This window comes from Altibacter sp. HG106, assembly GCF_028561755.1.
In the GTDB taxonomy this organism is placed as follows: Bacteria; Bacteroidota; Bacteroidia; order Flavobacteriales; family Flavobacteriaceae; genus DFVG01.
Genome location: NZ_JAQQTD010000003.1, coordinates 288,357 through 346,027 on the forward strand (window position 1 = coordinate 288,357; position 57,671 = coordinate 346,027).

Consider the following 57,671-nt stretch of genomic DNA (forward strand, 5'->3'; position numbering starts at 1 on the left):
TTCCTGCCTGATGAATTAATTTACTGCATTGCTGGCAGGGTGACATGGTAATATACAAGGTGGCACCGTGACAGGATTGGGTGGAAGCAGCCACTTTCAAAATGGCGTTAGCTTCCGCATGAAGCACATACCATTTAGTTTCCCCGTTTTCATCTTCACACACATTTTCAAAACCGGTAGGAGTACCGTTGTAACCATCGCTAATGATCATTTTATCTTTGACGATCAACGCACCTACTTGCCGGCGTCTACAATATGATAATTTCGCCCATTCTTTCGCCATACGCAAATAGGCAATATCATATGTTAACTGCTTGTCTGAATTCATGAAAACTACCAGATAAGTAGCGAATTTAACAGGAAGTTACAGGCTTTCAAAAAATAGTGGTGTTAAATGTTTCCGAAAGCTTTAGAAGATCCAATTTTCAGCAAGCATGGGAATCACTAAGCCAATCACTATCGAGGACGCCACCAGAATCCAATCGCGTCGTGAGATTCGGAAGAAAAAATGGAGCAAGCTTGCTAACAGAACCACCACAAAAACGACCACTAATTGAGAAATTTCAATGCCCAGCGCAAACTCAAACAACGGTGCAAGACCGTCATCTTGATTAATCATATTGAAATACCTTCCGAAGCCAAAACCGTGAATGAGCCCAAAAAATAATGTAATAATGTAGAGCAACCATCCTTTCTTTTGTTCGGCAACCTGGCGCGCTGTCATAATCGAGTACACCGCTGCCGCTAATATGGTGATTGGAATTAGGAATTCAATGAGGGCGGCATCTACCTGCACAACCTCGTAATGGGTCGCGATTAGAGAAAAGGTATGGCCCAGTGTAAAGGCGGTGACGAGTAGCAATAATTTTCGCCAGGCAGAAACGGGATATCCTACCGTAAGCACGATTAAAAACAACACATGATCGTAAGCGTTCCAGTCGAGTACATGCGTGATCCCGAGTTTTACATACAGCCAAAATTCAGACATGATGGGGATTGAAATAGTATTATTGGGTTAACGGAAATGTACCCTTTATTTTGGGAATGACCTAACATATTCTATTAAATAAACCCAGAAAATGACGCTAAATAATGTTTTGCCTCAGTTCAAAAAGAAAGAGAAATTCGAGAAAAGCAGGTGGGATTCTTTGGCTGCACCAAAGTTCCCTTCACGCTGCGCGTGAAAACCATAAAAAGAACACGCCACATTACTTCAAAAAGAAAGCGAAATTCGAGAAAAGCAGGTGGGATTCTTTGGCGATGCCAAAGTTCCCGTCACGCTGCGCGTGAAAACCATAAAAAGAACACGCCGCATTACTTCAAAAAGAAAGCGAGCTTTCTTTTTGAAGCTCGCTTGTGTTCACTCTTTTTATGGTTTATTGTACCTTGGGTGGGAATCGAACCCACACTCCCGAAAGAACTGGATTTTGAATCCAGCGCGTCTACCAATTCCGCCACCAAGGCATACGGGACGGCAAATTTACATACTTTATTTCAAAAAACAATTTGCATCCTCCTAAATTTTAGTAGCGACCTCACAATTAATTTTTACCTTTGTGCGATCGTCAACTTAAACCACCCATCAGATGTCTGCTGCCATTCCAGAACCCAAAATTTTTGCCTGCAAACAAAGTCAAGTCTTAGCGACTGATATTGCCAAAGCCTTTGGAATCCCTTTGGGAAATGTGATCACTTCCACCTACAGCGATGGCGAATTTCAACCGTCCTTCGAAGAATCTGTGCGAGGCAGCAGGGTCTTTATTATAGGATCAACCCATCCTAACAGCGATCATCTCATGGAAATGTTGTTGATGCTGGATGCTGCCAAACGCGCCTCGGCACGACATATTACGGCTGTGCTTCCTTACTTTGGGTGGGCGCGCCAGGACCGTAAGGACAAACCTCGAGTTCCGATTGCCGCCAAACTGGTGGCGAAAATGTTGGAAACCGCGGGAGCGACACGGATCATCACAATGGACCTCCACGCCGATCAAATTCAAGGATTTTTTGAAAAACCGGTAGACCATTTATTTGCCTCGACCATTTTTCTGCCCTACCTGAGAAAGCTCAATCTTGACAACCTAACCATTGCCTCTCCCGATATGGGCGGAAGCAAACGTGCCTACGCCTATTCGAAGGCTCTGGAAAGCGACGTTGTTATTTGCTATAAACAACGCGCCAAAGCCAACGTGATCTCTCACATGGAACTTATCGGAGATGTGAGCGGTAAGAATGTTGTGCTCGCTGATGACATGGTCGATACGGCGGGAACCCTAACCAAGGCAGCCGACTTGATGATGGAACGCGGCGCCTTAAGTGTGCGCGCCATTTGTACGCACCCTATTCTCTCCGGAAATGCATACGAGCGTTTGGAACAGTCGAAACTGGAAGAATTAATCGTTACCGATTCGATTCCGCTGAAACAACCAAGCGAAAAAATTCGAGTCCTTAGTTGTGCAAACCTCTTTGCGGATGTAATGCTTCGTGTAAATAACAACGAAAGCATTGCTTCCAAGTTTATCATGTAGTCTTTTTAGACGAAAGACCGCTACGCTACAGGAGAAAAGAACAAAGTTCAAACCAAAAAAATCCTATTTCCTGTAGTGAGCAACGTGAACGGTCTTGTCTCTTTCTTCCAACTACAGAATCATGACCGCTTCGCTCCAAGAAAAAAGAATCAAGACCAATCCCTAGAAATCATAATTCTTGCAGTGAGCAACGCGAACGGTCTTGTCTCTTTCTTCCAACTACAGAATCATGACCGCTTCGCTGCAAGAAAAAAGAATCAAGACCAATCCCTAGAAATCATAATTCTTGCAGTGAGCAACGTGAACGGTCTTGTCTCTTTCTTCCAACTACAGAATCATGACCGCTTCGCTGCAAGAAAAAAGAATCAAGACTAATTCCTAGAAATCATAATTCTTGTAGTGAGCAACGTGAACGGTCTTGTCTCTTTTCTCTTTTTTCTTTCTTCTTTTTTCTTATTCACAAAAACACTACATTTGCAGCCGCTTAACGCATAAGCGTTAGTTTAATTTAACTTATTATAATGAAATCAATTACAATCAACGGATCTAAAAGAGAAAGCGTGGGCAAGGGAGCGACCAAGGCCTTACGTAATGCTGGAAAGGTTCCTTGTGTGGTTTATGGTGGCGATGATACCATACACTTTTCAGCAGAAGGAAACGACTTCAACAGCTTAGTGTACACGCCAGACGTTCACACAGTGGTAATTGCTTTGGAAGACGGTACCAACATAAACGCGGTACTGCAAGACATTCAATTTCACCCGGTAACCGACGAAATTTTACACATCGATTTCTATCAGATTTTCGATGACAAGCCGGTAACTATGGAAATTCCAGTGCGTGTGGTAGGTAATGCCCGAGGTGTTCGAAACGGAGGGGTGTTACGAATTATTATGCGTACCCTTCGTGTAAAAGGACTTCCAGGAAATTTACCTGACTTTATTGAGGTAGATATCACCGAAATGAAAATCGGTCACAAAAAGTATGTTACTTCAGTAGCTTCAGACGACTTTACCATCTTACACACAGATAACACAGTAATCTGTCAGGTGAGAACTTCTCGAACGGCCATCGTCGACGAAGAAGAGGAAGAGGATGAAGACGCAGAAGGAGAAGAAGGAGCTGAAGGAGAAGAAAGCGGAGCTGAAGGCGGTGAAGAAACTGCAGAAGCACCAGCTGAATCTTAATCTTTTTCTCAAATATAATTTACAAAGCATCCGCCAATTGGCGGATGTTTTTTTATTTTTACGGAAGAAATCACCCGTGGGATGCTATCTATTTTCAGAAAAATTTTTGGTTCCAATCCGAAGCACCCACGTACCGAAGGCGACCCCATGAAGAAGTTTTTAGTTGCCGGACTGGGAAATATCGGTCCGAAGTACCACCACACTCGCCACAATATCGGCTTTACTATTTTAGACCATCTTGCCCAAGAAAACGACCTTAGTTGGGAAACCCAAAAACTGGGAGACATTACTCTGCATAAAAAGAAAGGACGTAGTTTTTTACTGCTGAAACCAAGCACTTACATGAACCTTAGCGGAAAGGCTGTTCGCTATTGGCTGGAACAGGAAAAAATTCCGCTGCAAAACTTGCTGGTGGTTACCGACGATCTCAACCTGCCCTTTGGAACGCTACGCCTCAAAACCAAAGGCAGTGATGGCGGCCACAATGGTTTAAAAGATATTCAGCAAACCTTACAAACTACCCAGTACGCACGATTTCGTTTTGGAATTAGCGACGCCTTCTCCAAAGGACGCCAGGTAGATTATGTGTTGGGCACATGGACCGAAGAAGAAGATAACGCGCTTAAGGAACGACTTCCTATAGCGACCGATTTGATTGAGTCCTTCGGATTGGCAGGAGCGAGTAACACTATGAACGCGTTTAATGGCAAGTAATATGCAAGAATACGCATCGGCACAAGCCTATAAAAACACAACCCCTTCTGTGATTACCATAGGAACGTTTGACGGCGTTCATATTGGTCACAGAGCAATTTTGAAGCAGGTCGTGGACGCTGCCAACGCCAATGAGCTTACTTCCCTCCTTCTTACCTTTTTTCCACATCCTAGAATGGTCCTGCAACAGGGAACCGACTTAAAACTGATAAATTCGCTTCCAGAAAAAAAAGAACTTCTGGCGCAAACCGGACTAGAACAACTCATTATTCATCCCTTTACCCAGGCATTCTCTAGAATGACGGCCGAAGCCTTTGTGCAAGAGTTACTGGTAAATCGCCTGCACGCCAAAAAAGTGATTATTGGGTACGATCATCGCTTCGGAAGAAACCGAACCGCGAACATAGATGATCTGCGAAGATTTGGAACACAATTTGGATTTGAAGTAGAAGAAATTAGCGCGCAAGAATTGGATGAAGTCGCTGTTAGCTCAACCAAAATTAGAAACGCGCTGGAAGTGGGTGACATCACAACAGCAAACAAGTATCTCGGTTATCCGTACATGATTTCCGGAACCGTGACAAAAGGAAGAGAAATTGGGAGAACCATCAATTTTCCTACGGCCAACCTACAACCAGATGCTTCCTATAAGATGATTCCGAAGAATGGCGTTTATGTGGTGCAAGCGAATATCGACGGGCATCGCGTGTATGGAATAACCAGTATTGGAACCAACCCTACCGTAGGTGGCAGAGATCGAACCATTGAAACCTATTTTCTTGAGTTTTCAAAAGATTTGTACGACCAACCGTTGCGCATTGAGTTCCTGACGCATATTCGCGACGAAGAAACCTTCGACACGCTTGCCTTATTAAAAGAAGCAATTGCCAAGGACGAGCGCTTTGCTAAAGACTATATCGCTACGTATGAATAAATGGCTCTTTACTCATATCGATAACACAGGACTCGTACTTTGGCGTGTTGTCTTTGGCGCCCTCATCGCTATTGAAGGTTATGGGGCCGTGATGACGGGCTGGGTACGACGTACCATGGTGGAGCCCGAATTCACTTTTAACTTCATCGGACTTGAGTTTTTGCAACCGCTTCCGGGAGACGGCATGTACTACTATTTCGTGCTCATGGGAACCTTCGGTGTTTTCGTGATGCTGGGATACCGCTATCGTTTCAGCATGGCGGCATACGCCCTTATGTGGAGTTGTGTGTACTTAATGCAAAAAAGCTCCTACAACAACCATTATTATTTGATGATGCTGCTCTGTTGGATCATGGTATTTCTTCCGGCACACCGCTGGTTTTCACTCGATGCCTGGCTTCGCCCAAAAATCAAGAAACCTTCCATGCCCCGTTGGGTGTTGATCTTCATCATAGCGCAGATCTGGATTGTGTATACGTATGCCTCGGTAGCCAAATGGTACCCTGATTGGCTCGATGGGACCATCGCCGAATTATTCATGCGCGGTAAGGCAGATTATTGGTTGATAGGAGAATTTCTTCAACTGGACTGGGTGCATTGGAGTATTACGTACGTAGGCATCTTATTTGATTTGCTCATAGTGCCGTTATTGCTTTGGAAACGTACCCGCCTCCTCGGGTTTGGGATCTCCGTTTTCTTTCATCTTTTCAATAGTATCGTATTTCAAATTGGAATCTTTCCCTATATGTCGATTGCCTTCGCGCTGTTTTTCTTTACTCCAGAATTACTTCGGAAACGATTTCTTCCGAAGAAACCTCCGTACACCGCAAACGAGCTCATCGTGCCTGCTTATAAGTCGATACTGCTCACCGTACTTCCCCTCTATTTGCTGATCCAACTTGCGCTACCCTTACGCCATTGGGCCTTTCAAGATGACGTTCTTTGGACAGAAGAAGGGCATCGGCTCAGCTGGCGGATGATGCTTCGAAGCAAACGCGGTTCCCTAAATATTTTCGTGGTCGACAAAGCGACAAACGAGCGCACTTTTTACAAGTACAGTGAGTTGCTTTCAAAAAAACAACAACGCGCCGTAAAATCGAAGCCCGATATGATCTGGCAATTAGCACAGCGAATCAAAGAACAAGAGGCCAGAGAAGGAAGAGACGTCGCCGTTTATGTTGACTGTCGTGTAAAGGTGAATGGTGGGAAATATTACAAGTTCATCGATCCTGAAATCGATTTGGCAGCCGAACCCTGGCAGCACTTCAAACATCACGACTGGATCTTACCCTCTCCCGAAGATTATCACAACTATCCGGAGGCTGCTGACACCCCTCAGAAATAAGGCTTTCTGTTTTTTCAAAGCTAGTTTTTAGCTACCTTTGCCGTTCCTAAAAACGAACGTATCATGCTACAAGTACACGAGATTCGCGAACATCTGGAAGCCTACACAACCGCCTTGGCAAAAAGAGGCTTATCGGCGAAAACCAGTCTGGAGGAAATCTTAGAGATTGATGAAAAAAGACGAAGTACTCAAGCCTCCCTTGATGAAACCCTGGCGCAAAGCAATACGTTCTCCAAAGAAATTGGCATGCTCTTTAAAAATGGAGAAACGCAAAAAGCCAATTTGCTAAAGGAAAAAACCACGCAACTAAAAGAGCGGTCGAAAGCCTTACAGGAAAGCTTGAATGATGCCGTGGCCCAATTGGAGTCAAAATTGTACAACCTGCCTAATATTCCGCACGAGAGTGTTCCTTCCGGAACCGATGAAACCGATAACGAAGAGGTGTTCCGGGAGGGAGACGTCCCCACCTTAGAAGAAACGGCCTTGCCGCATTGGGAATTGGCAAAAAAATACGATCTCATCGACTTCGAACTCGGTGTGAAAGTTACGGGCGCAGGATTTCCAGTGTACAAGGGGAAAGGAGCTCGCTTGCAACGCGCGCTGATCACTTATTTTTTAGATAAGAACACCGAAGCCGGATATACCGAATATCAAGTGCCGCATTTGGTCAATGAAGCGAGTGGATTCGGAACCGGGCAACTACCAGACAAAGAAGGGCAAATGTACCACGTCACCGCAGACGATTTATACCTCATTCCAACGGCAGAGGTGCCCGTTACCAATATGTTTCGCGACGAATTACTTCCGCATACAAAATTACCGGTTACCTGTACAGGATATACCCCTTGTTTCCGAAGAGAAGCGGGAAGCTATGGGGCGCATGTACGCGGACTCAATCGATTGCATCAATTCGATAAGGTAGAGATCGTGCGTATTGAGCATCCCGATAAGAGCTACGAAGCTTTAGACGGAATGGTGGAACATGTTAAGGAAATTTTGCGAGATTTAAAACTTCCGTATCGCATCCTTCGACTGTGCGGTGGTGACCTGGGCTTTACGTCGGCACTCACCTACGATTTTGAGGTATTTTCAACGGCTCAGGACCGCTGGTTAGAAATCTCTTCGGTGTCAAATTTTGAGACCTTTCAAGCCAATCGATTAAAATTGCGTTTCAAAGATGTAGATGGGAAAAACAAGCTTGTTCACACCCTGAACGGAAGTGCCCTTGCCTTACCTAGAGTTTTGGCGGGCATCCTTGAAAATTACCAAACGCCTTCTGGAATCGAAATTCCGGAAGTGCTACGCCCGTATTGCGGTTTCGATCGCATTGAATAAAAGCGAAAAAAATTCGGCGTAATTATTGGTATACTTGAGACGAATTCAATTCGTTATCTTTACAGCTATGCGGAATCTATTATTTGTTATAGTACTTTGTTTAAGTGCCAATTTGTGTGCGCAAAACGACATGCTGGCTAAGAATTATTTCGAACAAGGACAGTTTGAGAAGGCCGTACGCATCTATGAGAAACTGTATCAAAACAGTCCGCACCGACTGAATTACCTCACCGATCTGGTGAAGACCTATCAACAACTTGAAGAATTTGAAAAAGCTCAGGCAGCGCTTGAAGCCAAGCTTTCAGGCCCCAGAGTGTACCCCCAATTATATGTTGACCTTGGGTATAACTATGCCCTACAGGGAAATGATTCGTTAGCGCAATCGACCTATCAAAGAGCAATTTCGTCTATTGAAGAAGAACCAAACTACGAGTATATTGTAGCGCGTTCTTTTGAAGAATACAGTCTGTTAGAAGAAGCCGCTACCGTCTACGAACGGGCGATGGAATTGCAACCTGACAAGAATTACAACATTCAGTTGGCCAATATTTATGGGGAGCAAGGAAAGTTAGAAGCGATGTTCCTGAAATTGATGGACTTGATTCAATCCAATCCGCAGTATCAATCACGTGCGCAGCGAACCTTCAGCATGTACATCACAGAAGACCCGGCTTCCGAGGCCAATACCATCCTTCGAAAAACCTTACTGAAGGCGTCTCAAGAGAACCCTAGCGTCTTTTACAATCAGATGCTGAGTTGGTTGTTTATTCAGCAGCAAGAATTTAAAAAAGCCTTGATTCAGGAAAAAGCGATCTACAAACGATCGGAGGGTGAAACCACACGCCTGTTTGATTTGGCCTATATTGCGAAAAGTGCCGAAGCCTATGAAGAGGCTCGAGAGGTCGTTGATTTCATTCTGGACAATAGCGTGGGAGAACGCACCCTACTTCAGGCGAAGCAACTCGACCTTCAATTGGATCTAGCAACCGTAACCGAAACCGACTATGAGGCGGTAGAGGAAAAATTCCAGGCGCTGTTTGCGACCTATGGGAATGGGGCAGAAACTCATCTTTTACAAATCGACTACAACCACTTTTTGGCATTTCAAACCGGAAAGATTGAGGAGGCCATTGCCAATCTGAAACGAACACTCGAGGCGAATATGAGTCCGTTTCAAGAGGCACGGGTTAAAATGGAGTTGGCAGATATCTTAGTGTTCGATGAACGCTTTAATGAAGCCTTAATTTATTACACTCAAATTCAGAAACGGGTTAAGAACGATGTATTGGCGCAGGAAGCACGTTTCAAAGTAGCTAAAACCAGCTACTACAAAGGTGATTTCGAGTGGGCGCAAACGCAGTTGGACGTGCTTAAGAAATCGGCTTCCCAACTCATTGCCAATGACGCCATGCAACTCAGTTTGATGATTCGGGATAACTCGTTGGAAGACTCCACACAAACCGCCTTGAAAAAATTTGCAAGGGCCGATCTACTGACACTTCAGAATAAAAACCAAGCAGCGATCGCCGCCTTCGAGAACATACTCACACAGCACAAGGGAGAAAAGATTGAAGACGAAGCTTTGTTACAGCAAGCGCACCTTTATGAACGCATTTTTCAGTACGACAAAGCCGAAACGAACTATCAAAAAATTATTGCCGAATACAAAGAAGATATCTTGGCAGACGACGCGTATTTTTTCTTAGCCAAGCTATATCAAGGACCTTTGAATCTTCCGGAACAGGCTAAAGCCATGTACGAACAGCTTATCTACGACTTCTCGGATAGCATCTATTTCGTAGAAGCCAGAAAACGCTTCCGACTGCTTCGGGGCGATGCGCTTTAGAATACGTTATTCTTTAAAATCTTACGTATCTTGTTCGCACATACGTGTACTTGGAGGGCCTCAACAACTAATAGAACGCCTTTTATGCTCAGTTGAAAAGGAACTCTGGAACCCCAACCTTAGGTACCATTTTTGAACTTCACACTAGAAATAAAACCTTATGTACATCTACAACGTAACAATTAATATAGAAGAATCTATTCATGATGAATGGGTTCAATGGATGAAAGACACACACATTCCTGCCATGCTGGCGACTGGGAAATTTCAGAAAGCACTTATGACTCGCGTGCAGGTAGAAGAAGAGATGGGAGGTATTACCTATTCGGTACAATACCGAACGGATAGCAAAGCAACGCTTGATCGCTATTATGCTGAACATGCTAATGCAATGCGCGCTCAAAGCAAACCTTTTGAAGGAAAATTTGTAGCATTCCGAACGGAATTAGAAGTGATAACGGAACAATAATGAACGATCGCGTACGCCCCAAGAAGCATTTAGGACAACATTTTCTCCACGATACTGGTATCGCCAAACGCATTGCAGATACCCTGACCTTAGAAGGGTATGAGCAGGTGCTGGAAATAGGACCGGGCATGGGAGTACTCACGCAATTTCTACTGGAAAAGAAACTACAGCTAACCGCAATGGATGTCGATACCGAGTCGGTTGCCTTTTTAGAAGCCCATTTTGAGAGCGAGCGACTTACGGTGCTGGAAGCTGATTTTTTAAAGTTTCCGTTGGAAACGATCTATGCTTCGGAAGCCTTTGCCATTACGGGTAATTTCCCGTACAATATTTCCTCTCAAATCGTATTTAAGGCATTGGAACACCGTGCACAAGTACCTGAATTTACCGGCATGTTTCAAAAAGAAGTGGCCCAACGCATTTGCGCTTCCGAAGGATCAAAAACCTATGGTATTCTCTCGGTGCTCGTGCAAGCGTTTTATGATACCGAATACCTGTTTACCGTAAAACCCGGAGCCTTTTCTCCACCTCCGAAGGTGGACAGCGGGGTGTTGCGATTGCGACGGAAAAAAGAGTGGACACTCCCCGTTTCGGAACCGTTATTTTTTAAGGTGGTAAAAACAGCTTTTCAGCAACGTCGAAAAACGTTAAGAAATAGTTTAAAAGCCTTCAATCTTTCCGCAGAACTAAAAGAAGATGCTATCTTTGGACAACGACCCGAACAACTTTCGGTACCAGAATTCATTGCGCTCACGCAAAAGATAGCTAACGATGGCCTTTCAACTAACGGATGATTTTCTAGAAAATGTCGAGCAACTCATCGAGAAAAAAGATGGGTTGGCACTGCGTGAACTCTTGGCCGAATGGCACTTCGCCGACATCGCAGAGATGCTGGAAGAGCTTACTTCTGAAGACGCTACCTACATCATCAAGTTGCTGGAGAGTGATATTACTTCCGAAGCGCTCATTGAGCTGGACGATGATAGTAGAGAGAAGATTCTAAGTCGTTTATCTCCTTCGGAAATTGCTGCCGAATTAGGAGAAATGGACACCGATGACGCCGCCGATGTGGTAGCCGAATTGGATGAAGACGTCCAAAAAGAGGTGATTGGTGCCATCAATGACAAAGAGCTGGCAGCCGACATTGTAGAACTTCTCAAGTACGATGAAGACACTGCCGGAGCGCTCATGGCAAAAGAGCTGGTGCAAGTCAAAGAAACCTGGACCGTGGCGGGCTGCGTTCGCGAAATGCGTCGCCAAGCCAAGAATGTCACTCGAGTACACTCTATTTACGTGACCGATAAGCAAGGCCGCTTAAAAGGGAGACTTTCCTTAAAAGATCTGCTTACGGCCGGGGAGAAAGCGCATATTAGCGATGTCTACATCCCAAAAGTAGATTATGTCACCGTACATACCGAAAATGAAGAAGTAGCCCGAATTATGCAAAAGTATGACCTGGAAGCCATTCCGGTGGTGAACGAACAAGGGATTTTGATGGGGCGTATTACCATTGACGATATCGTTGATTTTATAAAGGACGAGGCTGAAAAAGATTATCAAATGGCTGCGGGTATTTCGCAAGATGTGGAAGCCGATGACAGCATTTGGCAGCTTACACGAGCACGCCTGCCTTGGTTGGTATTAGGTCTTTTTGGTGGCTTGGGCGCCGTTTTTATCATGGAAGGCTTCGATACAGCACTGGCAAAATATGAAATTCTCTTCTTTTACACCCCGCTGATCGCTGCGATGGCTGGTAATGTGGGGGTACAATCGAGTGCTATTATCGTTCAGGGATTGGCGAATGACAATGTAAAAGGTAGCTTGTTTAACCGATTCATGAAAGAAATTGGGCTAAGTCTCATCAACGGGGTAGCCCTTGGCGCATTGATTATTGGGGTGAATGAAATTATTGATAAACCTACCCAAGTAAGTTTGGCCATCGCTGCTTCACTACTCATCGTCATTATCATTGCAGCCATTATTGGGACCTTTGTGCCTATCATCTTAGACAAGCGAGGCATTGATCCTGCCATTGCTACAGGACCGTTTATTACGACAAGCAACGATATTTTCGGTATCTTGATTTTCTTCTATATTTCCAAGCTGATCTTAGGATTTTGAAGCCCTATTCTGAAACAAAGACCGTACCTGCCAATGCCATTGACGCCAATGGGCATGTAAACAATATTACCTATTTGGAATGGTGTATTGAACTCGCAGAACGTCACTGGTTTCGGGAAGCACCGAAGGAAGTGACGGAAAAATTCTTCTGGGTGGTTCTGGAACACCATATTGCGTATCATCATCCCTCTTTTGAAGGAGAAGAACTATTGCTCACTACTTGGGTAACAACCGTAGAAGGTGTAAAAAGTGAGCGGCACTACTCGATTGTACGAAAAGAAGATCAAAAGACGTTAATCACCGCACATACCCTCTGGTGTTATGTGGCCCTTGATTCACAACGACCTGCAAGAATTCCAGAAGAAATACGTACCTTGTTTTTGTAAATGAAAAGTATCAACATTCAGAAAAAGTTTGCGTCTTTTACCGCCCAGTGGCATCCGCATCAAATCGCAACGGTAGATGATATGCACGTACTTCTGGCAAAGCTAAAGGATGAATTTGTTTGGCATGCCCATGAAGCCGAAGACGAATTGTTTCTTGTGCAGAAAGGTGTGTTGGAAATGCACTTTGAAGATCGGGTCGAGATCGTTCAGCCCGGTGAATTGATTGTGGTTCCGAAAGGAGTTTCTCATTGCCCTAAAACGAAGAATGGAGAAGAGGTGTGGGTATTATTATTTGAAAAACAGCACACCAAACACACGGGATCCGTTCAGCATGAAAAGACACAAACTGAGTATCCGAAAATTTAAATGATGCAGGTAGTTCACATCGACACCAATCACCCGCGTCTCTGGGACGGACTGGCCGAAGCCGGGTTTAAAAATATAGCAGCCTACGACGCTTCAAAGGAAGAGATTCTCAAGGAAATTCATCACCATCATGGCATTGTCATTCGAAGTAGGTTTCCAATAGATGCCGCATTTCTAGAAGCTGCGAGTCAGTTGAAATTTATTGCTCGTGTCGGCGCCGGACTTGACAGTATTGATGTTTCCTATGCCGAAGAAAAGGGGGTCACGTTATTTTCAGCACCCGAAGGGAACAGAAATGCCGTAGGAGAACACGCTCTGGGGATGCTTTTGTCGCTCTTCAATAAGCTACATAAGGCCGATCGTGAAGTACGCGCAGGCCAATGGCTTCGTGAGGCAAATCGAGGTATCGAATTAGATGGAAAAACAGTGGGACTTATTGGATATGGAAATATGGGCAAAGCCTTTGCTCAGAAACTTAAAGGCTTTAATTGTACAGTGCTCTGTTACGACATTCAAGAGGGTGTAGGCGATAGCAATGCGACTCAGGTTTCATTAAGCACATTACACGACATGGCAGATGTTGTGAGCTTACACACCCCCTGGACCCCAGAAACCAATAAGATGGTAAATGCCGAATTCATCTCGGCCTTTAAAAAACCCTTTTGGTTCATAAACACCGCTCGCGGTAAAAGTGTGGTCACGGCTGATTTGGTACAGGCGTTACATGAAAAGCGCATTTTAGGCGCCGGACTGGACGTGTTGGAATACGAAAAGAGTTCTTTCGAATCGCTGTTCGAGGAGAACATGCCAGAAGCTTTACAGGAATTGCTTCAGATGGAGCAGGTACTATTGAGTCCGCATGTAGCCGGATGGACCGTTGAAAGCAAGCAAAAATTAGCAGAGACTTTAGTAGAGAAAATCGTAGCTGCCTTTCCGCAGCAAGCATAACAGAAGAAAACGTAACGATATGAAAAGAGTAACTGGCTTAGGAGGGTTTTTCTTTAAGACCAAAGACCCCAATGCCATCAAAGAATGGTACAAAGACCGATTGGGTTTGAACACCGATGCCTATGGATGCACCTTCTGGTGGCAGGATAAAAACGGAAATAAGTGCAGTACGCAATGGAGTCCGTTTAAAGAAGACACCCCCTACTTCAAACCCAGTGAAAAAGAATTCATGATGAATTTTAGAGTGGCTGACCTAAAAGGGCTGTTGCAACAATTGAAAAAAGAAGGGGTAACCATCGTTGGTGAGATAGAAGAATACGACTACGGAAAGTTTGGTTGGATCTTAGACCCGGAAGGGAATAAAATTGAACTTTGGGAACCGATAGATCGCAAGTTTTTAGAGGATAATGATCCAGAAATTTCACAATGAAACCTGAATGGTAAAAAATTTATACATTTAACCCTCAACTAAATTAACTTTCAACCATGTCAGAAGAAAACAACACCGGAGGGTACGACAGTACTAAAAAAAACGACGACGCCACCGGAAACTTTAAAGAAGAAGCGAAATCTACCGCTCAAGAATTTAAGGAAGGGTGGAATCAAGCCACACAAAATACGGGAGAAAACAAGAAGCTCTTAGCAGGGCTTTTAGGTATTTTCTTAGGCGCTTTTGGAGTACACAAATTTATCTTAGGGTACAACAAAGAAGGCATCATTTTATTAGTGGGAACCCTTGTTGGGATCGCTACGTCTTGTTTGGTCATTGGAATATTTCTCTATATCGCCACAGGAATTGTAGGGCTTATCGAGGGGATCATTTATCTAACCAAATCAGACGAGGAATTCTACAATACCTATCAGGTAGGGAAAAAACCCTGGTTCTAAACATAAAGAGCTTTCCGATGAAAAACATCAGAGAGCTTTTTTATTTTGTATTATTATCGTAATATTGCAATATTATAATTATCTTACTTTATGGGCGCCTCTAAACTTTCGATCCACAACGAACAGCAGCAACTAATCGCAGAAATAGCGAAGGTGCTGGCTCATCCCGCACGAGTCGCCATTTTAGAGTATATCGCCAATCAAAAAAATTGTATCTGCGGAGATATTGTGGATGAGATCGGACTTTCACAACCTACTATTTCGCAACACTTACAGGTAATTCGAAAAGCCGGACTTTTAAAAGGAACCTTTGAGGGAAAACGATTGTGTTATTGTCTCAACAGAGAACGCTTTGAAGAGTTTCAGGAACTGTTAAACGCATTTTTTCATCAAACGGTCGTAGCCGACTGTTGTTAACTTATTATGTATGAAGACCAATGATTTTATGACATTACTAGCGGAACACCCAAACCACGCGTTGCGCTTTCAGTACCAACCCGGGCACTGGGTAGGCGCCAATTACCACCTTACAGAAGTAAAACATCTACAAATCGATTCTGTAGATTGTGGCGCTGGGACCGATTCGTGGAATGAAACCGTACTACAGCTCTGGGAGAGTCCTTCGGAAGAAGAAAAAACAGAATTTATGTCGACGGCAAAATTCTATAGTATTCTCGCGCGGGTACACCAAATGCGCCCTATTGATGGCAGCTCTGAAGTGAAAATTGAATATGGAAACGATCAGTTCCACACAGCGCAATTATTTATTCATTCCGTAGAAACCGGAACGCAGCACATGGATGTGATCTTAGGCGTGCAACCTGTGGCTTGTAAAGCCGAAGAGGCTTGCGGTATTCCAGCATCAGCAGCTCCCGCGACCGAAAATGCCTGTGCACCCGGATCGGGTTGCTGTTAACAAATGATCATGCGTCCCCTTACCGAAGCGCACTTTCCCGCGGTTGCTTCCATCTATCAGGAAGGACTGGATACGGGTGTCGCTACCTTCGAGGTGACCGTACCCACCTGGAAGGAGTGGAATGAAAAATTTCTTCCTGTGTGTCGCTGGGTGGCTGAAGTAAATAATACGGTAGCAGGTTGGTGTGCAATATCGGCGGTTTCCAAACGGAAAGTGTATAGCGGAGTGGCTGAAAGCACTCTATATATTGGCGCTTCATTTCGCGGAAAAGGCTATGGAAAACAATTGCTCATGCAGCTGCTTCAGGATGCCGAAGCCCATGGATATTGGACGTTGCAAGCGCATATCTTTCCGGAAAATAAAGCGAGTCTTCAATTGCATCTCAATTGTGGGTACCGAGAGGTGGGTAGACGAAAAAATATTGCGCAACGCCATGGTAAGTGGCACGATAATATATTACTGGAATACAGAAATCAAATACAATGAAAAACATTTTAGTACTGTGCACCGGAAACAGTTGTAGAAGTCAGATGGCCCACGGCTACCTCGCTCAAATGACTCCCGGTAAGGCGAAGGTTTTCTCTGCGGGGATAGAGACACACGGACTTAACCAGAATGCGGTTGCCATCATGAAGGAAGATGGGATAGACATCTCGGATCACACCTCAAATCATGTAGATGAGTACCAAGACATTTCCTGGGATTTTATCATTACGGTTTGCGATCACGCTAACGAAAACTGTCCGTTTATCCCGGCTCCAAAGGCGGTTCGACTGCATCAGAATTTCGAGGACCCTTCCAAAAAATCGGGAAGTGAGGACGAACGTCAGGCTGCTTTTCAAAAAACCAGGAATGAAATCAAAGCCTATTGCACCGCTTTTGTTAGCGAACATCTAGCGGGTTGAACATAAATTTTGTACCTTAATACAAAATTGTGACATGCCTACTACAGAACGTTTTCAGACTGCTATAGAAAAGCTCTACCGGGCATTTCATTCGAGCAAGTTGCATCCCGAATGTTCGCGCCAATGCGCAGTGGGAACCCTCTGTGATCAAAACGATTTCTGGAGCCATTTTTCTGACCATCACGGGGACACACAGCTCAATTATGTAGGCCGCGTTCATCAACTGCTAGGGAAACGATACCACGGGTATTCCCCACAAGAGCTTCTGGAAATAGAAGCCGCGTTTTTAGAGGGCTGCGGGTACCAGCTTCCCTTGCATTTCAGTACAAAGAATTATGTGAACGCGACCGACAAACACGTTCATTTTAAGGGCTTATGCGCCGCCATTCAGAAACTAAGTGAACTCGACCAAAGCCGAGACCCGTTGGATATTTCCGTTTTATTAGACTACCTTCCGAAAAATAAGTCAGTACCTACAAAATGTACCCTCAAAGTATAGTTAGATGGATTCGTTGGTGCCTCACGGTACTCTGCACTCTGGGAGGGCTTACCCATCTTACAGCCCAAAATGCAAAAGCACTCAAGTCATATGACCCCTATCTCATCGTACTTGGGACGGCACAGGATGCCGGCGCCCCGCAAATTGGATGTCAAAAAAGCTGCTGTACCAAACGCTTTTCAGACCCAACATTGAAAAAACAAGTAACTTCCCTCGGCATCGTTGACCCTGTCACAGGCCAAACATTTCTGTTAGAAGCCACACCAGATATCATCTTACAAAACAGGGAATTGCAGCAAGAAATTAAAACGAATGCTCCCCTTCCCAACGGGATTCTGTTAACTCATGCGCATATTGGGCACTACAGCGGACTCCAATTTTTGGGAAAAGAGGCCACTAATGCCACCAAAATTCCGGTATACGTGATGCCAAAGATGCAACGTTTCTTAGAAGAAAACGGACCTTGGAGTCAGTTGGTTGCTGAAGAAAATATCCGGTTGGTCCCCATGACCGCCGAAGTAGCTGTTCAACTAACACCTCAACTCAAGATAACACCCCACCTTGTTCCACATCGGGATGAATTTTCAGAAACTGTTGCATATACCGTCGAAGGGCCCAACACTTCTGTACTCTTTATTCCGGATATTGATAAATGGGAACGCTGGTCTACCCACATCAATGCGAAAGTTTCAGAGGTTGACATCGCGTTTCTCGATGCGACCTTCTACAATGCGGAAGAGATCAACAACAGGGATATCTCTCAAATTCCGCATCCGTTTGTAATAGAAACCATGAAACGCTTTGAAGACGCTTCAGATTCAGAAAAAAACAAAATTCATTTCATTCACTTGAATCACACTAATCCGTTGCTCGATCCGAATAGCGATGCTTCTAACTACGTAATCTCAAACGGTTTTCGCATCGCACGGAAGAGTATGAAGATTCCCTTGTAAAAAACACTACCCGATGAAACCAAATTTTTCTAATCTCAACGCGCTCTATATCAATTGCACCCTAAAAGCGAGTCCCAGAATGAGCCATACCGAAGCCTTGATGAATGTTTCGATGGATATTATGAAGGCTGAGAATGTTTCTGTAGAATATCTCCGTTTTGTAGACCATGAAGTCGCCTATGGAGTCTATCATGATATGACAGAACACGGTGCCGAAAAAGATATGTGGCCCAAACTCTGGGAAAAAGTGCAAGCAGCAGATATTTTGGTGATAGGCACCCCCATTTGGCTCGGTGAGAAATCTTCGGTAGCAACGAAACTCATTGAACGTCTTTATGGAGAAAGCGGAAAACGGAACAATAAAGGTCAATATTATTTCTACGGAAAGGTAGGTGGTTGCATCATCACAGGAAATGAAGATGGCATCAAACACGTTGCTATGGGGACACTCTACGCCTTACAGCACATCGGTTACAGCATTCCACCCCAAGCAGATTGTGGTTGGATTGGAGAAGCCGGTCCGGGACCTAGTTATAACGATCCGGAAAGTAAAGCCAAAGACAATGATTTCACGAATCGGAATACGACCTTTATGACCTATAATCTGCTTCATTTAGCGCAGCTACTGCACAACAATGAAGGGTATCCAGCCTACGGAAATTCACGGTCTGATTGGGACGATGGGACACGTTGGAATTTCGACAATCCGGAGTATAGATAGTTTTAAGTTTTCTTTAACATCTCAGTACAAATTCATACCTTGCCCCCAACAACCATTACACTAGTTATTTATGAATCTGAAGAATATTGTAACCCTTGCTGCGGTCGGCTTACTGTTGATTGGCTGTAAGGACGCAAAAAAAACGGATCAGGAAGACCTGGCCGTCAATGAAACGAACGAACCAAGAGGTGTTGAAAACATGGCCTACCAATGGAGTGCCATGGCTATTGAGGCGACCGCGCTGGATACCGATCGCTTTAAACCACGCCCAACCATTACTTCCCGCTATTTGGGCCTTATCTTCACTTCCGTATTTGATGCCTGGTCGCGTTATGATGAAAATGCGATCCCGGTTTATTTAGAAAATGTAGACCGCCGTCCAAGTGAAGAGCAAACCCTTAAAAACAAAGAAATTGCTATTAGCTATGCGGCATATCGTGCCATGAATGAATACTATTACACCGACTCTTTGTTGTTTAAGCAAAAGATGATCGATCTCGGACTTGATCCTATGAATACTTCCTTGGACCCTTCCACTCCGGAAGGAATTGGAAATCTGGCCGCAAAGGCTGTCATCGAAGCACGAAAGAATGACGGTTCTAATATGTACGGAGAAGAAGAGGGGTCGAATGGAGAACCTTATTTCGATTATACTGGGTACCAACCGGTAAATTCTCCCGATGAGATGAATGAAATTTCCAAATGGCAACCAAAGTATTTCTCAGACGGAAAAGGAGGTAAATTTGCTCCTTCTTGTTTGACACCATTCTGGAATAAGGTGGAGCCGCTCGCGCTAGAATCGGGAGATCAATTCCGCCCGGGACCACCACCCGCCATCGGCTCTAAACAACTGGAAGAAGAAGTAAAGGAAGTCATTGAACTTCAAGCGAATCTTACTCCCGAAGAAATTGCCTTGGTTGAATTTATGCGCGACGGTCCGCAATCGGTGCAGCAAGCCGGCCACTGGCTTAAATTCGCTCAAGAAGTGTCCAAACGTGATAATCACACCCTAGATGAAGATGTTAAAATGTTCTTCCTAAACCAGGTAGTTGCAATGGATACCTTTATTGCCTCTTGGGACTCAAAAATGTACTACGACTTTGCGCGTCCCTACGCTCTGGTACATGATTATTACCAGGACCAGGTCATTAAAGCATGGGCAGGTCCCGGAAAAGGAATGGTAGATATGGATGGTGGCGAATGGAGACCGTATTCTCCAGACACTTTCTTATGTCCTCCATTTCCGAGTTACACCTCGGGTCACAGTACCATCAGCGGAGGCTGTGCAGAAGCCCTGAAGCTTTGGACAGGAAGTGATGAGTTTGGCTCTAGCGTGGAACTAAAACCAGGATGGCTCACCGAACCGGATGTTGATATGGGCACCGTGGTAATCGAATTTCCCACCTTTACAGAAACGGCTGAACTTGCAGGACAATCACGCGTATTAGGCGGATATCATATACAAGCCGACAATCAAGCAGGCTTACAATTAGGTCGCGATTGCGCGCGCTACATTTATAACAACTTCTACTTAAAACACGTAGGAGAAAAAACGGCGGTCGCCTCTAAATAGATCGTATGAAAAAAAACGTAGGTACTGTGGATTTAATCATTCGCATCTGCGTTTCCATAACGCTTGCAACCCTCTTTTTTACCGAAACGGTAACGGGGGTTGCAGGCATTATCTTATTGGTATTATCTGGAACCATTGCGCTTTCGGGTATAATCGGTTTTTGTCCGTTTTACGTGCTCTTCGGAATCAATACATGCCCCGTTAAATCTTCCAAATGAGTCGTGCATTAGGCATCGGGCTATTTCTTTTTCTATCGCTGTCATTGAGTTACGGACAAGATACCTTTCCCAACACCAAGTTTTTGGAAGAAAACCAAGCTCCGGCCCAAGGTAGCTTGGAAGACCTAAGCTGGCTCTCAGGCTATTGGAAAGGCGAAGCCATGGGTGGTATTATTGAAGAGACATGGACGCCCGCAATAGGAGGCAGCATGATGTGTTCCTTCAAACTGACGGTGAATAATGAAGTGGTATTCTATGAATTTGTAACACTAACGGAAGAAAACGAAACCCTACAGTTGCGCCTCAAACACTTTCATCCAAATTTAGATGGCTGGGAAGACAAAGAAGATAAAATCACCTGGAAACTTGTTGAAGTGACACCTAATAAAGTTTATTTCAGTGGTTTTACTTTTGAAAAGGTAGACGACAACCACCTCAACATTTATGTGGTCTTTGAGGAGGGCGGAAAAACATCAGAAATGAAATTTAGCTACCAACGGGTAGCGCTTTAGTTATTCTTCTTCGGAAGTACCCCCACCGTTCGCATATTTTTCCTCCAATTCTGCCTGAAATTCTTCCATGACCGGTTTTACCGTACTTTCCGGAAGATCTGCAATTCGAATGTACATCAATCCGTCTACCGCATTATTGAACAAAGGATCTACGTTAAAGGCGACCACCTTTGCATTTTGCTTAATATACTTTTTGATCAATACGGGTAAACGTAACGACCCAGGCTCTACCTCATCAATAAGTTTATCGAATTTGTTCAAATCCGCTTCACTTTCGTCGAAAATAAAATCTTTATCCGCGTCCTTCAGCTTTACCTTGTACTCTTTTTTCGGAGTAATGTATTGCGCCACATAGGGATCGTAATAATTTGATTTCATGAATTCAATCATCAAACTCTTACTGAATTCAGAAAACTTATTACTAATACTCACTCCACCAATGAGGAAGCGATGTTCCGGAAAGCGAAGCGTGGTATGAACAATCCCCTTCCAGAGCAAAAACAACGGCATTGGGCGTTGCTGATATTCCTTAATAATGAACGCGCGTCCCATTTCAATCGATTTGCTCATCATATCGTGCAATTCGGGTTCAAAACGAAACAAACTTTGTAAATAAAATCCGTCGATCCCGAATTGTTCAAATATTTTTGACCCTAAGCCCATCCGATACGCACCGGCGAGACATTTTGCATCATTATCCCATAGAAACATATGGTGGTAATACGTATCAAACTTATCCAGGTCGAGCGAGTTGTTGGTTCCCTCGCCTACTTCCCGAAAGGTTATTTCCCGAAGCCTTCCAATTTCGTGTAGAATCTGCGGAATGCGCTCTGCGGAGGCCAGGAACACCTCGTAATTCTTGCTAACGAGTAAACGTTTATTGGAAGTTCTTAGGGCCTCTATTTCGCCTTCCATGGCTTCTAGCGACACCGGACCGGCAATTTTCTTCGGAGGTTTTGGGATCTTTAGATTACCTGGAAGGGTTTCCAGCAATTTTTTCTTCTGAAAGGGATTCGCGAGCACGTAGGTTTTCTTCCGAAGGAACTCGGTGAAATTATCCAAGCCTTCATGCTCTTGTTGGTCTTTTACTGAAATGGGATTTCCGATGCGCACTTTAATGAGCCGTTCTTTCTGAGTCAATAATTCCGAAGGCAACTTTGCGGTACGCAGCGTATCATTAAACTTAGCCAAACGGTAAAACATCTTACTATTCTTGGCGTGAAAATAAATAGGCACCACAGGAACTTCTGCCTTCTGAATCAGTTTCATAGCCGAAACCTCCCATGGTTTATCCACCAATAATTTCTCATCGCGATAGGTAGAAACTTCGCCTGCCGGAAAGAGCCCTAGTGGGTGCTCTTCGCGCAAATGCGCTAAGGCCGTCTTAAAACCCGTTATACTGGACTTCGCATCCTTGTGGTTTTCGAAAGGATTGACCGGAAGTATGAATGGCTTTAAGGGTTCTATACGGTGTAACAGAAAATTTGCAATGATCTTAAAATCGGGGCGGCGTTCCAACAAAAGTTTTAACAACAACATCCCATCAATCCCGCCCAAGGGGTGATTGCTAATGGTAATGAACGGGCCGGTTTTAGGAATTCTCTTGAGATCTTCCTCGGGAATTTCGAAATTTATCTCGAACTCATCCATCAAAGCATTGATGAATTCTAAGTCGGTTAAATGCTTATGCTTATTATAAATGGAATTGAGCGTGGAAATATTTAGGACTTTCATTAAGGACCATCCCATAAAAGTTCCCAAAAAGCCGAGGTTATCAACGTGAATGGCCTTGGCTACTTCCTTGGCATTAACTAATCCCATGTACGTTCTCAATTAAGTGAAGTACAAATATAGGGAAAGCTACGTAGTTTTATCGGCGACTACAATCTGAACTGTACTCAGGTTTTCTTGCTTCAGCAGTACTTCCTTTCCTTGGGTGAGGGTAACAATATCTTCGGAAGCAGGGTGTCGCACGGTATATAGGGTCACATTGGGCTCACAATGCACCTGAAAGGTCTCTTTTAGTTTTTTCAATAAGGGCGCCAATTTGTGGTATTTATCATTCACACACACCGAAAAACTGATGGCGGAATTCTGAATCAGCTCTACCTTCATTTTATACTCATGCAACCATCGAAACACATCGCTAATGTTGTCTTCCATCATAAAACTGAAATCTAGGGAAGACAGAGATAACAACACTAAGTTTGGTTTCAGAATAAAACAAGAAACCATGGGATCAAGCAATTCTCCTTTTCCTACACAGGTGCCTGGAGCATTGGGATTCACAAACGATTTTACGTATAACGGAATTTCCTTTCGCTGCAACGGTTGTAAGGTTTTCGGGTGAATGACAGAAGCTCCGTAGAAAGCTAATTCGATCGCTTCGGTATACGAAATGGTGTGCAGCAAGGTGGTATTCGAAAAATACCGTGGATCGGCATTCAACACGCCGGGGACATCTTTCCAAATGGTAACACTTTCAGAATTCAAACAATACGCAAAGATCGCTGCGGTATAATCACTACCTTCTCTTCCCAGGGTGGTGGTAAAATTATTGTCTGATTCAGACCCCAAAAAACCTTGAGTAATTGTAATTCCCTGGGTGGCAATGCCTTCCTGAATGCGTTGTTGTGTGGTGGTCCAATCTACTTTCGCATCCCGATAGTAATTGTTGGTAACAATGTAGTTTCGAACATCTAGCCAGCTGTTCTTGACCCCCACTTCGGAAAGATACGTAGACACAATCGTGGTTGAAACCAATTCACCAAAACATACGATCTGATCGTATAAGAAGGAATGTTTCTTTGATCGATTGCGTTCTAAAAAAGACGACAACTCATTGAAAATGTCTGATACACGTTGAAAAACAGGATGCACTCCATTCGAAAACAATGCATGTAGGATATCAAAATGATAGTTGTGAAAGGTAGAAAGGTGATCGTGTACCCTTGAACTGTCATCCTCCCTGTAGGCAGTCACCACTTGTTCCAATAAATTGGTGGTTTTACCCATGGCTGAGATCACCACGACCAAATTGGTTTCGCCCGTAGCTTCCAAGACCCTTTTTACATTTCGCACGCCTTCAGCATCCTTTACCGAGGCGCCTCCAAATTTGTAGATTTTCATGTGTTTCTGTCTAAATACGCTTTCATGGCATGTGGTTCCATCTGTGCCAAGTACCAATCTTTCAAAAGGGTAGCGCCACTGTGTTCATAAAAATCGATAGCGCCTTGATTCCAGTCCAAAACCACCCATTCTAGGCGCTGTACGCCTTGTTCGTAGGCATATTGAATGACACGTTGATACAATGCTTTACCGATTCCCTTCCCTCGCTGATCTTGCGTCACTATGAGATCTTCCAAATGCAGGGTTCTACCCTTCCAGGTGGAAAAACGAAAATATACCAGTGCGATACCCACGATTTCTTCGGAACGTTCGGCGACAAAACAATGAAATATAGGACGTTCGCCAAAACCCTCCTCAAGGAGCGTTTCTACTGAAATGGCAACAGCATCAGGTTCTTTTTCAAAACGCGCCAACTCCTTGATACAGTGCAGCACCTGCGGCATATCGCTAGGAGTGGCGTCTCTAATCACGGCTTTCATACGCATGGCTTTTAGCTATAATAATCGCGGGTGGTTCTCTAAATTTCCCGATATTTGCCACAAATCTACAACACAGCGTCTTCATGACACAAAAAAATAAGACCCTCGGCGAATTTATCATTGAAAACCAAGAGGAATTCAAGTATTCTTCCGGGGAATTATCGCGCCTCATCAATTCCATTCGTCTCGCTGCCAAGGTGGTGAATCACGAAGTGAACAAAGCCGGCTTAGTAGATATCTTAGGAGCGGTGGGCGAGACTAATATTCAGGGAGAAAACCAGCAAAAACTAGATGTCTTCGCCAATGAGGCCTTCATCAAAACGCTGACAAATAGAGAAATTGTCTGCGGAATTGCCAGCGAAGAAGAAGACGATTTTATTACCATCACCGGACGCAACGAGCGCAATGAGAATAAATATGTGGTGTTGATCGACCCTTTGGACGGTTCCTCTAATATTGACGTTAACGTTTCAGTGGGAACCATATTTTCGATCTATCGCAGGGTAACACCATCAGGAGAACCGGTGACATTAGACGATTTTCTACAACCGGGAAACCGACAAGTAGCTGCCGGCTATATCGTGTACGGAACCTCTACCATGATCGTCTACACAACCGGACACGGCGTTAACGGCTTTACATTGAACCCCGCCATTGGAACCTATTACTTATCGCATCCCAATATGACCTTTCCAAAGACAGGCCGTATCTATTCGGTAAATGAGGGGAACTACGTACATTTTCCGCAAGGAATAAAAGATTATATTAAGTATTGCCAAAAGGAAGAGGGCGACCGGCCCTACACCTCACGTTATATCGGGTCTTTGGTGTCTGATTTTCATAGGAACATGATCAAAGGAGGTATTTATATCTATCCGAATACCGCTAAAGATCCCAACGGAAAGCTTCGCTTGTTATACGAGTGTAATCCCATGGCATTCTTGGCAGAACAAGCCGGAGGAAAAGCCAGCAATGGATTTGAAAGAATTCTGGATATTCAACCTACCGAATTACACCAACGCGTTCCATTTATCTGCGGAAGCAGCAGCATGGTAGAAAAAGCGGAAGCCTTTATGCAGAACACTATTGATTAGTGAGTACAGAGAATTGAGACGTAAGATTTAAGATCTCAATACTAAATACCCACTTCTTAATACATCTATGTCTTCTGTAACAGATATGAGATAGTAGTAATGAGATGTGAAGTAAAGGATGTGTGACGTAAGAGGTAAGACGTAGGACGAATTTGAATCATTCAACGAAGTATAAAATTAGTCTATCCTGTCTCCTGTCTCCTGTCTCCTGTCTCCTGTAAATCTACTTCTTGTTCAGCAAATAGCGATAATCTTCTAAGTCGAGTCCGCCTTGATAGATCTCAATCGATCGTTTGATCAATTGCTGCGCCATTTCCGTAGAATATCCGAGTCCGATGGCATATCGTTCAATCAAAAATCGTTCGTGATCATCGATCGTGTGGTCGGCAAAGATCATTTCGAACAAATCGTGCATGCGCTCTAAACGTTTATCGGAAGAGTTGGGTGGGTTGATCGGGTATTTCTCCGGGTTTTTAAGCACTTCTTTATATTCCGATTCATCAATATCTAATTTGCGAGCGAATCGTTTCAACATTTTTTCTTCTTCCGCATTCAAAGCCCCGTCTATCGAAGCGATATTGGCGATAGACGCAAAGTGGCCTAAGTTTCGGGAGTGCTCCCCGCTTTCAAAAAGATCTGTAAATGACATAGTCTGTAATTAAAGCACAAATATAAAACTTGTATCTTTTTTTTAGCTTCTTTCCTTCGGAAAAAACCGCTTCCCTAAACTTTTCTTAATTCCGAAGAACTCTTCCTTCAATGTAGTAATTTTAAAGGCATGTCTACGCCGCTTCTCGTTTTTAATGACAAAGGAATTTATTGCGAACAAGCCGATATCTACATCGATGCTTGGCGTCCTGTTGACAAATGCATCGTGACCCACGGCCATGCCGACCACAGCCGGTGGGGCCATAAAAAATATATCACTCACCATCATAACGTTCCCATCATTAAGCATCGTTTGGGGGATATTACCGTAACCGGAAAGGCATGGGGAGAAACGTTTGTCATCAACGGCGTTACCTTCTCTTTACATCCTGCGGGTCATATTGTGGCCTCTTCCCAGGTTCGTGTGGAATATCAAGGCGAGGTTTGGGTGTTTACGGGCGATTTTAAAACGGAAGATGACGGCTTAGCGACTCCCTATGAACCTGTTGCATGTCATACGTTTATCACAGAATGTACCTTTGGACTTCCCGCTTTTACATGGGAACCGCAAGCACGGGTTTTTGAAGACATCAATGCCTGGTGGGCGCAGAATAAAGCCGAAAAGAAAACTTCCGTGCTGTTCGGATATAGCCTCGGAAAGGCCCAACGCCTACTGAAACATTTGGATACGTCTTTAGGAACCATCTATACCCATGGCGCTGTAGAAAACATGACAGAGGTATTGCGAGAAAACTATGCACTGCCTGATACCACCCGGGTAACCCGCGAAACCAAAAAAGAAGACTTACTTGGTAATATTGTTGTAGCGCCTCCCAGCGCGCACGGCGGCACGTGGATCCGAAAAATGGTGCCTTACGAAACGGCTTCCGCTAGTGGTTGGATGACCTTTCGAGGCGCTCGAAGACGACGTGCCATCGATCGAGGTTTTGTGTTAAGCGACCATGCCGATTGGGAGGGACTCATCGATTCGATCAAAGCCACCGGTTGCGAAAAGGTGATCGCTACTCACGGCTATACCGATATTTTTTCACGCTATCTCCGGGAAGAACTTGGCTATGACGCTCGCACGGAAAAAACACAGTACGAAGAAGAACAGTCGGAAAGCAGCAAAACAACGGAAGGAGGCGACGCATGAAACGATTTGCTCAGCTCATCAGAACCATTGACAGCACCAACAAAACCAATCGAAAGGTGGCCGCCTTAGCGGAATACTTCAAAGAAGCTCCGGATGACGACAAACTGTGGACCATCGCTATCTTATCACACCGCCGACCCAAACGTCCGGTAAATACTACGCTCCTGCGGGAATGGGCGACGGAGATTAGCAATATTCCATTATGGTTGTTTGAAGAAAGTTATCATATCGTTGGAGACCTGGCGGAAACCATTGCGCTTATTCTTCCCTCTTCCAGAACTGCAACCGACAAATCACTTTCAAAATACATCGAGGAAATAATCGAACTCAAGGACGTACCGGACCCTGAAAAAAAAGCTTACCTACATCGCAATTGGTTGGCGCTTGATTATTACGAACGATTTGTGTTCAATAAGATCATCACGGGTAGTTTCCGCATCGGAGTAAGCCAAAAACTAATGACGCGTGCCTTATCTCAAGCCACCGAAATCGACGAAGATATTCTCGCTTACAAACTCATGGGAAATTGGACGCCGGCTTCCACCACCTACCAACAACTTATTCTCGAAGAGAACGAAGAAGACTACCTCAGCAAGCCGTATCCTTTTTATTTGGCATATGCCGTGGAGGATGATTTTCAAGAAGATCTGGAAGCGATTTCAAATTGGAGTTTTGAGCACAAATGGGACGGGATTCGCGCTCAAGTGATTATTCGAAACGATGAGGTATTTGTGTGGTCCCGTGGCGAAGAATTGGTCACCGATAAATATCCTGAATTTAAACGCTTCCTTTCAGAAATTCCTAATGGTACGGTGCTCGATGGAGAGATTTTACCTTTTATTGACGGCAACATTGCCAACTTCGCCGATCTTCAAACTCGTATCGGTAGAAAAAATATCACCAAAGCCCTTTTAAAGAAAACACCCGTCATTCTTACCGCCTACGATTTATTGGAATGGAAAGGTAAAGATATCAGGCAATTACCTTTTGAGGAAAGACGAAAATTACTGGATACACTCATAAAGAACTGTCCTTGTGAGGATATCGGACTCTACCTGAGCGAAACGATGCGTTTCAACACATGGGAGGAAGCCGCCAAAGAGCGCGATAAATCACGAGAAAAACGAAGTGAGGGACTGATGATCAAACGGATAGATTCGCCCTACCTTGTGGGAAGAAAAAAAGGCGATTGGTGGAAGTGGAAGGTAGATCCGTTCACTATAGATGGCGTGCTTACCTACGCCATGCGTGGTCATGGAAGACGCGCCAACCTCTATACCGATTATACCTTCGCCCTCTGGGATGGTGAGGAATTGGTGACCTTTGCCAAAGCCTATTCAGGGCTTACCGATAAAGAATTTAGGCAAGTAGATGCGTGGATCAAAAAGAATACTTTGGAGCGCTTCGGACCGGTACGTAGCGTAACACCGCATCATGTTTTTGAAATTGCTTTTGAAGGGATCGCTGAAAGTAGTCGGCATAAAAGTGGCGTCGCCACACGATTTCCCCGTATCTTACGATGGCGAAAAGACAAGCCTATTGAAGAGGCCAATACCATCGCCGATTTGAAAGCCTTAATTCCAAAATAACCACCATGAAAAGCTTCATTATTTTCTCCACATTTTTAATGTTAGTTGGTTGTAAACAAACGTCTTCTTCCGAAGAAAAAATAACCGCCAACACCACTAAAGCACAGCAAACCGAATCTAAAAAGGAGCATCAACTTCGAGAAGTACTCAAAACAAATAATCCTCCTATCATCAATGGAAATATCAGCGATGCTATTTGGAAGACGACCAAGTGGCATCCACTAGATCAGCGCTGGGTGGGGGAACCCTATACCGAAGAAGATTTTTCCGGACGCTATAAAATGGCCTGGGACAAGGAAGCGCTCTACCTGTTGGTCATGATCGAAGATGATACGCTCATCGACATCTACAAAGACCCCTTGGTGCAATGGTGGGATGACGATTGTGTAGAAGTGTTTATTGATGAAGACAATTCGGGTGGGCCACATCAATTTACTCACAACGCCTTTGCCTATCACGTGGCACTCGACGGAAATGTTGTCGATCTCGGTCCAGATGAAGCGCCGCATCTCTACAATGATCATGTGATGAGCAAACATACCACCGAAGGAACCACCAGTATTTGGGAATTAAAGATCAAGGTCTTCGATGATTCCTTTGTGGATGGAAAGAAGGGAAACACTCCGGTGACGCTTTCCGCAGGAAAAAAAATTGGTTTTGTCCTCGCCTATTGTGATAATGACCACTCAGAAACACGTGAAAATTTTATCGGATCGGTGTATGTGCCCGGAGAAGATAAGAATCAAGGGTGGATCAATGCGGATATCTTCGGAACGATCCTGCTAACAGAGTGATCTATGAATCGAAAAGAAGCGCTTTCTCTTGCCGAAACTTGGTTTGAAGCACAAGATTGGACTGTCTTTCCGTTTCAGAAAAAAACATGGACCGCATTTTTACAAGGCAAACACGGACTCCTAAACGCGCCTACCGGAAGCGGTAAAACCTATGCGCTTTGGGTACCCATCGTATTACAATATCTTCAAGACCATCCTGATTATAAAAATTCCCGGAAAAAAGGACTTAAAGCCATTTGGATTACCCCGTTGCGCGCACTTTCCGTAGAAATTCAACAAGCCACCCAACGCTTTGCCGATGCGCTGGAAAGCGGACTCACTGTGGGCATCCGTACCGGAGACACCCCGCAGAGCGAGCGCGCCAAACAGAAGCGTAACATGCCCGATCTGCTGATCACCACACCCGAAAGCTTGATGCTGTTGTTGGCCTCAAAGGGATACGATAAAATGTTCAAATCGCTCACAGCAGTGGTGGTGGACGAATGGCATGAACTACTGGGAAGCAAACGAGGCGTACAAATGGAACTCGGATTGTCGCGCCTCAAAAGTATTTCACCGAAACTACGCATCTGGGGAATTTCTGCCACCATCGGGAATCTCGAACAAGCCCAAGATGTGCTCTTAGGGATGGATGCGGAATTTCGAAAGAACGCTGTATTGATTCGCGCAAAACGGAAAACGAAGGTCAAAGTACAATCCATCATCCCAAAAACCATGGAAACCTTTCCGTGGCGTGGCCATCTTGGGCTGCATTTGTTGGAAGAGATCGTTCCAATCATTAAGGAAAGTAAGACCACCCTTATTTTTACGAATACCCGTGGGCAGAGCGAAATTTGGTTTCAGAAGCTCTTAGAAAAACATCCGGAGTTTGCCGGAGAGATCGCCATGCATCACGGAAGTATCGCCAAAGAAACCCGATTATGGGTAGAGCAAGCCATTCGCAATGAATCATTGAAAGCGGTGGTAGCTACCTCTAGTTTAGACCTTGGTGTCGATTTTGCCCCCGTGGAAACTATTATCCAAATTGGTGGACCAAAGGGAATTGCTAAGTTCTTACAGCGTGCCGGACGCAGCAATCACCGACCCGGTGAGGCTTCTGTCATCTATTTTTTGCCCACCCATGCTTTGGAATTGGTAGAGGCTTCGGCATTGAAACGTGCTGTCACAGAGCACGTAATGGAAGACCGCATCCCGTATCTACTGAGTTTCGATGTGCTCATTCAGTATCTGGTAACCTTAGCCGTAAGTGACGGATTTTATCCTTCGGAAATTTTTCCGGAGATTCAAAATACCTTTTGTTTTCAAGGGATCACGGAAGAAGAATGGAATTGGTGCCTGAATTTCATCACCCTGGGGAGTCAGAGTCTCCAGGCCTACGATGAATATCGCAGGGTCATTGTTCAAGATGATGGATTGTTTAAAGTGGAAAGCAGGCGCATTGCCATGATGCACCGCTTATCGATTGGTACCATCGTTTCAGACAGCATGTTAATGGTGAAATATGTTTCGGGTGGGTTTATAGGAACTATTGAAGAATGGTTTGTCGGAAAAATGAAACCCGGCGATGTCTTTGTATTTGCCGGGAGAACGTTGGAGTTAGTTCGATTAAGAAACATGGTCGCACAAGTCCGAAGGTCGAAGAAGAAATCAGCGCACGTCGTCAGCTTTATGGGCGGAAGACTTCCGTTATCATCACAAATGAGTCGGTTGCTTCGTGAAGAACTGCAAAGCGAAGCCGATCACAAACGACGTACGCCTGAATTAAAAGCGCTAAAAGACTTATTCAAAAGACAAGAGCGTGAAAGCATTGTTCCGAGGGAAGATGAATTTTTGATTGAAACCTTTAAGACCCGTGAAGGCCATCACGCTTTATTTTACCCCTTCGAGGGACGCTTTGTGCATGAAGCGATGGCCAGTTTGATGGCGTATCGCATCAGTTTATTGCAGCCCATTACCTTTTCATTGGCATACAACGATTACGGCTTTGAATTGTTGAGTGAACAGCCGTTCGACATGCAACAGGTGATCGATAATGAGTTGTTTTCGGCCACCTATTTATTTGAAGACCTTCAAAAGAGTTTGAACAGCACTGAACTGGCACGTCGAAAATTTAGAGACATTGCGGTGATCAGTGGAATGGTGTTTCAGGGCTATCCGAATAAAACCATCAAAACAAAGCACTTGCAAAGTAATAGTCAGTTGTTATTTGATGTCTTCCGCGATTACGAACCCGAAAACCTGCTCTATCAACAATCCTTCCGGGAGACCTTTGAGCATCAATTAGAGGAAGGCCGACTGAGACTAGCGTTAGAGCGCATACAAGGACAGACCATTGTTTGGAAAGATTGCACCAAACCTACTCCCTTTAGCTTTCCCATCATTACCGATCGCTTGCGAGAAAAGCTCTCTTCGGAAAAGTTAAAAGATCGCATCAAGCGAATGAAACTTCAGTTAGAAAAGTAGTCTCACACCAAGGCATTATCCATCACTTCCTGCACTACTTCCGGGTTCAACAGGGTGCTGGTGTCGCCCAGATTATCGGTGTCTTTGGAAGCGATCTTCCGAAGAATACGTCGCATGATTTTTCCGCTTCGCGTTTTCGGTAAGCCGGACGTAAACTGAATTTTATCCAACTTTGCGATAGGCCCTATGCGCTCGCTGATGAGTTGATTGATCTCTTTCCGAAGATTGTCATGATCGCGAGATTCCCCCACTTCTTTCAGAATGACATACCCGTACAGCGCATTCCCTTTTACTTCATGAGGATAGCCTACGATAGCGCTTTCTGCCACCGCCGGATGCTCGTTGATGGCATCTTCGATGGGAGCCGTTCCTAAATTGTGACCAGAAACGATGATTACATCATCTACACGACCCGTAATGCGGTAATAGCCTGTAGCATCCCGCAAAGCTCCATCTCCCGTAAAATATTTGTTCTCAAACGCTGAAAAATAGGTGTCCTTATAGCGTTGATGATTGCCCCAAATGGTGCGTGCCATGGAAGGCCAGGGATATTTGATACAGAGTCGACCACTCACCAAATTCCCTTTGATCTCTTCTCCTTTTTCGTCCATCAAAGCCGGCTGAATGCCCGGAAGTGGAAGTGTTGCGAAGGTAGGGATGGTAGGCGTCGCAAACGGAATAGGTGAGATCATGATACCGCCTGTTTCTGTTTGCCACCAAGTATCGACTACGGGACTGTTGCCTTTTCCGATGTTGTCATTATACCAATGCCAGGCTTCTTCGTTGATAGGTTCCCCAACCGTTCCTAACACTTTTAAGGAGGAAAGATCATACTTCTCTACAAACTCCAGTTTTTCTTTTGCCAACGCCCGAATGGCGGTAGGTGCGGTATAGAATTGATTGACTTTATGTTTTTCAACGACTTCCCAAAACCGACCAAAATCAGGGTACGACGGAACGCCTTCGAACATGACCGTGGTGGCTCCATTGGTCAGCGGCCCATACACTATGTAACTATGCCCCGTGATCCAGCCGATATCCGCCGTACACCAGTAGACATCGCCTTCGCGGTATTGAAACACATTCTTGAAGGTGTAAGCAGTGTAGACCATATAGCCACCGCAGGTATGCACCATTCCTTTTGGAGTTCCGGTAGATCCGGAAGTGTACAGAATGAATAAGGGATCTTCTGCTTTCATGCGTTCGGGGGTGCATCTAGGTTCGGCTGCATCCAATAATGGCTGCAACCATTCGTCGCGCCCGTCTTTCATGGTAATTTCAGAATTGATTCGTTTCGCTACCAACACCGTTTCCACGCCGCTACAGTCTTCGAGCGCCTTATCGACAATACCTTTAAGATCGATGGTTTTAGCCCCACGGTACGATCCGTCACTGGTGAGGACCATTTTACAATCGCTGTCGTTGATACGCGTCGCTAAGGCTGTAGAAGAGAATCCGGCAAATACTACCGAATGGATGGCACCAATTCGTGCGCAAGCCAATACGGCAACAGCGAGCTCTGGAATCATTGGTAAATAAATACACACGCGATCGCCTTTTTCAACACCTTTACTTTTCAACACATTGGCAAACCTACACACCCGTTCGTGAAGTTCTTCATACGTAATGTGTTGTGCTTCTTCCTTGGGATCATTGGGTTCGAAAAGTATGGCAGTCTGACTTCCTCGAGTGAGTAAATGCCGATCAATACAGTTTTCGGTGATATTCAATTCGGCGCCTTCAAACCATTTGAGTTCCGGTTTGGTGAAATCCCATTCCAGTACCGTGTCCCACTTCTTCCGCCATAAAAAATGTTCTCCCGCTATTTCGGCCCAAAAGGTTTCCGGATCGCGAACCGATTTGCGATATACTTGAAAATATTCTTCTAAATGCTTGATGTGATAATTACTCATATGTGCCGAATTTAGTAGGGGCAGTTCTTACAATGATAGCTAAAAATAGCGTTTTTCGTGTGCCCGATTCTATCATTTTTCCGCAGAAGTAGTACTTTTATCTCAAAAAGAGTTGCTCTCTATATCCTTACAAAACCAATCCTTTTTATTGCACGGCAGCGGCGCGCTATTTTGGGCTGAAAAGAACATGTTGTTGATTGCCGATGTTCACTTCGGAAAGGTGGCGCATTTCAGAAAATATGGTGCGGCCATCCCAACTTCAGCTTCAAAATCAAATTTTACCAAATTACAACAGGTCGTTTCGGAAACGAATCCAAAAACCATTTGCTTCTTAGGAGATCTGTTCCATAGTGTGATGAACAACGAGTTCTTAGCTTTTAAAAAATGGGCGGAAACCTCCACAGCAAAACTCATTCTAGTCGCTGGTAACCACGATATCATTTCACCGCATGAATTTGAAGCTCTGGGCATGACCGTTGTAGAAAAGCTACACTTGGATGGCTTCTTATTGACACACCACCCCACCAATTCGGAAACACATTTTAATATCTCGGGCCATATTCATCCGGGTGTTCGTTTGGAAGGATTAGCGAAACAAATGACCAAACTCCCCTGCTTCTTTAAACGGAAACAGCAACTCATTTTGCCTGCTTTCGGGAGTTTTACCGGAAAGTATATTTTAAAACCAACCAAGGAAGATGATGTATTTGTCATTGTGGAAGGCGAGGTAATACGAGTTTCTTGACCTTAAAATCGTATCTTTCCGTATGAAAAAAACACTACAAATCGCCAACATCATTGCGTTTTTGGCCACTATTTTTGTCCATTACGCCAGCAACACTGGAGCCATCAACAATACCACCATTGGGAATGTCTCTGATAGCCTCAACACCCTCTTTACTCCGGCGGGTTATGCCTTTTCTATTTGGGGAGTCATTTACCTGCTGCTGGCAGGATTTGTTTTCTATCAAAGTAGAAGTTTGTGGAAAAAGGTACGCGATGACGCTTTTGTTCTCAAAACAGGTTGGTGGTTTGTTCTGTCTTGCGTGGCTAACATGCTTTGGGTCATTTTTTGGTTGTACGGATACGTAGGTGTCTCGGTGCTTGCCATGGCGGTTTTGTTATTTTCACTGCTGAAAATTGTGATGAACAATCGCATGGAATTGTGGGATGCGCCTATTTCGGTGATTGCGTTTCTATGGTGGCCGTTTGTGTTCTATAGCGGTTGGGTAACGGTAGCCAGTATTGTGAACGTAGCGGCCTATTTAACTTCAGAAAATTGGGACGGTTTCGGTCTGTCTGAAACCATTTGGACTGTGATAATGATCGTCGTCGCTGTTTTAATTAATCTAGTGGTTACCTGGACGCGGAACATGCGTGAATTTGCACTCGTAGGCGCCTGGGCACTTGTAGGAATCGGGATGGCAAATCAGGCGACCGACACAACCCTGGCCGCTACTGCCTTTATTGCCGCAGGCATTCTTTGTGTGAGTTCAGGAATACATGGGTTTAAAAACAGACATACCAACCCAATGATCAAATGGGAGGAGTATCGCAAGGGTCAAGGTTAAACCATTCCGCGAACATCATTTCCCCAGGTGGGATAGGCCAGTAATTGTCCTTTGAATTGTTCGCATGTAAAGTCGGCGCTCATTGCCATCGCAAATAAATTGATCATTTCTCCGGCTTGTTCCGCGAGGATGTGAGCTCCAAGAATTTGGCTGGTGTCGGTATCCACAATCGTTTTGTACGCATAGAACGATTGGTTCATGCGTTTGGCGTTGAACCAGTTGGGAACTTCTTTATATTCGACACGAATGGAAAATCCTTGTTTTTTGGCTTCTTTTTCGGTCAATCCAATACTTGCCAGCTGCGGAATGGTAAACACCACAGAAGGAATCGGAGGAAAAGAGGTCTTGACTTTTTTGTTTTCGATTAGGTTTTGAACGACTACCCGAGCCTCTTGAGATGACAAAGGTGTTAAGGGAGGCGCGCCACTCGCAGAAACATCCCCGCAGGCATATACCGAAGGATTCGTTGTGCTTTGTAGATACTCATTGACCGTTATTCCGTTCGCTTCAAAAGCGACATTTCCTTTTTCTAAGTTCAATTTCTCAATAGCCGGCACACGTCCAGAGGTATTAAAAACCATGGGCGCTTTGACGGAGGAAGTCTTTCCACCTCTTTGGTAGGTAACGCGAATGTGTTTCCGAAGCATTTCAAGCGCCGTCACTTCTCCGTCAAAAACAAAGTTGATTCCAATGGCTTCCGAAGCTTTTACCAGCAGTGATGCCATATCCTCATCAAAAGGAGCCAAGGGTCTGCTTTCGCGTTCGATGACGGTCACATCAACCCCCATGCGAGCCGCCATATGTGCTTGTTCCATGCCTACGTACCCACCGCCTACAAAAACCATCGCTTCGGGGAGTTCTGTTAATTCCATAAAATCTTCACTCAGACTAAAATGCTCACTACCGGGAATATTAAGTTCTCTCGGCCGTAATCCGGTGGCGATCACAATGTTTTTGGCGCGGATCGTCTTGCCTTCCACAGAGAGGGTGTTTTCGTCCAAGAATTTCGGACTTTGGTGGTACATCTCAATACCCGCCTTTCGCAGGGATTTTTCTGTGGCGGCGGGAATAGCACCGGTAAAGGTCTTTTTAAATTCTTGCACCGCTTTCCAATCGATTGTAGGGAGTTCTCTGATCCCTTTCCCTTCGAGGTTTTTGGCATGTTGCATCACTTCCGTAAAGCCGTACAATACTTTCTTAGGATCACATCCTCGGTTGGCGCAAGTTCCGCCATATTCCCGATCATCGGCAATGGCTACTTTTTGTCCCTTTTCCGCTGCCGCGTAGGCAACATTTTTTCCGGCCGTACCGGTTCCGATGACAAAAACATCAAATTCTTTTCCTTTCAAGTGGCTATTATTAGTGGTTGTTGTTCCTAAAGTACCGAAGTCGGCTGCATTAGTATGTTACTAAAATGATAAAGTTTCATTCCACCCCTGCCCAAAAAAAGATTGGTTTTATATTTGCAGTCCATGAGCAAAACGTTCGTGTCTTCGCTGTATTCTGCGGCACCTCAACTCGAGATGCTTCGGAACGCTATTGCCCAATCTCAAGAAAACACACGCCTAAGCGGACTGGTAGGCTCCTCTCTTTCGATCGTCCTGTCGGAAGCCTTCAAACAAACCGACGCGCCTTTTTTACTGGTCTTGAATGATAAAGAAGAAGCAGCGTATTATTTGAATGATCTGGAACACATGCTCAATGAGCAAGACGTACTGTTCTATCCCGGAAGCTATCGCCGGCCCTATCAGATTGAAGAAACCGACAATGCCAATGTGCTGCTTCGAAGTGAAGTGCTCAACCGAATTAATTCACGAAAAAAACCTGCCTTCATTGTTACCTATCCAGAAGCCCTGTTCGAGAAGGTTGTGACCCGCAAAGAACTGGAACGCCATACCTTGAAGATGAAGGTAGGCGAAGAAGTAACTGTCGATTTTGTGAATGAGGTATTATTTGAATACCAGTTTAAGCGAACCGATTTTGTGACCGAACCCGGAGAGTTCTCCGTACGCGGTGGGATCTTAGATGTGTTTAGCTTCAGCAATGATGAACCCTACCGCATCGAATTTTTTGGCGATGAAGTAGAAAGCATTCGCACCTTTGATGTGGAAACGCAACTATCCTTAGAACCGCTGAAGCGTATTTCCATCATGCCCAATGTGGAAAACAAACAGATGGAAGAAAAACGGGAGAGTTTTTTCAGCTATATCGCTTCCAAAACCACGGTTTTTGTCAAAAATGAAGAACTGTTAAGCAGCAGTATCGATCGCTTGTTTGAGAAAGCGACTACTGCTTTTAATGAATTGAAAGGCGAGGTGAAGCAAAGTGAGCCTTCTGAATTATTTTGTACTTCATCTGTATTAAGGGAACAATTGGCATCCTTTTGTACCATTCATTTGGAAACTCAGGCTTCAGAAAAGAGCATTGCGTTTCACACCCAACCGCAACCGGCATTCAACAAGCAATTTCAGCTGCTTATAGAGAACCTCAACGAAAAAGCCGAGGAAGGGTATACCAACTACATTTTTTGTAGTAGCGAATCGCAAGCCAAACGGTTCCACGATATTTTTGATGATGTAGAACAGCAAGTAACACAGTACGAAACAGTGGTATTTCCGTTGTACCGCGGGTTTGTGGATACCGATCAAAAATGGGTATGCTATACTGACCACCAGATCTTTGAACGCTACCATAAATTTCAGCTGAAGAATGGCTACGCCAAAAAGCAAGCGATTACTTTAAAGGAGCTCACCAATCTCGAAGTGGGCGATTACGTAACGCACATTGATCATGGGATTGGGAAGTTTGGCGGACTTCAAAAAATTGAGGTGGAAGGTAACATGCAGGAAGCGATCAAATTGATTTACGGAGAACGCGATATTTTATACCTCAGCATCCATTCCCTCCACAAAATTTCTAAGTACAACGGCAAAGATGGCGTCGCCCCCAAAATTTACAAATTGGGAAGTGCCGCTTGGAAAAAACTGAAGCAAAAGACCAAGAAGCGGGTGAAGGAGATCGCCTTCAACCTTATTGAATTATATGCCAAACGCCGACTCGAAAAAGGGTTTCAGTACAAACCCGATTCGTATTTACAGCACGAATTAGAGTCTTCTTTTATCTACGAAGACACCCCAGATCAAGTGACCGCTACCGAAGACGTAAAGCGCGACATGGAGGGAGAACAACCTATGGATCGCTTGGTTTGCGGAGATGTTGGCTTCGGAAAGACGGAAATCGCCATTCGCGCTGCCTTTAAAGCGGTTGACAACGGAAAGCAAGTCGCCGTGTTGGTGCCCACCACCATTTTGGCCTTTCAGCATTTCAAAACCTTCAGTGAGCGTCTGGCCGACATGCCGGTGACGGTAGATTATATGAATCGCTTCCGCAGTACGAAAGAACGAAAAAGCATTTTAGAAGGCTTGCAAAGTGGTGCGCTCGACATTGTGATTGGAACCCATCAACTAGTTGGCAAAAACGTTACATTCAAAGACCTTGGGTTATTGATCATTGACGAAGAACAAAAATTTGGCGTCGCAGTCAAAGACAAGCTGAAGACTATTAAAGAGAATGTCGATACTTTGACGCTCACAGCAACGCCTATTCCGCGTACGCTTCAGTTTAGTTTGATGGCAGCCCGGGATCTTTCCGTAATCACCACCCCTCCTCCTAATCGCTATCCGGTAGAAACTCAGGTGATCCGTTTTTCAGAAGAAACCATACGTGATGCTATTCAATATGAAATTTCGAGAGGCGGACAAGTATTCTTTGTGCACAACCGAATTGAGAACATCAAAGAAGTAGCCGGAATGATACAACGGCTGGTGCCGGACGCCAAGATTGGTATTGGTCATGGACAAATGGAAGGGAAAAAACTGGAGCAATTGATGCTGCGATTTATGAACAACGAGTTTGATGTGTTAGTGTCTACGACCATTATTGAAAGTGGACTCGATGTTCCCAACGCCAATACCATCTTTATTAATAACGCTAACAATTTCGGGTTGTCTGACTTGCACCAAATGCGCGGACGCGTGGGACGCAGCAATAAAAAGGCGTTTTGCTATTTTATCACACCGCCGTATTCTGCTATGACCGAAGAAGCTCGGAAGCGCATCACAGCACTCGAACAATTTTCAGAATTAGGAAGTGGCTTTAACATCGCCATGAAAGATTTGGAAATTCGCGGGGCAGGAGACCTTCTGGGAGGAGAGCAGAGCGGATTTATCAACGAAATTGGATTTGAAACCTATCAGAAAATTCTTGCGGAAGCTATCGATGAACTGAAAGAGAAAGAATTTAAGGACCTATACGAGGAAACGGATAAAAATTTCAAGAACCGATCTTTTATTAAAGAAGTCACTATTGACACCGACTTTGAATTGCTTTTCCCAGATGACTACGTTAATAACATTACCGAACGCTTAAACCTGTACACCAAGCTAAACGAATTAAAAAACGAGACCGAACTGCTAAAATTCAATGAAGAACTTCGGGATCGTTTCGGGGAACTTCCAAAGGAAGTGGAAGACTTATTGGACAGTTTGCGTATAAAATGGCTCGCCATCGAGATGGGATTGGAACGTGTGGTCATGAAAAAAGGGAAATTTATTGGCTATTTTATAAGCGATCAACAAAGCGACTTTTATCAGGGTCCTGCCTTCGGAAAACTGCTTCAGTATGTGCAACAAAACCCGCGCAAAGTACAGCTCAAAGAAAAACAGACACGCAACGGTTTGCGACTGCTGCTTCGGTTTGAGAATGCTAAAAATGTACCTTCCGTTTTAAAGCAACTTACTGAAATCATGTCTAAGTAGCGGTAATTGTACCTTTATCCCCAACTGCTGTATCACCCGCTTCAAAAGCTCCTTTTTCTGCTGAATTTGTATTGGCAACCGTGAGAATCTTCTTTATTTTTAAAGCTTTGGTACGGGGCGTTTCCTTCAGAAGCAAGAAACCCAAGCCGGAGAAACAATATCAACAAGAAGCCCGAAACCCACTGTCATTACTGAAATGTCGGGGAAATGTCGGGTCAATTTCAGTCTAAATAATTGTCAAAACGCATGAGCGGCCATAACATTGCATCAAATCATAGAAACAACGCCATGCAACAGCCAACCCTCGGACAGCGAATTTTAGCCCTGAGACAAGAAAAGGGCCTCACCCAGGAAGAATTGGTCGCACAATGTAACATTAGTGTGCGTACCATACAGCGAATTGAAGCCGGAGAAGTAACACCGCGATCCTATACCGTAAAGACTATTTTATCGGTCTTAGGAGAAGATTACGAAAGTTTTGCGGAGAGTAACATGGAAAGCGGTCTCAAAAAAGCCTTCTTCCTTAAGATCGATGACGACAAACACGCTACATTTCTCACCCGAAACTTGAAAATTGCCTGGATCTCGGGTATTGTATATCTTATCTTAGGTTTTGTTGAGCTTCCGGCGGATACCTCTAGAATACTTGGCGAGGGAGCCTTATTTCCAAACTTCGTGTACATCCTAATTAAAGTTTGTGTGTTGGCATCTATTATAGTGTTTCTACGAGGATTTATATTGACCGGAAATATCCTACAAAACTATCTTCTGAAGATTGTGGTTTTTATACTTCTGGCCTTCCACACAGCCTATTATGCGCTCGATATCGCCTCTCTTTATATTCCCGCTCTCACTCATGAAGCGATCCTTATGATAGAGTCCGTTTCAATCGGAATCGTTGGAATACTTATGGGCATCGCCGTGTTACGCCTGCATAAGATCTTAGGAACTACTGCTACCCTAACCGGAATTTTTGAAATACTCACCTACGCATGTTTCGCACTGGTTTTCACCGCGATAGCCGGGGCCGTTTTATTGATTCCGACACTCATATTAGAGATCATCTTGCTCTATAAAGTCGCCGACTTAGTGCAGCAAAAGATGCATTCCTAACCCATTATTCACAACCTTAAATTCGTTTATCATGAAACCATTTCCCTATGGCATTACACTGTATTGCCTAAGTTTGACCTTCCTTTTATTTCTAATTCCAAACACCTTTGCCTGTACGATCGTAAGTGCCATCGCTCACAATGGTGAAGTTTGGAACGCCAACAATGAAGACGGCCCATTTGGGGTAGCTAATTTTTTAAACGTATATCCAAAATCTCCTCAAAATGAGTACGGATATTACACACTTAGCTATTTTTCACCGCGCTTCGGACAAACAGGTAGCATTCAAGGGGGAACGAACGAAGCGGGATTAACATTCGATTTTAATGCCATTGATGCTGTTAATACTTCGGAAGTGAGTTCTAAAAAACCCTTTCCCAAAGGAGATAATGCGATCTTAGTACATCTGTTAGGAACGATGAGCTCTGTAGAGGAAGTGATTGCTTTTTTTGAAACCTACTGGTTCGAAAACGGATTTACCGGTGCACAAATGCACGTGGCCGATGCCCAGGGAAACTTTGCGATAATTAGTCCGTCCGGCATTGAAAAGGCAGCAACAGGGCAGCCATTAGTGTCTACGAATTTCGATCGCTGCGGAAAAGAGGACGGTAGTTCTTGTTGGAGGTATCCTATCGCACAATCCATGCTTGAGCAACAAGATGTTAGCTTTGAAGCCATGGAAGAAATCCTAAAGAAAACGGCTCAGAAAAATGGAGCCACCATGTATTCGAACATTCAAAATTTAACTACGGGACAGCTTTGGTTCTTTTCGAAGCATGACGAAGGGAATTTGGTAACGACTACCATGAAAGCGCTTTTAGAAAATGGACAACAATCCTACAGTTTTAGTGACCTGGACGCCATCCATGCGCCTCAAGAAACGACTCCATTTCAGGAACCTTCACCCGTTTCCTTGTCAAAAGAAGCACAGCAGAAATTTGAAGGAAGCTATAATAATTGGTACTTCGGAAGTATTACCGTCAAGCTTCAGGAGGCAGGGTTAACGGTACGATTTCCAGACGGTTTTGAAACGGTATTGACCCCCTATGAGGCCGATAGGTTTTTTATCCCGAATGAGGGCGTAACCCTAACATTTGGGAATGATGCCAGTCGCGACAAAAAAACACTGTCTCTTTCAGAAGACGGATTTTGGTCGTTTACTGCATGGCAGAAAGACCCGAACCACTAGTCTCAAAAATGATAAAACGCATCCTTATAGTGCGTAAGCTCTTCTTGTTGCTTGTTTTTGATGATCGCAATAATATCGAAGCGAACATTTACATCAAGCTGATTTGAGATCACGTACTCGTTCGCTGCCTTCACCAACAACTTAATTTTTGAGGCCGTGACAAATTCTTGTGGATTCCCGAAATACGCACTGTTTCGGGTTTTCACTTCAACAACAACCAGTGTTTGCTCCCTACGCGCTATGATATCAATCTCTGCTTTCTGAAACCTAAAATTGCGTTCAAGGACTTCGTAACCGTTTTGCTCAAAATAGGCCACCGCAAAAGCTTCGCCCCAACGTCCTAGTTCGTTGTGATATGCCAATTTTTATCTTATTTGTTGGAATATTTCCATTTTATTGGAGTATTTCCTTTTTATTGTTATATTTATCGACGAGTCAATGAAAAATACTTAAAAGCGTTATATTTCCAACATATTTAATTTAAATAATATGGAAAATCGAAAGTTGGAAATCTATTCCTTTTATCTGCATGAGAAAAGAAAAATAAACAATAAGATAGCTCCTGATGATATTTTTGGGAAAGATCTATTTGAAGAACTTCGAGACAAGCTTATAGGATATATTGATACATTTCCGCCATCTAGATTGGATGATAAGACATCAAGAGTAGCGAAAAATAAATCGGGAGATACTCTTTATTTTTACGATAGCCAGAAAAGATATATATATGGGAAATTAAGCATTGGAGATGACAATAAAAAAGAGCAACCAGTAGTGATGGCAGATAAAGACAAAGCAGAATTATACACAAAGCAAAAGGGTCACGCAGTGGAAAGACCTTTTTTCTTCATGATAATTTTACCGGAGAACCTGAATTCTGGTTTTATTATATTGGAAAGAGAAGGCAGACATGCGATTAAAACCGATTTCTCACGAATTCTAAAGGATTTTATTTTTAAAAATTTTGCTAACTTAAATGTAAGGTTCAAAAATTTCATAGAGCAGGATATAATTAAAGAATGGATGAGAACTGGAGAGGTTAAGGAAATCGTTTTTACAAGAAAACAGATTGATAATGATAAAGCAGAAAATTATCTAGGAACTCATCAAGTAGATGGCAAGTATGATTTGAGATTGAGCTTAATTCCTAAAGAACGTACCATGATACCTCAGTTCACGAGGCAAAAGTTAATAAGGCGAATTGAGAATTACTCAGGCTTTTTTGAATCTGATGAAGTGTCTGAACTTGGATTAGACGAAAAAACAGATATTAAGGTTATTTTGGATTATAACAATAATACTAGAACCATAGATTTGAGCGATACTGGAAAGGTTAGGCCCTATTATCACGTAACTGTTGCTATTGATGCTTTCGGATTTTCAGAATTAGATTCTATCAAAAACGAAGCTATCAATCTGATAAATTCATTTAATTTAGGAATACTATGATTCAATGAAACTCTACTCAAAATTAAATATAAGTGAAGTTTTCTCGAAACACTTGAAAACTTTTTATGGAAGAAAAAATCAAATTACTCCTAAAGACAAGTTTGAGTGGGTTGTTCTACCATTAATTATTTCAATTTTACTTGCACTTTGGCACGCACCTAGTCAAAATACGATTGATAATTTGGCCATATGTTTATCGATATTAATCGGACTATTGTTAAATCTTTTAGTATTAATATTATCAAGTGCTAATGATAAGAATCTCAAATTATCAGAAAAAAATAAGGATACGAGATTATATTTAATAGAAGAAACTTTCTCTAATATTTCATTTGCGATTATTTTGAATATTGCCGCTTTGTTATTATTGTTCATATTCAGTATAGAACCTAATCCAAAATTGATTAACTTAATCGATATCGAACTTTATGGAAAAATCTATGAAATTCTGGTGTTTATTAAGTCTTTTCTTATCTATTTTCTGAGCGTTGAAATTTTTCTTCATTTATTTATGATTCTAAAACGTATCAACGTGATTTTCTCAAATGACTTAAAAATGATGAGATAATTTATAAACTAAAATTCGACCGTGACCAAAGACGGTGTTACTGTGAGTGTTGCTTGTCGGCCCAATATTAAAGCGCGATTATCGTCTACGTGTCCGGCGGGTACATCAAAGATCACTGGAAAATCATACTCTTTCACTGTATCGAGCACAATTTCCTTGGCGGTCTTTCCGAAAGGAACTCGATTGTCGTGCATTTTGGTCATTCCTCCAACCAACAAGGCTTGAATTCCATCGAACATTCGATTTCGTTTTAGGTTTTGCATCATGCGATCGATGTGGTAGAGGTATTCGTCCAGATCTTCAATGAACAAGATCTTACCTTCGGTGTTTATGGCTGAATCACTTCCGCAGAGGGAATAGAGAATAGAAAGGTTTCCCCCAACTAGCTGCCCTACCGCCGAAGCATTTTGTGCACTCTTTGCGTCGGTATTCTCAAACTGCAAGCGATATGGGTCTCCAAACAATACGGTTTTTGCCGTTTGTCGACTGGCTTCGCTCTTATTCTCCATGTACTCTCCCATTTGAGCATGAAGCGTTTCTATTGCGAAATTATGCACATGAGAATGTAAGACCGTGGCATCGCTATATCCAATTATCCATTTTGGGTTTCTTCGGAAGGCTTCAAAGTTGATCCCATCGATGATACGAACTGTTCCATAGCCTCCTTTGGCACACCAAATAGCTTTGATCTCGTGTGTATCTAACATCTGCTGCAAATCCTTACGACGTAAGGTATCGCTTCCGGCGTATTGATGGTCTTCGGCATTGATTGTTTTCCCTAACACCGGCTGCAACCCCCAGGATTCCAACAAATCCAAAAACGGCACTAACCGGGCAGAGCTTATTTTTCGAGCGGTCGAGACGATACCCACGGCATCTCCTTTTTTTAAAAAGGGTGGAGTGATCATAGGAGAAAGAATTCGTTTGAAAATAATAGGCTCATAGTAAGCTTGAAAAAATTGCGTTTCGAATTATATCTTGTTACGTACATTGGGCTCAATAGCTGCGGTTCCTTTCGAGAAGGATACCCCAAGCGTGAAACATCCTGAAAATTATAGAACAAGATAAAAAGGATTCGGAAGCCGTGCTAGTTTTCTAACAGTTTCTTTGCAAAATACTACCTTTGCGCTTTACACCTTATCTATGAAGCAACCCAAACGATTTACGATTACCGCGGCCCTCCCGTACACCAATGGACCCGTTCATATCGGACATCTGGCAGGGGTATATGTGCCTGCCGATATTTTTGCACGATACCAACGAATGCAAGGCGCTGATGTCGCCTTCATCTGCGGAAGCGACGAACACGGCGTGGCCATCCCTATGCGCGCCAAGAAAGAAGGTGTGAGTCCGCAACAGATCATCGACAAATACCACGGAATCATTAAGCAATCGTTTGCCGACTTCGGGATCACCTTCGATAATTACTCCCGAACCTCAGCACCCATACATCACGAAACAGCTTCACAGTTTTTCACCACCTTGTACGACAAAGGCGACTTTGAAGAAAAGGTGACCGAACAATTATACGACGAAGAAGCCAAACAATTTTTAGCAGATCGGTTTGTCGTAGGTACCTGTCCGAAATGCGGGTACTACGAAAGCTATGGTGATCAATGTGAAAACTGCGGCACCTCTCATAACGCAACCGACCTCATCAACCCTAAAAGCACCTTGTCTGGAACTCCTCCGGTGCTGAAGGAAACCAAACATTGGTTTCTTCCCTTAGACCGCTACGAAGATTTTTTGAAAGAATGGATAATCAAGGGACATGAAACCGATTGGAAATCGAATGTGTACGGACAATGCAAAAGCTGGATTGATGACGGCCTTAGACCGCGTGCCGTAACCCGTGATCTTGATTGGGGCATTCCGGTACCGGTAACAGGGGCCGAAGGCAAAGTATTATACGTCTGGTTTGATGCGCCCATAGGATACATTTCTTCTACTAAAGAATGGGCTAATCGCACCGGCAAAGACTGGAAGCCGTATTGGAAGGATGAGAACACCACATTGCTTCACTTTATTGGGAAAGACAATATCGTCTTTCACTGTATCATCTTTCCAAGTATGCTGAAAGCGGAAGGCAGTTACATCTTGCCTGATAATGTTCCTGCGAACGAATTTCTCAATTTGGAAGGCGCTAAAATTTCTACGAGTAAAAACTGGGCCGTTTGGTTGCACGAATACCTTGAAGAATTTCCGAACCAACAAGATGTTCTGCGGTATGTGCTTACCGCCAACGCCCCTGAAACCAAGGATAACGATTTTACCTGGGCCGATTTTCAGGCGCGCAACAATAACGAATTGGTGGCGATCTTCGGAAACTTTATTAATCGAGTGACGGTATTAACGCATAAATATTATAACGGAACCGTTCCGAAGCCCTCTGATTTTACCGAAGTAGATATTCAAGCCCTCAAAGAAATGCGTGCCTATCCGGAAGTGATCGCCAGTTCGATAGAGCGCTATCGCTTTCGTGAAGCGCAAATGCGCTTGATGGATTTGGCCCGTCTCGGAAATAAATATTTAGCGGAAGAAGAACCCTGGAAGACCATCAAGGTAGATGGAGACCGAACCCAAACCATTATGTATGTAGCGCTTCAGATGAGTGCCGCGCTGGCCGTGTTAAGCGAACCCTTTTTACCATTTACTTCAGAAAAGCTGAAGCAACAATTACAATTAGACCAACAAAATGGCAATAAACTCACGTGGAACCAAGTTTCCGAAGATATTGCCCTACTGCCTGAAGGACATCCCATAGGAGACAATCAATTATTGTTTAGCAAGATTGAAGACGAACAGATCACCGCACAATTAGAGAAATTGCAATCCAGTAAAGAAGCAAATAAAATGACCTCTTCAAATGTTACCCCTCAAAAAGAAACCATTTCTTTTGACGATTTTACCCAATTAGACCTGCGGGTTGGCACCATTTTGGAAGCTGAAAAAATGCCGAAAACGAAAAAACTATTGGTTCTTAAGGTAGATACCGGTATCGATGTTCGCACCATTGTTTCGGGTATCGCGGAAAGTTTTGCTCCTGAAGATATAATCGGAAAACAAGTCACGGTTTTAGTCAATCTCGCGCCACGTAAATTGCGGGGTGTTGAGAGTCAAGGGATGATCTTGATGACAGAAACGGAAGAAGGACACCTGGTGTTCGTGAATCCCGACCAAAAAGATCTTTTTAACGGGGCAACCATTAATTAATATGCAGTACCGAGTATTCAGTATCCTTCTGTGGTGCGTTCTTGTAACGACCTATGCGCAGGAAGAAATAAGTCGATTCGATCACTACAATCCCAATAACTGGCCCGTCAATTCGGGCTTTTCGATGACCCATCCCGAGAAGGATGAGTTTATGGTGTACCTCACCGACGACCGGTACATGCACCTTTATTTTCTGGACAGTTTACAGCGTGTCTTCCGAAAAATTCAGGTAGAAAAAACGCGTCGCGCATACGATGAACCGATTGGAAAACTAGTTTCAAAAGAAGGATACACCTTTTATTTTCACGATAGAAAAGAAAAACGTGTGGCCAGTCTGACATTCGATCCAAAAGTGGGACAAATTACACGCTATGGCGAATATGAAGTACCGCTGAAACTGGCTGAGATCATTACCAGCTTTCCGTATAACGACCATATGATGATGTTGGTCTTGCAAAAAAAAGAAGGGGTGCTCGCCTTGTATGAATTGGGCGATGCCGTGGTTCGCTCTACCCTCATCAACCCAGAAGCATTGGGCATTGTGGATGCGGCGGGAAAAGCCTTATCCTTACGCCGGGAATTACGGGAAAACGCTATCGAAGCCGTCGCCATTCAGGAGCGAAAATTGTCGCCGGGAGTGCGGAAAAACACAGAACGTTTTAAGATTTTTCGGTTCGACGATCAATTGCAATGGCTTATTGACATTTCTCCAGAACAGTCTCAATTGGTTACTGTCTCTTTGGAAACCTTTAAAATCAGTACCGTCTCCTATCCCAAGCCAAAGCTTGCAAACGAAAAGCAGTTGGCAAGTCAGTCGACCTTATATAAAAATCTACTAGGCCAGGCGTTCTTCGGAAAGAATAAGGTGGCGATCAAGGTGATTGACCTTGAAACCGAGACCGTTCTAGAAGCCTCTGAATGGGATGAATTTGAGGCAGAAAAATTTGATAGCTATACGAAGAAGGGAGTCGCTATGAAATATCCCGCACTTATGAAACGGGTTTGGTTTGAGAGAATAGCCGATCACCCGCAAGCCATTGCATTTAAAGACACTCCCAATGGAATCGTATTAGAAGTGGGGAGCTGGAAAAAACCGCAAGACACCCATGTAGACCCCATGCTTCAAACGCTATACCTCTTTGGAGCCGTAGGCGGACTCATCGCGATGAGTATTAACAATCATACCAATCCCGGACTTATAAATTTGGGAACTCACTTCGCCGGGACCTCATATGTTCTCGAAGTGCCCATTGAATGGGAAGGTCACGAAACCAAAGAATTTGATCCTTCGTCTGTTCTCTATAAAATTACAGACATACTCGATGAGGTAAAGGGAACCCAATTACTTTCCCTTGAAGAACGACCGGAAGGATACCTTCTCGGTATTTGGGATCCCGAAGTGGAAGTGATCTCACTTCGCTTCATCTCTTTCGATTAAGCAGAATTTCTACTCGCATTAATATTTCCGAAGAGGGAGCGCGTAACTATTTTTTCGAAGACCGCCAGTTCTTCAGGATCGGGTGTTCCTTCACGTTCTAATTGCTGAATATGTCGCAGGGCAAATTGCTGAATAGTCAATAACGGCAATACGATCGATTCGCGTACCTGAATGGACGCTTTTCCCGCTGGCTCATGTTGCATCAATGCTTCGTAGCCTGTTAATTTCAGCAACAGTCGTTTCGTCATTTGGTATTCATCGTGAATGATATTCCAAAACGCGCCAAATTCGGGATCGTCTGCCATGTACTTGGTAAGATCGAAAAATGATTTTGACAGCGACATCATGCTGTTTCCGATCAACGTTTTGAAAAAGCTGGAATGGGTATAAAGCTGTTGTACTTTCTCAAAAGTAGCTGTTTCCTCATAGTGTTTCAGAGCGCTTCCGACCCCAAAAAATCCAGGAACATTTTGTTTCAACTGACTCCAAGAACCCACAAAAGGAATGGCCCGCAAATCACTAAACACCAATTCGTTGGATTGACCGCGCTTGGAAGGCCGACTTCCAATATTGGTCTTCGCATAGTATTTCAAGGTGCTCATCCGTTCCAAATACGGTAGGAACATGGGGTGGCTTTTAAAATCTGAATACACCTGATAGCTTCGTTCTGCCAGATCGTTCATAGTCTCCCGGTCGGCTGCTGTCATACTCGTTGACGTATCGGTGAGATAATTTTGAATCCCCGAACTGATCAATTGTTCCATATTGTATTGGGAAGAATCCAGCGTTCCGAAGTTAGAGCTTATCGTCTGACCTTGTATGGTGAGTTGTACCGCCTTAGCTTCGATATTTGGTCCCAAACTGGCATAAAATTGATGGGTATTTCCTCCTCCGCGCGCCGGAGGCCCACCCCGACCATCAAAGAAAATAACAACGATACCATACTTTTTGGAAACGCTTGTTAATGCCTCCTTCGCTTTGAAAATAGCCCAGTTGGCCATAAGGTAACCTCCATCTTTGGTGCCGTCACTAAAGCCCAGCATGATCGTTTGTTGGTCACCTCGAGAACGAACGTGATCTCGATAGACAGCGTTAGAATACAATTGCTCCATCACCTCGGGAGCGTTTTCTAGGTCATTTATAGTTTCAAAAAGCGGCACCAGATCTACGGTGAGATCTTCTTGGAAAGCACTCAGTTTGAGCATGGCGTACAATTGCATGACATTGAGCGCCGTTTGATTATTGCTAATGATATATCGATTCCCTCCCTTTTCGCCATTCTCCTGCTGAATTTTCTTTAGGATCTGAATGGTTTTAATAGTATTGGCCACATGGGTATCTTCAAACTGTTCCGGAGAAAGGGATCCTTCAATCTTTGATAGAAGTGCTACTTGAGCTGCTTCGGAACGCTCATGGTAGTCGGCTGGAAGGTTAGAACCTCCTTCTTGCAGCAATTGGTCGACCATGGCGGTAAAAACTTTGTGATGAACCCTACTATCCTGGCGAATATCTAAGGTGGCAAAGTGGAAACCGAACAATTGTACTTTGTTAATAAAACTGTTTATTTCTGAAAGGAAAAGCGATTGATGATCCTGAATGATCAAGGTTTTGATCGTTTCCAGTTCTTTTTTAAAGCCTTCTAAACTGAAGGTTTCATCGAACGCATCTTCAAAAACAGCGGCGTAGAGAAGTTTTTCCAACCGTTGTAGGCGGTCTTCAATCCCTCTGAAGGTAAGTCGGCGACGCAGTTTACGTATGTCGCGATAGTAATTTTTGAGGATGGTTTGTCGCAAGCGGCGAGACACCTTCAGCGTAATTTCAGGCGTCACAAAAGGATTTCCGTCGCGGTCCCCTCCGGGCCAAAACCCAATTTCGACAATCTGGTTTGGCAGTGGTTCTTCTTCAAAAATGTTTTGTTGAATATAATCGAAAATCTTTCCGAAGGATTTGTAATACACATTCTCCAGAAACCAAATAAGACTCACGGCCTCGTCATAAGGTGTGGGCTTTTCGTGCTTGAAGAAGGGTGTTTTCCCTAGCTGACCCATCAGCAGATTAATATTGGTAAGATCATTCTTTTTAATGGCCTTGGCCAGGTCGGTGATAATGGCCAAGACATTTCCGGGATAGAATTGGGTGGGATGCGCGGTAAGGACCATGCGTACCTGAAATTCGGATAGCAATTTCCGAAGCAAGGGCATTTTGTTCTCGGAACTGGCCTTTTCCTTGAGGCTGCGAAGGGTTCCAATTCCATCCATATTATTGACCACCGGGAAGGCGGCGTCTTCAATAGCATCAAAGAGTACTACTTGGCGTTCGATATACTGAATAAATCGAAAGAGCAAATTGATCTGTCGTTTGGTATCGCGATGTGATTGATATTTTTCAAAAAACTCTTCTACGATCGTTGTGGCGTCTTTTCCTTCGGCATACCCATTGACACAGGTTTCGTGGAAGAGCGGCAAAAGCGCCCCTGTTTTTGAGATCGCGTCAAAGGGCAGCGTCATAAAGATGCTGTTGTAAATATTGTAACGGGAAAGAACGCTTTGATTGAACCGGGTGAGTTTAGGAGGTACTGCCATGATGCTTAATTGAACACACTAAGGTACAAAAGCTTTGAGCAAAGTGTTCGTGATCCCTGTAATTTATCATAATTTTAAAGCCCTCGAAACATCGCTTTGCTGAAAATCGCCTATCATCCCATCTTCAAACATAATCTGCCCTTAGGGCATCGCTTTCCGATGAGTAAATACGAGCTCTTGCATCAACAATTGTTGTATGAAGGCACCTGTGAAGAAACCAATTTTTTCACTCCGGGGGCACCCGACGAAACAGCCGTGTTGGCAGTTCACACCAAGGAATATGTGCGATCGTTAAAGGAACTGACCCTGGAGCGACGAGCGGCACGTAAGATCGGCTTTCCGCTAAGCGAAAAACTCGTTTCTCGGGAATTTATTATTACTCAGGGAACGGTAGAAGGTTGTAGCTATGCGCTAGATCACGGTATCGCCATGAACATTGCAGGTGGAACCCATCATGCCTATCCCGACCGGGGGGAGGCTTTTTGCTTATTTAACGATCAGGCGATAGGAGCGCGCTGGTTGCTCTCACATACGGCGGTAAAAAAAATAGCGATCATCGACTTGGATGTGCATCAGGGGAATGGAACCGCAGTGATTTTTCAAAAGGAACCAGCTGTATTCACTTTTTCGATGCATGGACAGAGCAACTATCCCTTCCGAAAGGAAGTCAGTGATTGGGATATTCCACTTCCCAACGGAACTAAGGACGAGGAGTATTTAGACACACTTAAGCGAGCGCTTCCGAAGCTTATAGACCGGGTGAAACCCGACTTTATCTTCTACTTAAGTGGCGTCGATATTTTGGAAACCGACAAATTAGGGAAATTGAGTTGTACCCTGCACGGTTGCAAAGCGCGGGATCAATTGGTGTTTGAAGCGGTTCAAAAATTGGGCATCCCCACGCAAGTAAGCATGGGTGGCGGCTATTCTCCGGAGATCAAAACGATTATTGAAGCCCACGCAAATACGTATCGCACCGTAAAGGGACTTTATTTTTAATTAAATCAAAGAACCCCTTAATCAATTTCTAGGGGTTCTTTGCAAAATTTTGGATATCGTTTATTTGCCAAGCAATAAAAGCTCGCTGCACACTACTTCAGTCGTATAGCGCTTTACGCCATCTTTATCATCATACGAGCGGTGGGTGAGTTTACCTTCTATGGCAATTTCTTTGCCCTTGGTGACATACGATTCAACAATATCGGCCGTTTTTCCCCACGCCACGACATTATGCCATTGGGTGTCGGTTACGCGCTCGCCTTGTTGATTTTTGTACGATTCATTCGTCGCTAGCGAGAATTTTGCTAATTTCTTTCCAGAATCAAGCGTGATGATTTCTGGATCATTTCCTAAGTTACCAATCAACTGTACTTTGTTTCTAAGTGCGTTCATAATCATTTAATTTTAAGGTTTAACAATTGATACTATCGATTTCAATTATCGACAGGGCAAAGATGCGGCGGTGTTTTCGGTCGAGTCGGTAGTCATCTATTTACTTCCGTTTGTAAACGTTTATATTTATTTTTATTTCTGAATATCAAGTATTTACAAAATTATCAGCAATTTGAATTTTTTTGTTAATTTTAATTTTTATAGCGAAAACATGAAGTATTTATTAGAAACTGAGCGACTTCTTCTACGGGAATTTAATGTTATGGATGCCGATGCTATGTACCTATTGAATGCCGATCCGGAAGTGGTTAAATACACCGGAGATCCACCGTTTGAGTCACCGGAAGTAGCGAAGGAGTTCTTGGCTTCCTATTCCGATTATCAACAACATGGGTTTGGTCGTTGGGCGGTTATTGATAAGGAAACTGACCAGTTTATTGGTTGGTGCGGTTTAAAAAAACACGAAGACGGCATGGTAGATGTCGGTTTTCGATTTTATCAGGAACAATGGGGAAAGGGTTATGCTACGGAAAGCGCTAAAGAAGTATTACAATACGGCTTCACAGCACTGCAACTAGACGAAATCGTAGGTCGCGCCGCGCAAGAAAACATAGCGTCCATTCGAGTCCTTGAAAAATTAGGATTTAGCTATTGGAAAAAAGCGCCCTGTCATGGCATACCAGACGCGCACTACTATAAATTAACGCGCCCTAATTAAAGTAAGGTGTTCGTATTTGCATTCGACTGGTAGGCGCCGGGCGACACCTTTTTCTTACGTTTGAACACTCGATTAAAGTACGATCTACTTTCAAAGCCGCAGGCCACATACACTTCTTTGATCTTTTTGGAAGGATCTTTCAATAAGCTACTCGCTAGTTTTATTCGCTCCTCATTAATAAAGTCAATGGGCGAGAGTCCGAGCTCATTTTTGAAAACCCGATGAAAATGGGACTCGCTCATATAGGCCTTCTTACTCAAGTCTTCAATAGTAATATTTTGATGGAGGTTTTCCCGAATATACTGAACCACAAAGGCTAACCGATGGGTATTCTGTAACTGAAGCGCGTTGTCGCTGTAGATCTTCTTCGTATTGGTCTGTAAAATTCTGACGATAAGTTCCTGCAACATATTGTTCACGAACAGATCTTTATTAGGGTGATTTTCGGTAAATAAAAACAACAACCTTCGCAAAATTTGATAGATCCCTTCGTCATTGGTAAAATGAAAATTGTAATCGATCATGTTCCATTCTCCTGAGTCATCGCTACGCACCAGCTTTTCGTTCATTGTAGTAATGACGTCCGAAATTTTTTCTTCGGAAATAGCCATTGCCAGACAGCGTGTGGGATCATTTCGCTGTGCTTCCGGAAAATCGATACACATTAATTCATCACTGGGAAGGATCAACGACTCGCCTGGTAGGAAATTAAAGGAGTTGTGATCTCGTAGATGCATGACCTTCTTTCCCTCTAACATACTCGCCAAGACGGGTTGATCAAACTGAAGTAATACCTTTTCTGCTTGCTCATGGGTTTCAAAAACGTGCATCGCTGCGTGATTCAGCGTGTACGACGTTTGATTCTCAACCAATTGTTGTAGCGTCCGATTCTGAAAAAAAGAAGGAGATAATTCCATTTATCAATTACTTCACAATACAAGATACATAAAATAAGACCTCAAATCTTGTAGAAACACCACAAATATGGTCGAAAATATATCATTTTCATAGCTGGTGGTAGGATCGTTCAGCAAATTGATAGAATGCGTCATACCTTCCTGAAAATGGGTCGCTACCTTTGAGAAGGTCGCTTCTAAGAATTTCTTTTATTCCGAAGACCACCATTCGACATTAATTTTAAAACCCACGATTATGAGTACCGCACAAACCACTTCAAAACCAAAAATTGCTGCCCCTAAGTTCAAATCGCAATACGACAATTTTATCGGCGGAAAATGGACGCCTCCCGTGAAGGGAGAATACTTCGAAAACGTCTCGCCTGTAGACGGAAACAGTTTTACCAAAGTCGCGCGATCTACTGCCGAAGACATCGACAAAGCTATTGATGCCGCTTGGGAGGCGGCCCCTCAATGGAATAGCTCTTCGGCCACAGAACGCAGCAATATGCTATTAAAGATCGCTTCCATCATGGAAGACAATCTAGAAGCCTTAGCCAGAGCCGAAACCTGGGATAACGGTAAGGCGCTTCGGGAAACCATGGCAGCCGACCTTCCTTTGGCGGTCGATCATTTTCGCTATTTCGCCGGCGTCATTCGCGCAGAAGAGGGCAGTGTGAGCGAACTTGACGCCAACACCGTATCCTTAAACGTACCAGAGCCGCTAGGTGTTGTTGGTCAAATTATTCCGTGGAATTTTCCAATCCTCATGGCTACCTGGAAAATGGCACCGGCACTAGCGGCTGGAAACTGTGTCGTATTAAAGCCTGCCGAACAGACTCCTGTAGGCATTATGATTCTCATGGAGCTGATACAAGATGTCCTTCCTGCCGGTGTGTTGAACATCGTCAACGGATTTGGCCCGGAAGCTGGGAAACCGCTGGCTTCTAGTCCGCGTATCAACAAGGTGGCCTTTACCGGAGAAACCACAACCGGACAATTAATCATGCAATATGCTTCCAAGAACATCACGCCTGTTACGTTGGAATTAGGTGGAAAATCGCCCAACGTGTTTTTTGAAAGCGTGATGGATGCCGATGACGACTTCTTTGATAAAGCTATTGAAGGCGCTGTCATGTTCGCCCTAAACCAAGGAGAAGTGTGTACCTGTCCGTCTCGTATGCTGGTTCAGGAGAGTATTTATGAAAAATTCATGGAGCGCGTCGTAGAACGTACCAACGCTATTAAACTAGGTCATCCGTTGGATTCTGAAACCATGATGGGAGCCCAAGCTTCTAACGATCAATATGAAAAGATCCTCAATTACATTGAAATCGGGAAAGACGAAGGTTGTGAGGTTCTAGCCGGAGGAGAAGCCGCCTATAATGAAGGCCTCGAAGGTGGGTATTATATCAAACCCACAATTCTGAAAGGAAATAACAAAATGCGCGTGTTTCAGGAGGAAATATTCGGACCCGTAGTTTGTGTTACCACCTTTAAGGACGAAGCGGAAGCCATTGAGATTGCTAACGACACCCTATACGGATTGGGTGCCGGAGTGTGGACTCGCGACACGCATCAGGCCTATCAAATCTCTAGAGCGATAAAAGCTGGACGTGTTTGGGTAAACTGCTATCACAACTACCCTGCTCATGCTCCATTTGGAGGGTATAAAAAATCGGGGATTGGTCGGGAAAACCATAAAATGATGCTAGACCACTATCGTCAAACCAAGAATATGTTGATTTCGTATGATAAGAAAGCACTAGGATTCTTTTAGAATGGAAACCGTTCCGAGAGTTACCATATCAAACGAAGCGAAGAAAGTTGTAGATGATCTTCGAGAGCGACACGGAGCTTTGATGTTCCATCAGAGTGGCGGCTGTTGTGATGGGTCTTCTCCCATGTGTTTCGAGAAAGGGGAGTTCATGCTGAATGAAAACGATGTTTGGTTAGGAACCGTATACGACTGTGATTTTTATATGTCGAAAGATCAATTTGAATACTGGCAACATACACAACTCACCTTGGATATGACCCCCGGAAGAGGTGCCAGCTTTTCTTTGGAAATCCCTATGGGAGTACGGTTTGTCATC

The 57,671-nt window shown here is 44.0% G+C and carries 56 protein-coding genes and 1 tRNA gene (2 of these 57 cut by a window edge); 43 read left to right on the plus strand and 14 right to left on the minus strand.

Translation table 11 applies throughout. The features are described 5' to 3' along the window. From PO830_RS06595 to PO830_RS06605, 3 genes are all read right to left on the minus strand, one after another. Positions 1-328, minus strand: the 5' portion of a protein-coding gene (locus tag PO830_RS06595; RefSeq protein WP_272852745.1) for a deoxycytidylate deaminase. 104 nt of this gene lie to the left of the window's left edge; the window shows 328 of its 432 coding nt (coding positions 1-328); it begins with the start codon at positions 326-328; its stop codon lies off the left edge, out of view. Between the two features lie 81 nt (positions 329-409). Beyond that, positions 410-988, minus strand: coding sequence for a HupE/UreJ family protein (locus tag PO830_RS06600; RefSeq protein ID WP_272852746.1), 579 nt, complete (start codon positions 986-988; stop codon positions 410-412). Positions 989-1,382: 394 nt separating this feature from the next. Then, positions 1,383-1,464: transfer RNA gene (locus PO830_RS06605), tRNA-Leu, on the minus strand. A 122-nt stretch (positions 1,465-1,586) separates the two neighbouring features. Here PO830_RS06605 and PO830_RS06610 point away from each other — a divergent pair. From PO830_RS06610 to PO830_RS06730, 25 genes are all read left to right on the plus strand, one after another. Next, the gene (locus PO830_RS06610; protein ID WP_272852747.1) at positions 1,587-2,528 is read left to right on the plus strand and encodes a ribose-phosphate pyrophosphokinase; all 942 of its coding nucleotides are present in this window, start codon (positions 1,587-1,589) and stop codon (positions 2,526-2,528) included. Between the two features lie 521 nt (positions 2,529-3,049). After that, on the plus strand, positions 3,050-3,715 hold the full coding sequence (locus PO830_RS06615; RefSeq protein WP_272852748.1) for a 50S ribosomal protein L25/general stress protein Ctc: 666 nt from the start codon (positions 3,050-3,052) through the stop codon (positions 3,713-3,715). An 81-nt stretch (positions 3,716-3,796) separates the two neighbouring features. Continuing rightward, a complete protein-coding gene (gene pth / locus PO830_RS06620) occupies positions 3,797-4,429 on the plus strand; it encodes an aminoacyl-tRNA hydrolase (protein ID WP_272852749.1) in 633 nt (210 codons plus the stop codon). Next, positions 4,419-5,363: a bifunctional riboflavin kinase/FAD synthetase gene (locus tag PO830_RS06625; protein WP_272852750.1), complete on the plus strand. Its 945-nt coding sequence runs from the start codon at positions 4,419-4,421 to the stop codon at positions 5,361-5,363. Before pth ends, PO830_RS06625 begins: the two co-directional genes overlap by 11 nt. Then, complete coding sequence (locus tag PO830_RS06630) at positions 5,356-6,708, plus strand: HTTM domain-containing protein (RefSeq protein ID WP_272852751.1); 1,353 nt, start codon at positions 5,356-5,358, stop codon at positions 6,706-6,708. The genes PO830_RS06625 and PO830_RS06630 overlap by 8 nt, the downstream gene beginning before the upstream one ends. Before the next feature lie 63 nt (positions 6,709-6,771). Next, positions 6,772-8,043: a serine--tRNA ligase gene (gene serS, locus PO830_RS06635; protein ID WP_272852752.1), complete on the plus strand. Its 1,272-nt coding sequence runs from the start codon at positions 6,772-6,774 to the stop codon at positions 8,041-8,043. A gap of 67 nt (positions 8,044-8,110) precedes the next feature. Continuing rightward, the gene (locus PO830_RS06640; protein WP_272852753.1) at positions 8,111-9,889 is read left to right on the plus strand and encodes a tetratricopeptide repeat protein; all 1,779 of its coding nucleotides are present in this window, start codon (positions 8,111-8,113) and stop codon (positions 9,887-9,889) included. A gap of 160 nt (positions 9,890-10,049) precedes the next feature. Then, entirely contained in the window at positions 10,050-10,358 is a 309-nt protein-coding gene (locus PO830_RS06645) for a DUF4286 family protein (RefSeq protein ID WP_272852754.1), read from the plus strand. Beyond that, the gene (gene rsmA / locus PO830_RS06650) at positions 10,358-11,152 is read left to right on the plus strand and encodes a 16S rRNA (adenine(1518)-N(6)/adenine(1519)-N(6))-dimethyltransferase RsmA (RefSeq protein ID WP_272852755.1); all 795 of its coding nucleotides are present in this window, start codon (positions 10,358-10,360) and stop codon (positions 11,150-11,152) included. The genes PO830_RS06645 and rsmA overlap by 1 nt, the downstream gene beginning before the upstream one ends. Continuing rightward, positions 11,130-12,479 carry a magnesium transporter gene (gene mgtE / locus PO830_RS06655; RefSeq protein WP_272852756.1) on the plus strand — a complete coding sequence of 450 codons (1,350 nt, stop codon included), beginning with the start codon at positions 11,130-11,132 and terminating at the stop codon, positions 12,477-12,479. Before rsmA ends, mgtE begins: the two co-directional genes overlap by 23 nt. Next, a complete protein-coding gene (locus PO830_RS06660; protein WP_272852757.1) occupies positions 12,476-12,865 on the plus strand; it encodes an acyl-CoA thioesterase in 390 nt (129 codons plus the stop codon). The genes mgtE and PO830_RS06660 overlap by 4 nt, the downstream gene beginning before the upstream one ends. Further along, complete coding sequence (locus PO830_RS06665; RefSeq protein WP_272852758.1) at positions 12,866-13,231, plus strand: cupin domain-containing protein; 366 nt, start codon at positions 12,866-12,868, stop codon at positions 13,229-13,231. 3 nt (positions 13,232-13,234) lie between these two features. Then, entirely contained in the window at positions 13,235-14,179 is a 945-nt protein-coding gene (locus PO830_RS06670) for a 2-hydroxyacid dehydrogenase (RefSeq protein ID WP_272852759.1), read from the plus strand. Positions 14,180-14,198: 19 nt separating this feature from the next. Further along, entirely contained in the window at positions 14,199-14,609 is a 411-nt protein-coding gene (locus tag PO830_RS06675; protein WP_272852760.1) for a VOC family protein, read from the plus strand. A gap of 56 nt (positions 14,610-14,665) precedes the next feature. Then, positions 14,666-15,067: a TM2 domain-containing protein gene (locus PO830_RS06680; protein WP_272852761.1), complete on the plus strand. Its 402-nt coding sequence runs from the start codon at positions 14,666-14,668 to the stop codon at positions 15,065-15,067. 90 nt (positions 15,068-15,157) lie between these two features. Beyond that, entirely contained in the window at positions 15,158-15,484 is a 327-nt protein-coding gene (locus PO830_RS06685; protein ID WP_272852762.1) for an ArsR/SmtB family transcription factor, read from the plus strand. A 10-nt stretch (positions 15,485-15,494) separates the two neighbouring features. Beyond that, the gene (locus PO830_RS06690) at positions 15,495-15,983 is read left to right on the plus strand and encodes a DUF6428 family protein (protein WP_272852763.1); all 489 of its coding nucleotides are present in this window, start codon (positions 15,495-15,497) and stop codon (positions 15,981-15,983) included. A gap of 9 nt (positions 15,984-15,992) precedes the next feature. Beyond that, on the plus strand, positions 15,993-16,469 hold the full coding sequence (locus PO830_RS06695) for a GNAT family N-acetyltransferase (protein ID WP_272852764.1): 477 nt from the start codon (positions 15,993-15,995) through the stop codon (positions 16,467-16,469). Further along, positions 16,466-16,888 carry an arsenate reductase ArsC gene (locus PO830_RS06700; protein WP_272852765.1) on the plus strand — a complete coding sequence of 141 codons (423 nt, stop codon included), beginning with the start codon at positions 16,466-16,468 and terminating at the stop codon, positions 16,886-16,888. Before PO830_RS06695 ends, PO830_RS06700 begins: the two co-directional genes overlap by 4 nt. A 34-nt stretch (positions 16,889-16,922) precedes the next feature. After that, the gene (locus tag PO830_RS06705; RefSeq protein ID WP_272852766.1) at positions 16,923-17,387 is read left to right on the plus strand and encodes a Na(+)-translocating NADH-quinone reductase subunit F; all 465 of its coding nucleotides are present in this window, start codon (positions 16,923-16,925) and stop codon (positions 17,385-17,387) included. Then, positions 17,369-18,340 carry an MBL fold metallo-hydrolase gene (locus PO830_RS06710; protein WP_272852767.1) on the plus strand — a complete coding sequence of 324 codons (972 nt, stop codon included), beginning with the start codon at positions 17,369-17,371 and terminating at the stop codon, positions 18,338-18,340. The genes PO830_RS06705 and PO830_RS06710 overlap by 19 nt, the downstream gene beginning before the upstream one ends. 13 nt (positions 18,341-18,353) lie before the next feature. Then, a complete protein-coding gene (locus PO830_RS06715; RefSeq protein ID WP_272852768.1) occupies positions 18,354-19,061 on the plus strand; it encodes a flavodoxin family protein in 708 nt (235 codons plus the stop codon). A 70-nt stretch (positions 19,062-19,131) separates the two neighbouring features. Beyond that, on the plus strand, positions 19,132-20,634 hold the full coding sequence (locus tag PO830_RS06720; protein ID WP_272852769.1) for a vanadium-dependent haloperoxidase: 1,503 nt from the start codon (positions 19,132-19,134) through the stop codon (positions 20,632-20,634). 5 nt (positions 20,635-20,639) lie between these two features. Beyond that, entirely contained in the window at positions 20,640-20,852 is a 213-nt protein-coding gene (locus PO830_RS06725; RefSeq protein WP_272852770.1) for a YgaP family membrane protein, read from the plus strand. Continuing rightward, entirely contained in the window at positions 20,849-21,364 is a 516-nt protein-coding gene (locus PO830_RS06730; RefSeq protein ID WP_272852771.1) for a DUF6265 family protein, read from the plus strand. Before PO830_RS06725 ends, PO830_RS06730 begins: the two co-directional genes overlap by 4 nt. On the opposite strand, the gene PO830_RS06735 is transcribed toward PO830_RS06730, so the two are convergent. From PO830_RS06735 to PO830_RS06745, 3 genes are read right to left on the minus strand one after another with little or no spacing between them, the layout of a single operon-like run. Next, positions 21,365-23,185, minus strand: coding sequence for a lysophospholipid acyltransferase family protein (locus PO830_RS06735; protein ID WP_272852772.1), 1,821 nt, complete (start codon positions 23,183-23,185; stop codon positions 21,365-21,367). 39 nt (positions 23,186-23,224) lie between these two features. Continuing rightward, positions 23,225-24,493 carry an aspartate kinase gene (locus PO830_RS06740; protein WP_272852773.1) on the minus strand — a complete coding sequence of 423 codons (1,269 nt, stop codon included), beginning with the start codon at positions 24,491-24,493 and terminating at the stop codon, positions 23,225-23,227. Beyond that, positions 24,490-24,972: a GNAT family N-acetyltransferase gene (locus tag PO830_RS06745; RefSeq protein ID WP_272852774.1), complete on the minus strand. Its 483-nt coding sequence runs from the start codon at positions 24,970-24,972 to the stop codon at positions 24,490-24,492. The genes PO830_RS06740 and PO830_RS06745 overlap by 4 nt, the downstream gene beginning before the upstream one ends. A gap of 83 nt (positions 24,973-25,055) precedes the next feature. Between PO830_RS06745 and fbp the strand changes: the two genes are divergently transcribed. Then, a complete protein-coding gene (gene fbp, locus PO830_RS06750) occupies positions 25,056-26,066 on the plus strand; it encodes a class 1 fructose-bisphosphatase (protein ID WP_272852775.1) in 1,011 nt (336 codons plus the stop codon). Positions 26,067-26,289: 223 nt separating this feature from the next. Here fbp and PO830_RS06755 read toward each other — a convergent pair whose 3' ends face one another. Then, positions 26,290-26,715, minus strand: a complete 426-nt coding sequence (locus tag PO830_RS06755; RefSeq protein ID WP_272852776.1) for a tellurite resistance TerB family protein — start codon at positions 26,713-26,715, stop codon at positions 26,290-26,292. 129 nt (positions 26,716-26,844) lie between these two features. Between PO830_RS06755 and PO830_RS06760 the strand changes: the two genes are divergently transcribed. From PO830_RS06760 to PO830_RS06775, 4 genes are read left to right on the plus strand one after another with little or no spacing between them, the layout of a single operon-like run. Then, complete coding sequence (locus PO830_RS06760) at positions 26,845-27,870, plus strand: ligase-associated DNA damage response exonuclease (protein ID WP_272852777.1); 1,026 nt, start codon at positions 26,845-26,847, stop codon at positions 27,868-27,870. Continuing rightward, on the plus strand, positions 27,867-29,459 hold the full coding sequence (locus tag PO830_RS06765) for an ATP-dependent DNA ligase (protein ID WP_272852778.1): 1,593 nt from the start codon (positions 27,867-27,869) through the stop codon (positions 29,457-29,459). Before PO830_RS06760 ends, PO830_RS06765 begins: the two co-directional genes overlap by 4 nt. 5 nt (positions 29,460-29,464) lie before the next feature. Next, the gene (locus PO830_RS06770; RefSeq protein WP_272852779.1) at positions 29,465-30,253 is read left to right on the plus strand and encodes a sugar-binding protein; all 789 of its coding nucleotides are present in this window, start codon (positions 29,465-29,467) and stop codon (positions 30,251-30,253) included. A gap of 3 nt (positions 30,254-30,256) precedes the next feature. Further along, positions 30,257-32,716 (plus strand): ligase-associated DNA damage response DEXH box helicase, encoded by a 2,460-nt coding sequence (locus PO830_RS06775; protein WP_272852780.1) that lies wholly within the window; start codon positions 30,257-30,259, stop codon positions 32,714-32,716. A 2-nt stretch (positions 32,717-32,718) separates the two neighbouring features. On the opposite strand, the gene acs is transcribed toward PO830_RS06775, so the two are convergent. Continuing rightward, a complete protein-coding gene (gene acs / locus PO830_RS06780) occupies positions 32,719-34,629 on the minus strand; it encodes an acetate--CoA ligase (RefSeq protein ID WP_272852781.1) in 1,911 nt (636 codons plus the stop codon). A gap of 112 nt (positions 34,630-34,741) precedes the next feature. On the opposite strand from acs, the gene pdeM reads away from it, so the two are divergent. Both pdeM and PO830_RS06790 read left to right on the plus strand, forming a co-directional pair. Next, complete coding sequence (gene pdeM, locus PO830_RS06785; protein WP_272852782.1) at positions 34,742-35,374, plus strand: ligase-associated DNA damage response endonuclease PdeM; 633 nt, start codon at positions 34,742-34,744, stop codon at positions 35,372-35,374. A gap of 22 nt (positions 35,375-35,396) precedes the next feature. Continuing rightward, positions 35,397-36,200, plus strand: coding sequence for a tryptophan-rich sensory protein (locus tag PO830_RS06790; protein WP_272852783.1), 804 nt, complete (start codon positions 35,397-35,399; stop codon positions 36,198-36,200). On the opposite strand, the gene PO830_RS06795 is transcribed toward PO830_RS06790, so the two are convergent. Beyond that, the gene (locus tag PO830_RS06795) at positions 36,197-37,549 is read right to left on the minus strand and encodes a dihydrolipoyl dehydrogenase family protein (RefSeq protein WP_272852784.1); all 1,353 of its coding nucleotides are present in this window, start codon (positions 37,547-37,549) and stop codon (positions 36,197-36,199) included. The two genes, PO830_RS06790 and PO830_RS06795, sit on opposite strands and share 4 nt — an antisense overlap. Positions 37,550-37,672: 123 nt before the next feature. Between PO830_RS06795 and mfd the strand changes: the two genes are divergently transcribed. The 3 genes from mfd (at position 37,673) to PO830_RS06810 (ending at position 43,319) form a co-directional block, all read left to right on the plus strand. Continuing rightward, a complete protein-coding gene (mfd, locus tag PO830_RS06800; protein WP_272852785.1) occupies positions 37,673-41,017 on the plus strand; it encodes a transcription-repair coupling factor in 3,345 nt (1,114 codons plus the stop codon). Between the two features lie 288 nt (positions 41,018-41,305). Further along, on the plus strand, positions 41,306-42,130 hold the full coding sequence (locus PO830_RS06805; RefSeq protein ID WP_272852786.1) for a helix-turn-helix domain-containing protein: 825 nt from the start codon (positions 41,306-41,308) through the stop codon (positions 42,128-42,130). Positions 42,131-42,161: 31 nt separating this feature from the next. Beyond that, positions 42,162-43,319, plus strand: a complete 1,158-nt coding sequence (locus tag PO830_RS06810) for a carcinine hydrolase/isopenicillin-N N-acyltransferase family protein (RefSeq protein ID WP_272852787.1) — start codon at positions 42,162-42,164, stop codon at positions 43,317-43,319. Between the two features lie 2 nt (positions 43,320-43,321). Here the strand turns inward: PO830_RS06810 and PO830_RS06815 are convergent, their stop codons facing one another. Beyond that, a complete protein-coding gene (locus tag PO830_RS06815) occupies positions 43,322-43,681 on the minus strand; it encodes a YraN family protein (protein WP_272852788.1) in 360 nt (119 codons plus the stop codon). Positions 43,682-43,808: 127 nt separating this feature from the next. Between PO830_RS06815 and PO830_RS06820 the strand changes: the two genes are divergently transcribed. Continuing rightward, positions 43,809-44,768, plus strand: a complete 960-nt coding sequence (locus tag PO830_RS06820) for a hypothetical protein (RefSeq protein WP_272852789.1) — start codon at positions 43,809-43,811, stop codon at positions 44,766-44,768. Between the two features lie 4 nt (positions 44,769-44,772). Beyond that, on the plus strand, positions 44,773-45,336 hold the full coding sequence (locus tag PO830_RS06825) for a hypothetical protein (RefSeq protein ID WP_272852790.1): 564 nt from the start codon (positions 44,773-44,775) through the stop codon (positions 45,334-45,336). 8 nt (positions 45,337-45,344) lie between these two features. Here PO830_RS06825 and PO830_RS06830 read toward each other — a convergent pair whose 3' ends face one another. After that, positions 45,345-46,244 carry a S66 peptidase family protein gene (locus tag PO830_RS06830; protein ID WP_272852791.1) on the minus strand — a complete coding sequence of 300 codons (900 nt, stop codon included), beginning with the start codon at positions 46,242-46,244 and terminating at the stop codon, positions 45,345-45,347. A 235-nt stretch (positions 46,245-46,479) separates the two neighbouring features. Between PO830_RS06830 and metG the strand changes: the two genes are divergently transcribed. Together metG and PO830_RS06840 are read left to right on the plus strand one after the other, a co-directional pair. Then, positions 46,480-48,549, plus strand: coding sequence for a methionine--tRNA ligase (gene metG, locus PO830_RS06835; RefSeq protein ID WP_272852792.1), 2,070 nt, complete (start codon positions 46,480-46,482; stop codon positions 48,547-48,549). A gap of 1 nt (position 48,550) precedes the next feature. Continuing rightward, positions 48,551-49,987 carry a hypothetical protein gene (locus tag PO830_RS06840; protein WP_272852793.1) on the plus strand — a complete coding sequence of 479 codons (1,437 nt, stop codon included), beginning with the start codon at positions 48,551-48,553 and terminating at the stop codon, positions 49,985-49,987. Here the strand turns inward: PO830_RS06840 and PO830_RS06845 are convergent. After that, complete coding sequence (locus tag PO830_RS06845) at positions 49,984-52,569, minus strand: phosphoenolpyruvate carboxylase (RefSeq protein WP_272852794.1); 2,586 nt, start codon at positions 52,567-52,569, stop codon at positions 49,984-49,986. The two genes, PO830_RS06840 and PO830_RS06845, sit on opposite strands and share 4 nt — an antisense overlap. Before the next feature lie 96 nt (positions 52,570-52,665). On the opposite strand from PO830_RS06845, the gene PO830_RS06850 reads away from it, so the two are divergent. Then, the gene (locus PO830_RS06850) at positions 52,666-53,568 is read left to right on the plus strand and encodes a histone deacetylase family protein (protein WP_272852795.1); all 903 of its coding nucleotides are present in this window, start codon (positions 52,666-52,668) and stop codon (positions 53,566-53,568) included. A gap of 60 nt (positions 53,569-53,628) precedes the next feature. Here the strand turns inward: PO830_RS06850 and PO830_RS06855 are convergent, their stop codons facing one another. Beyond that, positions 53,629-53,961, minus strand: a complete 333-nt coding sequence (locus PO830_RS06855; RefSeq protein WP_272852796.1) for a single-stranded DNA-binding protein — start codon at positions 53,959-53,961, stop codon at positions 53,629-53,631. Positions 53,962-54,172: 211 nt separating this feature from the next. On the opposite strand from PO830_RS06855, the gene PO830_RS06860 reads away from it, so the two are divergent. Beyond that, complete coding sequence (locus tag PO830_RS06860; protein ID WP_272852797.1) at positions 54,173-54,679, plus strand: GNAT family N-acetyltransferase; 507 nt, start codon at positions 54,173-54,175, stop codon at positions 54,677-54,679. Here the strand turns inward: PO830_RS06860 and PO830_RS06865 are convergent. Further along, a complete protein-coding gene (locus tag PO830_RS06865; RefSeq protein WP_272852798.1) occupies positions 54,676-55,596 on the minus strand; it encodes an AraC family transcriptional regulator in 921 nt (306 codons plus the stop codon). The two genes, PO830_RS06860 and PO830_RS06865, sit on opposite strands and share 4 nt — an antisense overlap. Positions 55,597-55,831: 235 nt before the next feature. On the opposite strand from PO830_RS06865, the gene exaC reads away from it, so the two are divergent. Then, positions 55,832-57,355 (plus strand): acetaldehyde dehydrogenase ExaC, encoded by a 1,524-nt coding sequence (gene exaC, locus PO830_RS06870; protein WP_272852799.1) that lies wholly within the window; start codon positions 55,832-55,834, stop codon positions 57,353-57,355. A gap of 1 nt (position 57,356) precedes the next feature. Next, positions 57,357-57,671, plus strand: partial view of a DUF779 domain-containing protein gene (locus tag PO830_RS06875; protein WP_272852800.1) — the 5' portion only. It continues 63 nt past the right edge of the window; 315 of the gene's 378 nt are visible here — the first part of the coding sequence; the start codon lies at positions 57,357-57,359; its stop codon lies off the right edge, out of view.

Excerpts from the sequence above, each read along its gene's own strand:
- PO830_RS06760 (WP_272852777.1), top strand. The coding sequence starts at position 26,845 with ATGTCTACGCCGCTTCTCGTTTTTAATGACAAAGGAATTTATTGCGAA.
- mgtE (WP_272852756.1), top strand. The coding sequence starts at position 11,130 with ATGGCCTTTCAACTAACGGATGATTTTCTAGAAAATGTCGAGCAACTC.
- PO830_RS06820 (WP_272852789.1), top strand. The coding sequence starts at position 43,809 with ATGGAAAATCGAAAGTTGGAAATCTATTCCTTTTATCTGCATGAGAAA.
- PO830_RS06855 (WP_272852796.1), bottom strand. The coding sequence starts at position 53,961 with ATGAACGCACTTAGAAACAAAGTACAGTTGATTGGTAACTTAGGAAAT.
- PO830_RS06790 (WP_272852783.1), top strand. The coding sequence starts at position 35,397 with ATGAAAAAAACACTACAAATCGCCAACATCATTGCGTTTTTGGCCACT.
- metG (WP_272852792.1), top strand. The coding sequence starts at position 46,480 with ATGAAGCAACCCAAACGATTTACGATTACCGCGGCCCTCCCGTACACC.
- pth (WP_272852749.1), top strand. The coding sequence starts at position 3,797 with ATGCTATCTATTTTCAGAAAAATTTTTGGTTCCAATCCGAAGCACCCA.
- PO830_RS06615 (WP_272852748.1), top strand. The coding sequence starts at position 3,050 with ATGAAATCAATTACAATCAACGGATCTAAAAGAGAAAGCGTGGGCAAG.
- PO830_RS06690 (WP_272852763.1), top strand. The coding sequence starts at position 15,495 with ATGAAGACCAATGATTTTATGACATTACTAGCGGAACACCCAAACCAC.
- PO830_RS06860 (WP_272852797.1), top strand. The coding sequence starts at position 54,173 with ATGAAGTATTTATTAGAAACTGAGCGACTTCTTCTACGGGAATTTAAT.
- PO830_RS06775 (WP_272852780.1), top strand. The coding sequence starts at position 30,257 with ATGAATCGAAAAGAAGCGCTTTCTCTTGCCGAAACTTGGTTTGAAGCA.
- PO830_RS06755 (WP_272852776.1), bottom strand. The coding sequence starts at position 26,715 with ATGTCATTTACAGATCTTTTTGAAAGCGGGGAGCACTCCCGAAACTTA.
- PO830_RS06700 (WP_272852765.1), top strand. The coding sequence starts at position 16,466 with ATGAAAAACATTTTAGTACTGTGCACCGGAAACAGTTGTAGAAGTCAG.
- PO830_RS06825 (WP_272852790.1), top strand. The coding sequence starts at position 44,773 with ATGAAACTCTACTCAAAATTAAATATAAGTGAAGTTTTCTCGAAACAC.
- PO830_RS06770 (WP_272852779.1), top strand. The coding sequence starts at position 29,465 with ATGAAAAGCTTCATTATTTTCTCCACATTTTTAATGTTAGTTGGTTGT.
- PO830_RS06840 (WP_272852793.1), top strand. The coding sequence starts at position 48,551 with ATGCAGTACCGAGTATTCAGTATCCTTCTGTGGTGCGTTCTTGTAACG.
- PO830_RS06805 (WP_272852786.1), top strand. The coding sequence starts at position 41,306 with ATGCAACAGCCAACCCTCGGACAGCGAATTTTAGCCCTGAGACAAGAA.
- serS (WP_272852752.1), top strand. The coding sequence starts at position 6,772 with ATGCTACAAGTACACGAGATTCGCGAACATCTGGAAGCCTACACAACC.
- PO830_RS06670 (WP_272852759.1), top strand. The coding sequence starts at position 13,235 with ATGCAGGTAGTTCACATCGACACCAATCACCCGCGTCTCTGGGACGGA.
- PO830_RS06695 (WP_272852764.1), top strand. The coding sequence starts at position 15,993 with ATGCGTCCCCTTACCGAAGCGCACTTTCCCGCGGTTGCTTCCATCTAT.
- PO830_RS06810 (WP_272852787.1), top strand. The coding sequence starts at position 42,162 with ATGAAACCATTTCCCTATGGCATTACACTGTATTGCCTAAGTTTGACC.
- PO830_RS06710 (WP_272852767.1), top strand. The coding sequence starts at position 17,369 with ATGTACCCTCAAAGTATAGTTAGATGGATTCGTTGGTGCCTCACGGTA.
- mfd (WP_272852785.1), top strand. The coding sequence starts at position 37,673 with ATGAGCAAAACGTTCGTGTCTTCGCTGTATTCTGCGGCACCTCAACTC.
- PO830_RS06630 (WP_272852751.1), top strand. The coding sequence starts at position 5,356 with ATGAATAAATGGCTCTTTACTCATATCGATAACACAGGACTCGTACTT.
- rsmA (WP_272852755.1), top strand. The coding sequence starts at position 10,358 with ATGAACGATCGCGTACGCCCCAAGAAGCATTTAGGACAACATTTTCTC.
- PO830_RS06845 (WP_272852794.1), bottom strand. The coding sequence starts at position 52,569 with ATGGCAGTACCTCCTAAACTCACCCGGTTCAATCAAAGCGTTCTTTCC.
- PO830_RS06745 (WP_272852774.1), bottom strand. The coding sequence starts at position 24,972 with ATGAAAGCCGTGATTAGAGACGCCACTCCTAGCGATATGCCGCAGGTG.
- PO830_RS06715 (WP_272852768.1), top strand. The coding sequence starts at position 18,354 with ATGAAACCAAATTTTTCTAATCTCAACGCGCTCTATATCAATTGCACC.
- PO830_RS06730 (WP_272852771.1), top strand. The coding sequence starts at position 20,849 with ATGAGTCGTGCATTAGGCATCGGGCTATTTCTTTTTCTATCGCTGTCA.
- PO830_RS06675 (WP_272852760.1), top strand. The coding sequence starts at position 14,199 with ATGAAAAGAGTAACTGGCTTAGGAGGGTTTTTCTTTAAGACCAAAGAC.
- PO830_RS06625 (WP_272852750.1), top strand. The coding sequence starts at position 4,419 with ATGGCAAGTAATATGCAAGAATACGCATCGGCACAAGCCTATAAAAAC.
- exaC (WP_272852799.1), top strand. The coding sequence starts at position 55,832 with ATGAGTACCGCACAAACCACTTCAAAACCAAAAATTGCTGCCCCTAAG.
- PO830_RS06665 (WP_272852758.1), top strand. The coding sequence starts at position 12,866 with ATGAAAAGTATCAACATTCAGAAAAAGTTTGCGTCTTTTACCGCCCAG.
- PO830_RS06610 (WP_272852747.1), top strand. The coding sequence starts at position 1,587 with ATGTCTGCTGCCATTCCAGAACCCAAAATTTTTGCCTGCAAACAAAGT.
- PO830_RS06645 (WP_272852754.1), top strand. The coding sequence starts at position 10,050 with ATGTACATCTACAACGTAACAATTAATATAGAAGAATCTATTCATGAT.
- PO830_RS06765 (WP_272852778.1), top strand. The coding sequence starts at position 27,867 with ATGAAACGATTTGCTCAGCTCATCAGAACCATTGACAGCACCAACAAA.
- PO830_RS06830 (WP_272852791.1), bottom strand. The coding sequence starts at position 46,244 with ATGATCACTCCACCCTTTTTAAAAAAAGGAGATGCCGTGGGTATCGTC.
- PO830_RS06720 (WP_272852769.1), top strand. The coding sequence starts at position 19,132 with ATGAATCTGAAGAATATTGTAACCCTTGCTGCGGTCGGCTTACTGTTG.
- PO830_RS06725 (WP_272852770.1), top strand. The coding sequence starts at position 20,640 with ATGAAAAAAAACGTAGGTACTGTGGATTTAATCATTCGCATCTGCGTT.
- PO830_RS06685 (WP_272852762.1), top strand. The coding sequence starts at position 15,158 with ATGGGCGCCTCTAAACTTTCGATCCACAACGAACAGCAGCAACTAATC.
- PO830_RS06600 (WP_272852746.1), bottom strand. The coding sequence starts at position 988 with ATGTCTGAATTTTGGCTGTATGTAAAACTCGGGATCACGCATGTACTC.
- PO830_RS06680 (WP_272852761.1), top strand. The coding sequence starts at position 14,666 with ATGTCAGAAGAAAACAACACCGGAGGGTACGACAGTACTAAAAAAAAC.
- PO830_RS06735 (WP_272852772.1), bottom strand. The coding sequence starts at position 23,185 with ATGGGATTAGTTAATGCCAAGGAAGTAGCCAAGGCCATTCACGTTGAT.
- PO830_RS06865 (WP_272852798.1), bottom strand. The coding sequence starts at position 55,596 with ATGGAATTATCTCCTTCTTTTTTTCAGAATCGGACGCTACAACAATTG.
- acs (WP_272852781.1), bottom strand. The coding sequence starts at position 34,629 with ATGAGTAATTATCACATCAAGCATTTAGAAGAATATTTTCAAGTATAT.
- fbp (WP_272852775.1), top strand. The coding sequence starts at position 25,056 with ATGACACAAAAAAATAAGACCCTCGGCGAATTTATCATTGAAAACCAA.
- PO830_RS06705 (WP_272852766.1), top strand. The coding sequence starts at position 16,923 with ATGCCTACTACAGAACGTTTTCAGACTGCTATAGAAAAGCTCTACCGG.
- PO830_RS06640 (WP_272852753.1), top strand. The coding sequence starts at position 8,111 with ATGCGGAATCTATTATTTGTTATAGTACTTTGTTTAAGTGCCAATTTG.
- PO830_RS06740 (WP_272852773.1), bottom strand. The coding sequence starts at position 24,493 with ATGAAAATCTACAAATTTGGAGGCGCCTCGGTAAAGGATGCTGAAGGC.